This is a genomic window from Stenotrophomonas sp. STEN030 (assembly GCF_056759995.1).
Map to the genome: position 1 here is coordinate 57,672 of NZ_JBRREB010000001.1, position 56,357 is coordinate 114,028.

52 protein-coding genes (2 of these 52 cut by a window edge) are annotated in these 56,357 nt (G+C 63.7%); 19 read left to right on the plus strand and 33 right to left on the minus strand.

Going from position 1 to position 56,357, the window contains the following annotated elements; all coding sequences use genetic code 11:
- Positions 1-528 carry the 3' portion of an OmpO family porin gene (locus ACVOLR_RS00255; RefSeq protein WP_481534658.1) on the plus strand. Its footprint begins 45 nt before the window's first position, so only the last 528 of its 573 coding nucleotides appear in the window; the start codon falls outside the window, past its left edge; the stop codon is at positions 526-528.
- A gap of 204 nt (positions 529-732) precedes the next feature.
- On the opposite strand, the gene ACVOLR_RS00260 is transcribed toward ACVOLR_RS00255, so the two are convergent.
- From ACVOLR_RS00260 to ACVOLR_RS00280, 5 genes are all read right to left on the minus strand, one after another.
- Positions 733-1,761: an NAD(P)H-dependent glycerol-3-phosphate dehydrogenase gene (locus ACVOLR_RS00260; RefSeq protein WP_481534659.1), complete on the minus strand. Its 1,029-nt coding sequence runs from the start codon at positions 1,759-1,761 to the stop codon at positions 733-735.
- 19 nt (positions 1,762-1,780) lie between these two features.
- Complete coding sequence (secB, locus tag ACVOLR_RS00265) at positions 1,781-2,296, minus strand: protein-export chaperone SecB (RefSeq protein WP_481508655.1); 516 nt, start codon at positions 2,294-2,296, stop codon at positions 1,781-1,783.
- A gap of 104 nt (positions 2,297-2,400) precedes the next feature.
- The gene (locus tag ACVOLR_RS00270; protein ID WP_481534660.1) at positions 2,401-2,838 is read right to left on the minus strand and encodes a rhodanese-like domain-containing protein; all 438 of its coding nucleotides are present in this window, start codon (positions 2,836-2,838) and stop codon (positions 2,401-2,403) included.
- Positions 2,839-2,902: 64 nt separating this feature from the next.
- Positions 2,903-3,331, minus strand: coding sequence for a hypothetical protein (locus ACVOLR_RS00275; RefSeq protein ID WP_481534661.1), 429 nt, complete (start codon positions 3,329-3,331; stop codon positions 2,903-2,905).
- Between the two features lie 26 nt (positions 3,332-3,357).
- On the minus strand, positions 3,358-3,816 hold the full coding sequence (locus tag ACVOLR_RS00280; protein ID WP_481534662.1) for a YiiD C-terminal domain-containing protein: 459 nt from the start codon (positions 3,814-3,816) through the stop codon (positions 3,358-3,360).
- Positions 3,817-3,858: 42 nt separating this feature from the next.
- Here ACVOLR_RS00280 and ACVOLR_RS00285 point away from each other — a divergent pair, with 42 nt between their 5' ends.
- From ACVOLR_RS00285 to ACVOLR_RS00300, 4 genes are all read left to right on the plus strand, one after another.
- The gene (locus ACVOLR_RS00285) at positions 3,859-4,641 is read left to right on the plus strand and encodes a uroporphyrinogen-III synthase (protein WP_481534663.1); all 783 of its coding nucleotides are present in this window, start codon (positions 3,859-3,861) and stop codon (positions 4,639-4,641) included.
- Between the two features lie 114 nt (positions 4,642-4,755).
- Positions 4,756-5,736 (plus strand): uroporphyrinogen-III C-methyltransferase, encoded by a 981-nt coding sequence (locus tag ACVOLR_RS00290; RefSeq protein WP_481534664.1) that lies wholly within the window; start codon positions 4,756-4,758, stop codon positions 5,734-5,736.
- Positions 5,733-6,995, plus strand: a complete 1,263-nt coding sequence (locus ACVOLR_RS00295) for a heme biosynthesis HemY N-terminal domain-containing protein (protein ID WP_481534665.1) — start codon at positions 5,733-5,735, stop codon at positions 6,993-6,995. Before ACVOLR_RS00290 ends, ACVOLR_RS00295 begins: the two co-directional genes overlap by 4 nt.
- A gap of 43 nt (positions 6,996-7,038) precedes the next feature.
- Positions 7,039-7,476: a hypothetical protein gene (locus ACVOLR_RS00300; protein ID WP_481534666.1), complete on the plus strand. Its 438-nt coding sequence runs from the start codon at positions 7,039-7,041 to the stop codon at positions 7,474-7,476.
- A 63-nt stretch (positions 7,477-7,539) separates the two neighbouring features.
- On the opposite strand, the gene ACVOLR_RS00305 is transcribed toward ACVOLR_RS00300, so the two are convergent.
- From ACVOLR_RS00305 to ACVOLR_RS00315, 3 genes are all read right to left on the minus strand, one after another.
- Positions 7,540-8,088 carry a hypothetical protein gene (locus tag ACVOLR_RS00305; protein ID WP_481534667.1) on the minus strand — a complete coding sequence of 183 codons (549 nt, stop codon included), beginning with the start codon at positions 8,086-8,088 and terminating at the stop codon, positions 7,540-7,542.
- 137 nt (positions 8,089-8,225) lie between these two features.
- Complete coding sequence (locus tag ACVOLR_RS00310; protein WP_481534668.1) at positions 8,226-9,140, minus strand: hypothetical protein; 915 nt, start codon at positions 9,138-9,140, stop codon at positions 8,226-8,228.
- Between the two features lie 364 nt (positions 9,141-9,504).
- Positions 9,505-10,800, minus strand: coding sequence for an acetyl-CoA C-acetyltransferase (locus ACVOLR_RS00315; protein WP_481534669.1), 1,296 nt, complete (start codon positions 10,798-10,800; stop codon positions 9,505-9,507).
- A gap of 90 nt (positions 10,801-10,890) precedes the next feature.
- Here ACVOLR_RS00315 and ACVOLR_RS00320 point away from each other — a divergent pair, with 90 nt between their 5' ends.
- Positions 10,891-11,778, plus strand: coding sequence for a hypothetical protein (locus tag ACVOLR_RS00320; RefSeq protein WP_481534670.1), 888 nt, complete (start codon positions 10,891-10,893; stop codon positions 11,776-11,778).
- 250 nt (positions 11,779-12,028) lie between these two features.
- Here ACVOLR_RS00320 and ACVOLR_RS00325 read toward each other — a convergent pair whose 3' ends face one another.
- From ACVOLR_RS00325 to ACVOLR_RS00345, 5 genes are read right to left on the minus strand one after another with little or no spacing between them, the layout of a single operon-like run.
- Positions 12,029-12,640, minus strand: a complete 612-nt coding sequence (locus ACVOLR_RS00325; protein WP_481534671.1) for a superoxide dismutase family protein — start codon at positions 12,638-12,640, stop codon at positions 12,029-12,031.
- Positions 12,641-12,698: 58 nt separating this feature from the next.
- Positions 12,699-13,268, minus strand: coding sequence for a superoxide dismutase family protein (locus ACVOLR_RS00330; protein ID WP_481534672.1), 570 nt, complete (start codon positions 13,266-13,268; stop codon positions 12,699-12,701).
- 41 nt (positions 13,269-13,309) lie between these two features.
- Positions 13,310-14,755, minus strand: a complete 1,446-nt coding sequence (ntrC, locus tag ACVOLR_RS00335) for a nitrogen regulation protein NR(I) (protein WP_481534673.1) — start codon at positions 14,753-14,755, stop codon at positions 13,310-13,312.
- The gene (locus ACVOLR_RS00340; RefSeq protein ID WP_481534674.1) at positions 14,748-15,803 is read right to left on the minus strand and encodes a two-component system sensor histidine kinase NtrB; all 1,056 of its coding nucleotides are present in this window, start codon (positions 15,801-15,803) and stop codon (positions 14,748-14,750) included. Before ACVOLR_RS00340 ends, ntrC begins: the two co-directional genes overlap by 8 nt.
- 28 nt (positions 15,804-15,831) lie before the next feature.
- A complete protein-coding gene (locus tag ACVOLR_RS00345; protein ID WP_481534675.1) occupies positions 15,832-16,578 on the minus strand; it encodes an N-acetylmuramoyl-L-alanine amidase in 747 nt (248 codons plus the stop codon).
- A 235-nt stretch (positions 16,579-16,813) separates the two neighbouring features.
- Between ACVOLR_RS00345 and ACVOLR_RS00350 the strand changes: the two genes are divergently transcribed.
- Entirely contained in the window at positions 16,814-17,032 is a 219-nt protein-coding gene (locus tag ACVOLR_RS00350; RefSeq protein WP_481534676.1) for a DUF6500 family protein, read from the plus strand.
- Positions 17,033-17,194: 162 nt separating this feature from the next.
- On the opposite strand, the gene ACVOLR_RS00355 is transcribed toward ACVOLR_RS00350, so the two are convergent.
- The 3 genes from ACVOLR_RS00355 to glnA form a co-directional block, all read right to left on the minus strand.
- Positions 17,195-18,622 carry an ammonium transporter gene (locus ACVOLR_RS00355; protein WP_481534677.1) on the minus strand — a complete coding sequence of 476 codons (1,428 nt, stop codon included), beginning with the start codon at positions 18,620-18,622 and terminating at the stop codon, positions 17,195-17,197.
- Between the two features lie 90 nt (positions 18,623-18,712).
- A complete protein-coding gene (locus ACVOLR_RS00360) occupies positions 18,713-19,051 on the minus strand; it encodes a P-II family nitrogen regulator (RefSeq protein ID WP_481508674.1) in 339 nt (112 codons plus the stop codon).
- 378 nt (positions 19,052-19,429) lie between these two features.
- Entirely contained in the window at positions 19,430-20,839 is a 1,410-nt protein-coding gene (gene glnA, locus ACVOLR_RS00365; protein ID WP_481508675.1) for a type I glutamate--ammonia ligase, read from the minus strand.
- Between the two features lie 210 nt (positions 20,840-21,049).
- On the opposite strand from glnA, the gene ACVOLR_RS00370 reads away from it, so the two are divergent.
- Together ACVOLR_RS00370 and ACVOLR_RS00375 are read left to right on the plus strand one after the other, a co-directional pair.
- Positions 21,050-21,844 (plus strand): undecaprenyl-diphosphate phosphatase, encoded by a 795-nt coding sequence (locus ACVOLR_RS00370; protein ID WP_481534678.1) that lies wholly within the window; start codon positions 21,050-21,052, stop codon positions 21,842-21,844.
- Positions 21,845-21,928: 84 nt separating this feature from the next.
- Positions 21,929-22,738 (plus strand): DUF4377 domain-containing protein, encoded by an 810-nt coding sequence (locus tag ACVOLR_RS00375; RefSeq protein ID WP_481534679.1) that lies wholly within the window; start codon positions 21,929-21,931, stop codon positions 22,736-22,738.
- 148 nt (positions 22,739-22,886) lie between these two features.
- On the opposite strand, the gene ACVOLR_RS00380 is transcribed toward ACVOLR_RS00375, so the two are convergent.
- Genes ACVOLR_RS00380 through ACVOLR_RS00395 form a run of 4 tightly spaced genes read right to left on the minus strand, consistent with a single transcriptional unit; the run spans position 22,887 to position 27,475 of the window.
- Positions 22,887-23,498 (minus strand): YbhB/YbcL family Raf kinase inhibitor-like protein, encoded by a 612-nt coding sequence (locus ACVOLR_RS00380; RefSeq protein WP_481534680.1) that lies wholly within the window; start codon positions 23,496-23,498, stop codon positions 22,887-22,889.
- A gap of 13 nt (positions 23,499-23,511) precedes the next feature.
- Complete coding sequence (locus ACVOLR_RS00385; protein ID WP_481534681.1) at positions 23,512-25,581, minus strand: tetratricopeptide repeat protein; 2,070 nt, start codon at positions 25,579-25,581, stop codon at positions 23,512-23,514.
- A 58-nt stretch (positions 25,582-25,639) separates the two neighbouring features.
- Entirely contained in the window at positions 25,640-26,626 is a 987-nt protein-coding gene (locus ACVOLR_RS00390; RefSeq protein ID WP_481534736.1) for a YheT family hydrolase, read from the minus strand.
- A 57-nt stretch (positions 26,627-26,683) separates the two neighbouring features.
- A complete protein-coding gene (locus tag ACVOLR_RS00395; protein ID WP_481534682.1) occupies positions 26,684-27,475 on the minus strand; it encodes a lysophospholipid acyltransferase family protein in 792 nt (263 codons plus the stop codon).
- A 197-nt stretch (positions 27,476-27,672) separates the two neighbouring features.
- Here ACVOLR_RS00395 and ACVOLR_RS00400 point away from each other — a divergent pair, with 197 nt between their 5' ends.
- Entirely contained in the window at positions 27,673-30,246 is a 2,574-nt protein-coding gene (locus ACVOLR_RS00400) for an EAL domain-containing protein (protein WP_481534683.1), read from the plus strand.
- Between the two features lie 295 nt (positions 30,247-30,541).
- Here ACVOLR_RS00400 and ACVOLR_RS00405 read toward each other — a convergent pair whose 3' ends face one another.
- The 5 genes from ACVOLR_RS00405 to ACVOLR_RS00425 are packed head-to-tail and all read right to left on the minus strand — an operon-like array spanning position 30,542 to position 34,677.
- Positions 30,542-30,970, minus strand: coding sequence for a hotdog fold thioesterase (locus tag ACVOLR_RS00405; RefSeq protein WP_481534684.1), 429 nt, complete (start codon positions 30,968-30,970; stop codon positions 30,542-30,544).
- A 31-nt stretch (positions 30,971-31,001) separates the two neighbouring features.
- Positions 31,002-32,969: a phospholipase D family protein gene (locus tag ACVOLR_RS00410; RefSeq protein ID WP_481534685.1), complete on the minus strand. Its 1,968-nt coding sequence runs from the start codon at positions 32,967-32,969 to the stop codon at positions 31,002-31,004.
- A gap of 5 nt (positions 32,970-32,974) precedes the next feature.
- On the minus strand, positions 32,975-33,544 hold the full coding sequence (locus ACVOLR_RS00415) for a YceI family protein (RefSeq protein WP_481516976.1): 570 nt from the start codon (positions 33,542-33,544) through the stop codon (positions 32,975-32,977).
- A gap of 4 nt (positions 33,545-33,548) precedes the next feature.
- Positions 33,549-34,025 carry a SixA phosphatase family protein gene (locus ACVOLR_RS00420; RefSeq protein ID WP_481534686.1) on the minus strand — a complete coding sequence of 159 codons (477 nt, stop codon included), beginning with the start codon at positions 34,023-34,025 and terminating at the stop codon, positions 33,549-33,551.
- Between the two features lie 19 nt (positions 34,026-34,044).
- On the minus strand, positions 34,045-34,677 hold the full coding sequence (locus ACVOLR_RS00425) for a nucleotide-binding protein (RefSeq protein WP_481534687.1): 633 nt from the start codon (positions 34,675-34,677) through the stop codon (positions 34,045-34,047).
- Between the two features lie 134 nt (positions 34,678-34,811).
- Between ACVOLR_RS00425 and ACVOLR_RS00430 the strand changes: the two genes are divergently transcribed.
- Positions 34,812-36,293 carry an AAA family ATPase gene (locus tag ACVOLR_RS00430; RefSeq protein ID WP_481534688.1) on the plus strand — a complete coding sequence of 494 codons (1,482 nt, stop codon included), beginning with the start codon at positions 34,812-34,814 and terminating at the stop codon, positions 36,291-36,293.
- 352 nt (positions 36,294-36,645) lie between these two features.
- On the opposite strand, the gene ACVOLR_RS00435 is transcribed toward ACVOLR_RS00430, so the two are convergent.
- From ACVOLR_RS00435 to ACVOLR_RS00445, 3 genes are all read right to left on the minus strand, one after another.
- A complete protein-coding gene (locus ACVOLR_RS00435) occupies positions 36,646-37,707 on the minus strand; it encodes a hypothetical protein (protein WP_481534689.1) in 1,062 nt (353 codons plus the stop codon).
- A gap of 33 nt (positions 37,708-37,740) precedes the next feature.
- Positions 37,741-38,655 carry an AEC family transporter gene (locus tag ACVOLR_RS00440; RefSeq protein ID WP_481534690.1) on the minus strand — a complete coding sequence of 305 codons (915 nt, stop codon included), beginning with the start codon at positions 38,653-38,655 and terminating at the stop codon, positions 37,741-37,743.
- Positions 38,656-38,761: 106 nt separating this feature from the next.
- The gene (locus tag ACVOLR_RS00445; protein WP_481534691.1) at positions 38,762-39,400 is read right to left on the minus strand and encodes a tetratricopeptide repeat protein; all 639 of its coding nucleotides are present in this window, start codon (positions 39,398-39,400) and stop codon (positions 38,762-38,764) included.
- A gap of 169 nt (positions 39,401-39,569) precedes the next feature.
- Here ACVOLR_RS00445 and ACVOLR_RS00450 point away from each other — a divergent pair, with 169 nt between their 5' ends.
- The 3 genes from ACVOLR_RS00450 (at position 39,570) to ACVOLR_RS00460 (ending at position 44,987) form a co-directional block, all read left to right on the plus strand.
- Positions 39,570-43,280 (plus strand): indolepyruvate ferredoxin oxidoreductase family protein, encoded by a 3,711-nt coding sequence (locus ACVOLR_RS00450; RefSeq protein WP_481534692.1) that lies wholly within the window; start codon positions 39,570-39,572, stop codon positions 43,278-43,280.
- 126 nt (positions 43,281-43,406) lie between these two features.
- Positions 43,407-43,664, plus strand: coding sequence for a helix-turn-helix domain-containing protein (locus tag ACVOLR_RS00455; protein WP_481534693.1), 258 nt, complete (start codon positions 43,407-43,409; stop codon positions 43,662-43,664).
- A 3-nt stretch (positions 43,665-43,667) separates the two neighbouring features.
- Positions 43,668-44,987 carry a type II toxin-antitoxin system HipA family toxin gene (locus ACVOLR_RS00460; RefSeq protein WP_481534694.1) on the plus strand — a complete coding sequence of 440 codons (1,320 nt, stop codon included), beginning with the start codon at positions 43,668-43,670 and terminating at the stop codon, positions 44,985-44,987.
- A gap of 119 nt (positions 44,988-45,106) precedes the next feature.
- Here the strand turns inward: ACVOLR_RS00460 and ACVOLR_RS00465 are convergent, their stop codons facing one another.
- On the minus strand, positions 45,107-45,355 hold the full coding sequence (locus tag ACVOLR_RS00465; RefSeq protein ID WP_481534695.1) for a hypothetical protein: 249 nt from the start codon (positions 45,353-45,355) through the stop codon (positions 45,107-45,109).
- Between the two features lie 471 nt (positions 45,356-45,826).
- On the opposite strand from ACVOLR_RS00465, the gene ACVOLR_RS00470 reads away from it, so the two are divergent.
- A complete protein-coding gene (locus ACVOLR_RS00470; RefSeq protein WP_481534696.1) occupies positions 45,827-47,446 on the plus strand; it encodes an AAA family ATPase in 1,620 nt (539 codons plus the stop codon).
- Between the two features lie 194 nt (positions 47,447-47,640).
- Positions 47,641-48,534 (plus strand): NAD-dependent epimerase/dehydratase family protein, encoded by an 894-nt coding sequence (locus ACVOLR_RS00475; RefSeq protein ID WP_481534697.1) that lies wholly within the window; start codon positions 47,641-47,643, stop codon positions 48,532-48,534.
- Between the two features lie 111 nt (positions 48,535-48,645).
- Here the strand turns inward: ACVOLR_RS00475 and ACVOLR_RS00480 are convergent, their stop codons facing one another.
- From ACVOLR_RS00480 to ACVOLR_RS00490, 3 genes are all read right to left on the minus strand, one after another.
- Positions 48,646-49,335, minus strand: a complete 690-nt coding sequence (locus ACVOLR_RS00480) for a hypothetical protein (protein ID WP_481534737.1) — start codon at positions 49,333-49,335, stop codon at positions 48,646-48,648.
- 130 nt (positions 49,336-49,465) lie between these two features.
- Positions 49,466-49,732: a hypothetical protein gene (locus ACVOLR_RS00485; RefSeq protein WP_296249044.1), complete on the minus strand. Its 267-nt coding sequence runs from the start codon at positions 49,730-49,732 to the stop codon at positions 49,466-49,468.
- Positions 49,733-50,301: 569 nt separating this feature from the next.
- Positions 50,302-51,255: a helix-turn-helix domain-containing protein gene (locus tag ACVOLR_RS00490; RefSeq protein WP_481534698.1), complete on the minus strand. Its 954-nt coding sequence runs from the start codon at positions 51,253-51,255 to the stop codon at positions 50,302-50,304.
- Between the two features lie 136 nt (positions 51,256-51,391).
- On the opposite strand from ACVOLR_RS00490, the gene ACVOLR_RS00495 reads away from it, so the two are divergent.
- From ACVOLR_RS00495 to ACVOLR_RS00505, 3 genes are read left to right on the plus strand one after another with little or no spacing between them, the layout of a single operon-like run.
- The gene (locus ACVOLR_RS00495; RefSeq protein ID WP_481534699.1) at positions 51,392-51,778 is read left to right on the plus strand and encodes a hypothetical protein; all 387 of its coding nucleotides are present in this window, start codon (positions 51,392-51,394) and stop codon (positions 51,776-51,778) included.
- The gene (locus ACVOLR_RS00500) at positions 51,768-52,988 is read left to right on the plus strand and encodes an MFS transporter (RefSeq protein ID WP_481534700.1); all 1,221 of its coding nucleotides are present in this window, start codon (positions 51,768-51,770) and stop codon (positions 52,986-52,988) included. The genes ACVOLR_RS00495 and ACVOLR_RS00500 overlap by 11 nt, the downstream gene beginning before the upstream one ends.
- A gap of 17 nt (positions 52,989-53,005) precedes the next feature.
- A complete protein-coding gene (locus tag ACVOLR_RS00505; RefSeq protein WP_481534701.1) occupies positions 53,006-55,258 on the plus strand; it encodes a TonB-dependent receptor in 2,253 nt (750 codons plus the stop codon).
- 342 nt (positions 55,259-55,600) lie between these two features.
- Here ACVOLR_RS00505 and ACVOLR_RS00510 read toward each other — a convergent pair whose 3' ends face one another.
- Positions 55,601-56,357 carry the 3' portion of a M61 family metallopeptidase gene (locus ACVOLR_RS00510; RefSeq protein WP_481534702.1) on the minus strand. The gene runs 1,145 nt beyond the window's last position, so 757 of the gene's 1,902 nt are visible here — the last part of the coding sequence; its start codon lies off the right edge, out of view; the stop codon is at positions 55,601-55,603.

Genomic DNA, 56,357 nt, shown 5'->3' on the forward strand with positions numbered 1-56,357 from the left:
TTCGCCGCTTCGGCTGCCGATGGCCTGTCCTACAACTATGTGGAAGGCGGCTATGTGAACACCGATACCAAGGGCGGCGACGCCGACGGTTTTGCGGTGAAGGGCTCGGTCGCGGTACACCCGAACTTCCATGTGTTCGGTGAGTACAACGCGCAGGAAACCGACAAGAGCAAGGTTGATGTTGACCAGTGGCGCCTGGGTGTTGGCTACAACTACACCGTGGCCCCGAACACCGACCTGCTGGCACGTGCGGCCTACCAGAAGCTGGATCTCGAGTACGGCCCGAAGTTCAGCGGCTACAGCGCTGAAGTCGGCGTGCGCACTGCCTTCACCCAGAACATCGAGGGCTACGCCCTGGCCGGTTACGAGGACTTCAGCAAGAAGCGTGGTTACGATCCGGACGGCGAGTTCTATGGCCGCGTTGGCGCCACCGCCAAGTTCAACCCGAACTGGGGCCTGACCGGCGAAGTGAAGCTGGCCAAGGCTGGCGACAAGGAATGGTTCGTCGGCCCGCGCTTCACCTGGTAAGCGACAAAGCAACAAGTAACAGATAGCGGTGTTGTATGGCGCGTGACCTCTCTCCCACGCGCCGCTGGAAGCCCGGTCCTCCCCCGACCGGGCTTCTTTTTTTGGGGCGGCGCCCGCCGGTAGTGCCGAGCCATGCTCGGCACTACAGAGCGCGCAAAGAAAAGCCCGGCATTGCCGGGCTTCTTCGTTAAACTTCGCTCATCCTTACTTGAACAGCGTGTCCGGATATTCCGGCTTCTGCTCACGGGCCAGCAGCTGCTGCAAGCCTTCGGATGGGCTGAGTTCGCCGTGCAGCACTGACTGCACTGCCTTGGAGATCGGCAGATCGATGCCGTGACGGTCGGCCTGGCGCATGACTTCATCGGCGGTCTGCACCGATTCCACCACCTGGCCGATTTCCTTCACTGCATCGGGCAAGCTCTGGCCGCGGCCAAGCGCCAGACCCAGGCGACGGTTGCGCGACAGGTCGCCGGTGCTGGTCAGCACCAGATCGCCGAGGCCAGCCAGGCCCATCAGGGTCTCCGGCTTGCCGCCAATGGCAGCCGCCAGCCGCAGCATTTCGTTGAGGCCACGGGTGATCAGGCCTGCACGGGCGTTCAGGCCCAACTGCATGCCATCCGCCACGCCGGTAGCTACCGCCAGCACGTTCTTCATTGCCCCGCCCAACTCGGCGCCGACCATGTCGTCGCCGGTATAGGCGCGGAATGCCGGGCCATGCATGGCATCGGCCACCTGCTGGGAAAACGCTTCGTCATCGCCGTGGACGGTGATGGCGGTGGGCAGGCCCAGGGTGACTTCCTTGGCGAAAGACGGGCCGGTGACCACGGCCAACGGCACCTCCGGGCCCAGCACTTCACGCGCTACTTCATGCAGGAAACGGCCTGAGCCGGGCTCGAAGCCCTTGGTTGCCCAGGCTACGCCTGCACCGGCCGGCCGCAGCGGCGCCAGCGCGCGCACGGTTTCGGCAAAGGCATGCGAAGGCACCACCACCAGGATCCAGTCTGCCCCGGCAACGGTGGCAGCCAGGTCGGTGCTGGCGCGCAAAGATTCTGGCAAGGGAATCCCCGGCAGATACCGGGGATTCTCATGACGCTGATCAATCGCCTCGATTACCGCTGCATCACGTCCCCACAACACGGTCGTATGACCGTGCCGGGCCAACAGGGTGGCCAGCGCGGTGCCCCAGGAGCCCGCGCCAACAACGGCGATCTTTTCTGCGTCGTTCGTACTCATACAGAAGCGCAGACGCCGATCAGGCGTTGCCAGCCGGCTCGGAGTCGGCCAGCGACGGCTCACCCTGCTGCTGACGCTGACGCAGGGTTTCGGCGTACAGGCCTTCAAAGTTGATCGGCTGCAGGTAGAACGGCGGGAAGCCGCCAGCCTGGATCAGGTCCGACACCATCGAACGCACGTACGGGAACAGGATGTTCGGGCACTGGGTGCCGAGCAGCACGTCGATTGCCTGCGGCTCCAGACCGATCAGGCCGAACACGCCAGCCTGCTCAACTTCGGCCACATAGGCGGTCTTGTCGCCTGCCTTGCAGGTCAGGGTCACGCCCAGCACCACTTCAAAAGCGGTGTCGGACAGGCGCTGCACCTTCTGGTTCAGGTTCAGCTGCAGGTCCGGCTGCACGTTCTCGTTGAAGATGACCGGGGAGTTCGGCGACTCGAACGAAACGTCCTTGACGTAGATCTTCTCGATGGTGAAAGCCGGGCCGTTGGCGGATTCGTCGGCCGGGACTACGCCGTTGGTGTTCTCTTCGGACATTGCTCAAGACTCCAGAACAGATTGTTCATTGAATGGGATTAGTACAAGACCAGCGATGGGGGCGGTTGCCCACCTACACAAGCCCTAACTGAAAATTTGCTGACTCAGTTGCGGCCTTTGACCAACAGCAGATCTGCTGCCTGCCATGCCGGCAAACCACCGTCGAGAACATAAACCTGCTCGTAACCGGCTTTTTTCAGTGCTTTGGCTGCTGTTGCCGAGGCATTGCCGGTACGGCACAGCAGTACCACCGGGCTCTGCTTGGCGTTGGCCAGCAGCTTGTGCGCGGGGGTCAACTGGGCCGGCTGCACATTGCGGCTACCGGCAATATGGCCCTTCTCGAAGTCGGCGGCAGCCGACAGATCGATCACGGTCGCACCGCCGGCATTGATCATATGGGTCAATTCGGACGGCTTGAGCGACTTGTAGCCGCGGAACAGGCGTGCGACCTCGGTGGCAATGATGGCCACCGTCAGGCCAACCAAGGCCAGCGACAACATCGGATTTCGGCCGGCGAAGGCCAGCAACTCTTCGTAATTCACTCAGGTCACGGGTCGATAAGCGGGCAGGGATTGTCGCACAGCCGGTGAAAATGCAGCCAATGCCTCATTGGCCCTGCCAAAGATCAGGTAAACCAGCCGCCTGCCACCAGCGCTTGGCCTCCGGATCCCAGCGCCAGCGCTCATTGACCATCACCAGCCGTTCGGCCTGGGTATTGCGGTTGATCACGCCCATTTCCACCCGCCGCTCGATGCTGCCATCGGCGCCAGCACCTACCGAACGCTCGCGGTAACTGGACACCTGGATCTGCCGGTAGCGCTCACGCTGCAGGTCGGTGATCGGGCGCTGCAGCAGGTACTGCGGGTCGATGAAGCCTTCCGCCTTGTCGAAATCGCCCCAGCGCACGGCCGCGACATAGGCATCCTGAGTCGGTCCCAACTTGCTGCGTTGGGACCGGCTCGGCCCTTCGGCCTGGGCTGCACCGGCCACCAGCGACAGGGCGATGACAACGGACTGGAACAGGTTTCGATACATGCAGGCCCCCTCGGTAATGGCCGATCTTAGCCTTTGCCGAGGGCAACGAAGCGCCCTTCGAATTCGGCCGCGCCACCTTCGATCGCCGACCGTACCGTCACCCGCGCACGGCCGCGCTTGCTGAACGTGGTCAGGAATTCATCCCAATCCTGGTCCGGGGCCAGCCGCGCAGTCGCCAGCAGGTCACCATAGACCGGCGCGCGGTAGCGGATATTGCTGTCGGCCACGTAGACCTCGGCCTGCTTGCCAGCCAAGCCCAGGCGCATGCTGACCAGCGCCCAGCCCGACAGGGTCATTACCGAAGCCAGACTGCCGCCGAAGGCATTGCCCTTGTCGTTGATGTTGACGTCCAGTGGCGCCTGCATGCGCAGCACGCCATTGTCGTAGCCGGCAATGTGGATGCCCATCGCCGCAACCGGCGGCATTGCCGTGAGAGTGCGCTGAAGGTTTTCCAGCAACACGGGGTCATCAAAATGTTCGGACATGGACGCGCACGCAAAACGGAAAGCGCCCGCATAATGCATGGAATGAACCGCCCCGCCTATGTGCCAGCCGACACGGTCTGGCATCTCATCTCGATGCGTCCACAAGGGCAGCACGACACCTTGCGCAGCGCAGCTGCGCGTTTGGGTGCACGTACGCTGGCGTTGTCACCTTGGCGGCTGCAGATGCGTACCGATGAGGCCACCCGCGAGCAGCTGAACGCAGCCCGCGAATACGATCGACTGGTGTTCACCAGCCCTGCCGCCGCCGAAGCCGCTGCGCGGCTGTTGCCGTTGGCCGCGCTTCGTGCAGGCAGCCTGATAGCTGTTGGTGAAGGCACCGCACGCGCCTTGCGCCGCCGTGGCGCAACCAGCGTGCAGGCGCCGACCCGGATGGACAGCGAGGGCCTGCTGGCCTTGCCCGCCATGCAGCACCTGCACGGCCTGCGCGTGGCCTTGGTCACCGCGCCAGGTGGCCGCGGTGTGATTGCAGCGCAGGTGCGCGAGCGCGGTGCAAACCTGCACCGTATCGATGTCTACGAACGCGTGCCGCTACCGGTCAGCAAGGCCACCATTGCCCGTCTACTGGCGCTGCCCAGCCCCTATGCGGTGGCGATAAGCAGCGGCGAAGCACTGCAGACGGTACTGCCCTATCTGCCACCGGACTTGTTGCAGCAATGGCAGCGGGCCGCTGCGGTCGCTGCCAGCGCACGACTGGCGGAACTTGCCACCGAACTTGGCTTCCGCAACATCAGCGTCGCCGCCGGGCCCCTGCCTGCACAGCTGGCCAGCGCCGCCCACGCCGCGCTTTTCCCGGCCGCTGGCTGAGCGCAGTAACAAAGGCGACTTGCAGGCATGCAGCGCGCGGGCGATGCTTTGCCTGCACCAACAGCGTGGTCACCCTTGTGTCGTGGCCATGCCCGCCAAGGATGTTGCCCCCCGATGAATGAAGACGTCGCACCTGTTCAACCGCGCCGCCCGCTGCGCTGGCTCCTGCCGCTGATCGCCATCGCCGCGCTTGGCGCTGCCGGCTGGTTTGGCTGGCACAGCTGGCAGACCCGCCAACAGCAGGCCGATCTGGCCCGCGACAGCGCAACCCAGCAACTGACCGCCATGCAGCAAGGGCTGGAAGCCCTGCGCCGCGACCAGCGCGCCAATGCCCGCAGCATCCAGGACGCCGCCGCCACCAACCGCGTGCTGCGCGATGAAGTGCTGGGGCTGAGCCAGCGCAACGCACTGCTGGAAGAAAACCTCGCCCAATTGGCCGACAGCTCGCGCCAGGGCGCGCAGGCCGTGCGCCGCGAAGAGGCCGAGCTGCTGCTCAACCAGGCCCAGCAGCGACTCACCTTTGCCGGCGATCTGGACGGTGCGCGTCGCCTGTATGCATTGGCCGCCAGCGCACTGGAAGGCATCGACAGCCCCGACTACCTCAACCTGCGCCAGGCCTTGATCCAGGAGCGCAATGCGCTGGATACGCTTGGCCCCGGCGTGCGCGCCCGCACCGCTGCCCAGCTTGAGCAGTGGTCCGCTGAACTGGAACGCCTGCCCGAAAACCTGCAGCTGCCAGCGGACAGCCAGCAACCATGGTGGCAGCAGATGCTGTCGCCGCTGGTGCAGATCCGCCCGGCCGACGGCAAGGTATTGGTTGCCCGCTCCGAGCGCATCGCCGCCAATGACTCGTTGCAGATCGAGCTGAGCCTGGCCCGCGCCGCGCTCGAACGTGGCGATGACAAGGCCTGGCAGCAGGCATTGGACCGTGTAGATGGCTGGTTGCAGCGGCTGTGGCCGGATTCGCAGCAGCGTCAACAGCGCCGCCGTGAACTGCGCGAGATGCGCGCCGTGGAACTGCGCCCCAACCTGCCCGAGCTTGGCAGCACCCTGCAGCAACTGCGCAGCACGCGCGCCGCCAAGGACGCACCATGAAGGCTTTCCGCTCCCTGTTACTGGTGTTGCTGGTCGCCGCTGCCGGCATCTTTGGTGCGCAGTGGCTGGGCCAGGATTCAGTCCGCGCACTCGGCGAAGTGATCGTCCGTGCTGGCAACCACGACTACATCGCCACCTTGCCGCAGGCTGCGTTGGCGGTGCTGATCGCCGCCTTGCTGGTATGGCTGCTGTGGTCGCTGATCAGCACCCCGTTCCGCGCCTGGGCACGGCATCGCCGCAAGCAGGGCCGCGCACGTCTGATCGATGGCCTGCAGGCACTGGATAACGGCCAATGGCAGCGCGCTGAAAAACTGCTGCAGAGCGCCGCAACGGAGAAAGCCGTACGCCCGATCGCACTGGTTGCCGCCATGCGTGCGGCTGAGGCACGCGAGGACAACAGCAGCGCCGGCCAACACCTGCAGCAGTTGGCGGAAGCCGATCCGCACCTGCACGCCCTGCACAGCGCCGAGCGCTGGCTGCAGCTGGACAAGCCGTTGGAGGCGATCAACGCGCTGGACCTGCCGGCCCTGCAACCGCTGCCGCCACGCGGCCTGTGGTTGCGCACCGAGGCGTTGCAGCGCGCCGGTCGTGCTGAAGAGGCCTACGGCCAGCTCGGCGCGCTACGCCAGCAACAAGTGCTGCCGCCCAGCGCCGTTGCCGGACTGGAAACCACCCTCGCCCTGCAGATGCTCGACGAAGCCAGCGACGTCAATACGCTGGCTGCACGCTGGGAAGTGCTGCCCAAGTCGCTGCGGGTCAGCCCGCAGGCGGTGGCGCGCTACGCACAGCGCGCGGTTGCATTGAACTGGACCGATGTCGCCCTGCGCAGCATCGAGCAGACCCTGGACAGCCACTGGGACGAAACACTGGTCAGCCTGTACACGCAGCTGCCGGTGGAGAAGTTCGATTCGCGCCGCGCCAGCGCGCAACGCTGGCTGCAGTCGCATCCCAACAGCCCTGCCCTGCTGTTGGGCTTGGCGCGCCTGGCCGCTGGTCAAGGCCAATGGGCGCAGGCCGAGGAATTCCTGCACCGGGCCATTGCCCAGGATGCCGGTGCGGATGCCTGGGAAGCCCTGGGCGAGGTGTTTGCCGCACAGGATGAACAGGCTCTGGCAAACCAATGCCTGCTCAATGCCGTGCGCCAGCGTCGCGGCGAAACCCCATTGTCGATCCAACGCCGCAACCTGCATCAACAGATCCAGGACCAGGCCGTGGCCGAAGAGCGCGATGCGCATGGCTTCCCGCGTTTGCCGGGCTGAGCACCTGCAGGCGCACCCTCAACGCTTTCCGTAACGAGCCGTAATGAACATACCCCCGGATATCCATGCGCGCGTGGTCGAGCTGACCGACGCCATCCTCAATGCCAGCGAGGATGGCGAGGAAAACATCAGTGCATCGCTGTATGCGCAACTGCACGCCTACTGCGATTCAATCGCCGCTGCAGGCCGCGATCATCCGTTCCTGTGGGAAACGCTGGCCGACTTCACCGGCGATGACCATATCGCCATTGAGCACTACAACCACGCCTTGATGCTTGCCAACGCAGCGCAGGCGATCAGCTACGAAGCCTCGATCCATCTGGCACTGGCCGAACGTCATTCCAACCTGGACGATGTTGCCGCCGCCCAGGATCATGCGCTACGCGCAGATGCATTGGCGCAGCGTACCGATGACCTGCCGCTGCGCCAGGCCATCAGCCAGTTCCTGCTGGATCACGCTCAGGCGACCAACGAAGACTGAGCTGGCGCTACGTCGCCCGGGCGCATTGCGCTTGCCCGGGCTGCTGCGTGGCTCACTGCCGACCTAGTCGCGGCGATACGGATAGCGCGGTAGGCGCGCCAGAAACGCCGGCGATACCCCGCGATACACAGCCAACGACACATCGATCTTCTTGGGCTTGAGTATCTGCATGCCAATCAGGCCCCACAGCAGCATCACCAGAAACGCCAGTATCCCCAGGCCGATCACCGCGCCACTGTCGAACAGAAAACAGCCAAACAGTGGCACCAGCGACCCCCACGCCATCAGGATGAAATTCAGCCGCCGCTTGCGGTGCGCCGAACACAGACCAACCTGATGCACCGCCGTCTTGCGCACCGCCAGTGCGGCAATCAGATAGACCAGGATGTGCAGCAGGATCAGCAGATACATCCACGGCGAGTGCCAGTAGAACTTGCGCTGGCGGTATTCCAGCGCCGGTTTTCCACATTTGACGCAGTAGCGCGGCAGATCACTATGCGGCAAGGCCAGCAGCTGATCACCATCGCGCCAGCAGGTGCTGTTATCCGGGCTGGTGTTGGCGAGCGGCGGCGGCAAGGCCTCCGGCGCGGCATACGGGTTGAACTCATCCATTGGTTACATCCCCTGTGAAATTCGAGCGGCCGCCTCCTCGGCGACCCGCACTTACGTCCTTGGCATCGCATGCGGTCGCTGGCGCTTCCCACGCGACGGGGAATCCCGCCGCTGAGCAGCCTGCAAGACAATGTCACTCAGCGCTTGGCCGATGTCGGCTCGGCGGCATCTGCAGCAGCATCTGCCGCATATGCTGCAGCTTCGACTGACGCATCGGCCGCCGTCGCAGCGATATCTGCTGCCGCCTGCGCTGCCTCTGGCGTCATACCCGGGGTGCCGGCAATGCGCGCAGTTGCCCCCTCTGCTGCCTCCTTGGCCGGCGGTGCATCCGCATCCACTGCCATGGTGTTCATCGCGCTGTTGTCGGCGATCAGCTGCAGCTGCTGTGCAATTTCGGCGACGTACTGGCGGCGAGCGCGTTCACGATTCTGTCCAAGCACCAGACCTTCCGGCAGCGGCTGCAGGCGTTCAAAGCGCGCGCGCGCGGCATCGAAGCGCGATAACCTGCGCTCCCATTCGCCCAACAGCATCTGGCAGTACAGCCAGGACTCATCGCGTTCGGCAGCGGCGCGCGCATCCGGGCATTGCTGGGCAACTGCCGTTGATGCCGCCCGCACATAGCGCGGGTATTGCTCCGGTGATGCCTGCCAGGTCGCGCTTTGCAGCACCCCGGCACGGTCTTTCAGTGGCGCGTCGACTGCTTCGAACAAACGCGCCAGCAACCAGTAGCTGGTTTCAGTGCCGCGCATGCGCTGGTACTCGTCGCTTTCGACCACCGCCGTCAGGCGCTTGATTTCCTCGGCGCTGTAGTCATTTTTGTAGATGACGAAGCCGTTGCCCGGGCAGGACACCAGCGGCCAGGGCGATTGGATGGCGCCATGCAGGCGGCCGTCGAGGAAGTGGCCGAACGCGGTGCCCGAGCCCATTTCCTGCGCACTGAAGCGCTCGCCGCCGATCGGGCAGACATGCTCCACTTTCATGAAAGTCATCGCGGCGGCTGGCGCCGCCCATCCTGCCAACAGCACAGCCAAACCAATCGCAATGCGCTTCATGCCCTACCCCGTCCTTTGGTGAGCAGACAATAGAGGTGCCGGGCCGGGCCCGGCAAGGGCCCTGTAGTGCCGACCCATGGTCGGCAACGGGCATTGCCGGTAACGCCTCTGCCGAGCATGGCTCGGCACTACATCAACTGCAGCAACGCTCAACAATGGCGACCGCGCCGTAGTGCCGACCCATGGTCGGCAACGGGCTACAGCTGTATCAACGCCGACGATGGCGAACACGCCATGCCGCCAGCGGTGCAGATCGACACCAGCGCGCGGCCACCGCCGCGTGTTGTAGTGCCGACCCATGGTCGGCAAGGGGCATTACCGGCAACGCCTCTGCCGAGCATGGCTCGGCACTACAAACAGCGCATCAGCGCTCGACGATGGCGACCACGCCCATGCCGCCGGCGGTGCAGATCGATACCAGTGCGCGGCCGCCGCCGCGTGCGGCCAATTCCTTGGCCACGGTGCCGATGATGCGGGCGCCGGTGGCTGCGAACGGGTGGCCAGTGGCCAGCGAGGAACCCAGCGGGTTGATCTTGGCCGGGTCGATACGGCCCAGCGCACCATCCAGGCCCAGGCGGTTGCGGCAGTAGTCCTCGCTTTCCCAGGCGCTCAGCGTGCACAGCACCTGCGCAGCGAAGGCTTCATGGATTTCGTAGATATCGAAATCCTGCAGGGTCAGGCCATTGCGCTTGAGCATTTCCGGCACAGCGGTGGTCGGCGCCATCAGCAGGCCTTCGCCATGCACGAAGTCCACGGCCGAAACCTGCGAATCACGCAGATAGGCCAGCGGCTCGTGGCCGTGCGCACGTGCCCACTCCTCGCTGGCCAGCAACACCGCGGCGGCACCATCGGTCAGCGGAGTGGAGTTGGCAGCGGTCAGGGTGCCGCGACCAGAGGCCTTGTCGAAAGCCGGCTTCAAGGTGGCCAGCTTTTCCAGCGAGGTATCCGGGCGCAGCACGTTGTCGCGCTCGACGCCGCGGAACGGTGCGATCAGGTCGCTGAAGAAACCGCGCTCGTAAGCAGCAGCGAGCTTCTTGTGCGAGGACACCGCCCATTCGTCCTGCGCTTCACGCGAGATGTTCCATTCCTTGGCCATGTCCTCGCAGTGGTCGCCCATGCTCTTGCCGGTGCGCGGCTCGGCCACGCCCGGGAACTCGGGCTTGAGCTCGGAGAACTTGAAGCCCTTGAGCAGGGTGCGGATCTTGTCGCCAGTGCTCTTGGCGCGGTTGGCGGCCAGCAGACGCGCGCGCAATTTCTTGCCGTAGACGATCGGCACGTCGGAGGTGGTGTCCGAACCGCCGCCGATGCCGGACTCGATCTGCCCCAGGGCGATCTTGTTGGCGACGGTGATGATGCTGTCCAGCGAAGTACCACAGGCACGTTGCAGGGTGATGCCTGGGGTCAGCGGCGACAGGCCGGACGACAGTGCTGCCTCGCGGCCCAGGTTCCAGTCGCTGGGATGCTTGATCACCGCGCCCATCGCAACTTCGCCCAACTGCTGGCCGTGCAGGCCAAACCGTTCAACAAGTGCCCCAAGCGTACGGACCGACATGCCGAGATTGCCAACGTCCGAATAAGCGGTGTTCTGACGGCAGAACGGGATTCGGACACCACCGAGGATGGCGACGGGACGAGCGCTGGGCATGCGGGTACCTGACATGGGAAAGAGTGTTCAAAGTGGCCTGCACGCGATAGCAGGCATAATGGTGTTGAGTGTAGCTTCGAGGCCGTGATGGGCCAACCGCGAATCATGAGCAATTCAAACCCCGACGTGAACGCCCTTGGCGTAGTGGCATTGGAACTGGCTGGCGGCGAGCAGCCCGGCAAGGCGGCCCTGGGCTCCGAGCAGGCTGGCGAACTGGCAGCGCTGATCGGTCGTGACCTGACCAAACTGGTTACGCAGGTCAGCGAGCTGGACCTGGTTTTCGCTGCCGCGCATTTCGACCCGGCCGAAGTGCTGCGTCCCGGCCTGCCCATTCATCGGCGCCTGGAAGAACTGCAGATGCGCGCCCCTGGCCGCAATCAGGGCGCGCGCCTGCTGGCGTTTGGTGCCGATGCCAATGGCGAGATTCCGCTGCCGCTGCAGGCCGATCCTGCGCTGACCGGTGGCGCGCTGCGGCTGCTGCCGTTCGTGCTGGCTGGTGGTGAAGCGGCCGTGCGCCTCGAAGTGCGTGATGCGCTGGAAGACGTGCTGCTGGCCAATGGCATGGCACAACCGGATACCGCGTTGCTGGCGCAGAACAGCTTTGCCGCGCAGATCGAACACGCACGCTATTTCACCGTCAACGATCTGGCCGCGATGATGGCCATGCAGTACGACAACCAGGGCTTGGCGGATCTGTGGCCAATACTGGAAACGGCGATGTTCGCGCCCAACGAAGAACAATGGCTGGACGCCTCACCCGAACCGCTGCTGCGTTATGTCGGTGGCGAAGTGCGGATGGCCTTGTTTGATCCAGCTGGCTGGTGCGCGCACTACGCGCAGGACAAAAACGACTGTGATCGCCTGCAGCGCGTGTACGAGCAGTACATGATGCGTCAGCGGCAGATGGCGGCGGTATTGGAAGCGCATGGCATCGACGTGCTGTATGTGCACGTGAATGCCGGGCAGGATGCGAAGGCCTTGCTGGCGCATTGAAGCAAGAAACAGCGCCACCGGGCTACGGCACTGATTTTTTGTGGGAGCGGCGTTAGCCGCGAAGCAAGCGCATCATCAGATGGCATACCCACCAAGAGTTTCAGCGAAGTCAGCTTCGCGGCTAACGCCGCTCCCACAAGGGCGTAGCCCAGGCGAGTGCAGGACAACAACAAAGGGCCGCTTGCGCGGCCCTTTGTTGTTGCTGTGTTGCATCTACTAGTTCCTCGTTCCTGGCGACTAGTTCCTGGCTTCAAGGGACCTTGGTGATCACCGCACACGCAAGGCGTGCACCGGCATTACCGGTGGGCTGGGTCTTGTAGTCGTCCGGGTCGGCGTGGACGATCAGGCCGCGGCCAACGATGTCGAAACCATCGCCAACACCGACGTTGACGTTGCTCGCCACCGGGCCATCGATATGCGCGTTGCCCTGCGCGTCGGCCTTGATGTTGGGCATGTCGCCGCCGTGATGCATCGCGGCGCTGATGCTGCCGTGCTCGCTGCTGCCCGGGTTGAAATGGCCGCCAGCGCTGGTGCCGTCCGGCGCGCTGCAATCGCCCTTCTCATGGATATGGAAGCCGTGCTCGCTGTCCGGCTTCAAGCCGGTGATATCGCCGCTGGCGCGCAGCTGGCCATCAACCAGGCTGAAGTTGATGGTGCCGGCGACGGTGCTGTCCTTGGTCGGCTGCAACTGCGCAGTCGCAATCGGCTTGGCCATTTCCGGCGGTGCGGCCGGGTCGGCAACCGGCGTGGTTGCCATCGCCGCAACGACATCGGCCGGTGCGGCATCGGGCTCTGCGCCCTTGTTGCAGGCGGTCAGGGCCAAGGCGCTGGCGAGGAACAAGCTGGTGTGGATCAGTCGCATCTGGGTAACTCCCTTGCTGGTCTGGATCGAATCGGTATCTGCGTGCTCAGGGGCACATTCAGCGCACCACGCGGATCACCGCGCAGGCGACACGCGCACCGGCATTGCCGGCCGGTTGGCTGCGGTAATCGTCGGCCGACGCATGTACCACCAGTGCGCGCCCAGCGACGTCGTTTGCAGCACCACCGCCGAGGGTAACGCCGCGTAGATGAACGTCCACGTGTGCCACACCTTTGGCATCGGCCTGCAGGTTGTCCATGTCACCGGCATGGTGCGCGCCGGCAGCGGCGCGGCCGTGTTGCTGCATGGCGGGGTTGAAGTGGCCACCGGCACTGCTGGCATCCACCGCACTGCAGTCACCCTTCTCATGCACATGGAAGGCAGCCTGCTGACCACGCGGCAAGCCGCCGATCACGCCGGTGATATGCACGCCACCGGCTTCCGGCACCAGCGCGAGGCGACCGCTGACCAGGCTGGCCGAGGCCGGTGCCAGATTGGCCTCGGCCATCCTGGCGGTGCTGACCGTGGCCATCGGCGGCGGCGCCTCGGCCTTGGGTGCAGGCGTGGAGCCGCAGGCGCTGAGCAGCGCGGCAGCAATGGTGGCGGTAAGAGGAAGCAGGATGCGCATCGATATCTCCTTGCAACAGAACGAACAGGCCGGTGCCGCGCTCAACTACCGCGACGGCGACCAGGCCCAAGTTTGCGGGTAACGGTGTTACGGCCAAGTCCGAGCCGGGTGGCGGCATCGGCACGGTGGCCATCGGTGAAATCCAGTGCCACGTCCAGCAGCACGTTGTCCAAACGCTCGCGGGCCTCGGCATGCAGACCATTGGCGCCCTCGGCCAGGCGCTGCCGGGCCCATGCCGCCAATGCCCGATCCCAGTGCTCCGGCGTCACCGCGGTGGTGCCGGCTGCAGCGCGGCCGCCGCGGTTCAACGCAGCCTGCACGTCATCGGCCGATACGGTGTCGGCGACAGCCAGCGCAGCCAGACGCCAGCAGACGTTTTCCAGCTCGCGGACGTTGCCTGGCCAGTTGTGCTCGCGCAGTGCTTTTACCGCTGCGACGGACAGACGCTTGGGCGGCATGTCGAGCCGGCGCGCGGCGTTGAGCAGGAAGTTCTCGGCCAGTTGCGGCACATCGCCAAGACGCTCGCGTAGCGGCGGCAGCAACAAGCGCACCATATCCAGCCGGTGCAGCAGGTCGGCGCGGAAGCGTCCTTGTTCGACCAGGGTCTCCAGATCCTGATGGGTAGCTGCAACCACGCGTACATCGACGCGGATCAGCTCGCGGCCACCAACGCGGAAGAACTCGCCTTCGGCCAGCACGCGCAGCAGCCGGGTCTGCAAGCCCAGCGGCATGTCGCCGATTTCATCGAGAAACAGCGTACCGCCATCGGCCTGCTCGAAGCGGCCGATGTGGCGCTTGCTCGCGCCAGTGAAGGCGCCGGCTTCATGGCCGAACAACTCGCTTTCCAGCAGCTCGGCCGGGATCGCGGCAGTGTTGAGCGCGACGAACGGGCCTTTGGCGCGCGGTGACTCGCGATGCAATGCGGTCGCCACCAACTCCTTGCCGGTGCCGGTCTCGCCATTGATCAACACCGACAAGGGCGCCTGTGCGAGACGGCCGATGGCACGGAACAACGCGCGCATCGCCGGCGTATCGCCGATCAGCTGTGGCGGGCCTTCTTCTTTCTTGGCCGGTGCAGGCACGACAACCGGTGCAGGCAGTTCCTCGGTTTCTGGCAGCGCGCGCCGGGCCAGCTCCACTGCATCATCCAGATCGAATGGCTTGGACAGGAACTCGTGTGCACCGCCACGGAACGCACCAGCGGTACTCGCGACATCGGTATAGGCCGACATCACGATCACCGGCAGCTGCGGATGCGCTGTCTTGAGCTTGTCCAGCAACACCAGTCCGTCGTCACCAGGCATGCGTACATCGGTGAACAGCAGGTCGGGCACCGGCTGCTGTTCCATCGCCGTCAGTGCCGCGGCAGCGCTGTCGAAACCCTGCACCGTGTAGCCTGCGTCGCGCAGCGCAGTGGTCAATACGAAACGCACCGAGCGGTCATCATCGACGACCCAGATGGTCGCGGCCTGCGTGGACTCATGCATCGCTCACCTCCGGCGCTTCTTCAACGGCGGGCAATGGCAGCAGCACGGTGAATACGGTGTGGCCGGGGCGTGAGCGGTAGCTCAAGGTGCCGCGGTGTTCGCGGGCGACTTGTTGGGCCAAGGCAAGGCCCAGCCCGGTGCCTTCGGCGCGGCCACTGACCAACGGCAGGAACAGATGCTCGGCCAGTTCTTCCGGCACGCCACGGCCGTCGTCGGCCACTTCCAGACGCAAGGCCAGCGCATAGGGCTGCTCGGCAATGCGCAGGCCATGCTCGACACGGGTGCGTAGGGTGACGCTAGTGGCGCCGGCCTGGATGGCGTTGCGGACCAGATTCAACAGCGCCTGGGTCAGACGGTCGCCATCGCCGGGGAACTCGGGAATGCTGGGATCGTAATCACGCAGCAGCCGTACCGACCAACCGGCTTCGTTCTCTACCAGACGCAGCACCCGCTCCAGCGCGGCGTGGATGTTCAACGGCGCGTGCGGGCGTTGCGGGGCCGGCGACAGCAGCTGTTCCAGCAAGGTATTGAGCCGCTCGATCTCGGCGCCGATCAATTCGATCAACTCGCGTTCGTCGGCATCGCGGCCAGTCGCCCGCCGTGCCAGCAGTTGGGCAGCGCCTTTCAGGCCGGCCAGCGGATTGCGCAGTTCGTGGGCCAGGCCCTTCAAGGCGGCGCTGAACGCACCGGGCAGCACCTGCGCCGGGTCGGTGCCCTGGAACTCGTCCACCGGATGCGCTTCCAGCAGCCAGCCGCCCTGCTCCACCGCGCTCAGCCAGCCATCGGCGAAGCGCGGGGTCTCACCCGGCAGCGCCAAGGTCAGGCGCGGCAGGCGGGTCAGATCGGTGGCCGGATTGGCCAGGCGCTGCGCCAGAACCTCGCCCTGCGCTTCCAACGACACCAGCGGCTGGCCGAGCAGGCGCCGCACACTCACCCCCAGCCAGCGGCAGAAGGCAGGATTTGCCCCTTGGATACGGCCGTCCACGCCACTCCAGACCAGCGGCGTGGCCAGCAATTCCGGCGAAGGTGAGAAATCGGCGTCGGTCATTGCACCAATATAGTGCAAAGCGAGCGCATCACTGTTTCTGCTGCAGCAGGGAATGCAGGATGCGGGCGTCTTCGGCATCCAGCTCCGCCGGCAGGCTGTCGCTGCCGCGGAAGCGGCGGTGGAAGGCGCGCGCAGCGGCGGCGCGGTCGTCCAGCGCGTAACCGAAGGCCTGCATCGCCATCCAGCTGTCGAAGCCGGCCGGTGCCGGGCCGTGCTTGGGGTCCGGCCACAGGCCGAAGCCGGCTGCGGCCAATTGCTGCCACGGGAAGTAACGGCTGGGGTCGGCCTTGCGGGTCGGCGCCAGGTCGGCGTGACCGATGATCTGGCTGCGCGGGATGTTGTAGCGCGTGCAGAGGTCATCGAGCAGGCGCAGCAAGCTGGCGATCTGCGGCTGGGTGAAAGGGCTGTCGCCGTTGTTGTCGATCTCGATGCCGATCGAGGTCGAATTGAGGTCGGTGAAACCGCCCCAGCGGCCACCACCGGCATGCCAGGCGCGTTCGCCATCGGCCACAAGCTGATAGAGCTCACCATCGCTGCCAACCAGATAGTGCGAGCTGACCTTGCCGCCGCTGTTGGCGCTGCGCAGCGTGTCCAGACTCTCCTGCACCGAATCCTGCTCGGTGTGGTGCAGCACGATCAGCACCGGCTGGCGATCGTTGTAGTTCGGCGACGGCACCCAGTGTGCGAGCGGATTGCGCTCCAGCGTTGAGGTACAGGCAGTCAGCGTAGCCAACAGGGCGAGCGGCAGCAGCAGTTTGGTCTTCATGTAGGCCATTGCACGTTGCTGGGCGCGGCATTGCAAGTGCGGTCCGGCATGCGCTGGAGACGTTGCCGACAGATGTGACGGAATTGCTTGCTTGCATTGGAGGGCCTGCTCAGGGAGTTGGGGAGTCCGGTGTGATGCCGGTGCGGAACATGCACTGCATGTTCAAAACTCTTTCCGCTGGGGATGGCTGCCCGTTTTGTCTAGGCTATGCAGGCTCGTTTTTCGACGATCTGCTGGAGAGGCAATGCGTGATTCACTGAAACAGAAAATCGTTGCGGTCTGCGATGCCAAGATTGCGGCGAAGGGGCCGACGGTTGGCTTGTCGTTCTATGCGTTTTTTGCGAATCGGAATGATGATCCGGAGCTGCTGATGGAAGCGGCTACTTGGTGGATTCTGATCCATCGGCTGGATCATTTTGAGAAGGCTGGGAAGGTGAAGGCCTTGGTGTTGGCTGAGGGCTAACGATGTTGCAGGGATTTGGGTAGCGTCAATCGCTGCCTGTAGTGCCGAGCCATGCTCGGCAGAGGCCTTACCGGTAATGCCTCAACAGCTGCCCTCACCCAAACCCCTCTCCCGCAAGCGGGAGAGGGGCTTTGGTTCTTTGTGGGATCGAGGCTTAAGCCGTCAGGCCTCGTACGCCGATTCACCGTGGGTGGTGACGTCCAGACCAGTGCGCTCGGCTTCTTCGCTTACGCGCAGGCCGACCAAGGCACGGACCACCAGCAGGATGGCGGCGGTGACGACCGCAGACCACAACACGGTGAAGCCAACACTGACAACCTGCACCCACACCTGGTGCCCGATATTCAGATCGACCTTGGTACCGCCCAGCGACTGCGCACTGAACACGCCGGTGAGGATGGCGCCGACGATGCCGCCAACACCATGCACACCGAATACGTCAGCGGTGTCGTCCGCCTTCAACAGGCGCTTCAGACCAGTCACGCCCCAGACGCAGACGATGCCGGTGACGAAGCCTATGACGATGGCGCCCATCGGACCGACGGTGCCGCAGGCCGGCGTCACACCAACCAGACCCGCCACCGCACCCGAGGCCGCACCAAGCGCAGACGGATGGCCCTTGGTGATGGCTTCCACCAGCGTCCAACCCAGTACCGCAGCAGCAGTCGCCAATACGGTGTTGATGAAGGCCAGCGAGGCCACGGTGTCGGCGGCGGCAGCGGAGCCGGCGTTGAAGCCGAACCAGCCCACCCACAGCAGCATCGCGCCAATCCAGGTCAGCGGCAGGTTGTGCGGCTTCAATGCGGTCTGGCCGTAGCCCAGACGCTTGCCGACAAACCATGCCGCCACCAAACCGGCGACACCGGCGTTGATATGCACCACGGTGCCGCCAGCGAAATCGATCGCACCCAGCTTGCCGAGGAAGCCACCGCCCCAGACGATATGCGCCATCGGGATGTAGCTCAGGGTGAACCACAATGCCGAGAACAACAGCACCGCGCGGAACTTGATGCGCTCGGCGAACGCACCAACGATAAGCGCGGTGGTGATGCCGGCGAAGGTCGACTGGAAGGCGACGAACAGGAAGTCCGGCAGACCGGCGATCGGCGTATTGCCAACCGAGTCCGGAGTGAAGCCTTTCAGGAACGCAAACTGGGTGAACGAACCAAAGAACTCGTTGCCCGCACTGAACACCGCGCTGTAGCCATAGGCCACCCACAGGATCAGGATCAGCGAGAACACCACCAGTACCTGGCTGAGCACCGACAGCACGTTCTTTGCACGCACCAGGCCGCCATAGAACAGTGCAAGGCCGGGAACGACCATCATCAAGACCAGCAAGGTGGCGGTGAGCATCCACGCCACGTCGCCCTTGTCGAAGCTGGGTGCGGCAGCGGCTTCTGCAGCAGCGGGTTCCGCTGCGGCCTCCACCGGCTGTGCAGCCACTTCAGTCGCGGCAGTGGGCTGTGCAGGTGTTTCCTGTGCCCACGCACTGCTCGAAAACATGCCCAGCACGACGGCGGTGAGCATGAATGACAGGCACAGGCCTCCGAGCCGGGCTTTCAACCCGGTGAAAAATTCCGTTCGCATTGTCGACTCCGGTTGTGGGGGTGGAACCTGCCAGCGACCTGTTGTCACCTGGCGGTCGCTGCCGCCGGAGGACGGGTCGGTAGCGGGTTCTTAAAGCGCGTCGGCGCCTGTTTCGCCGGTGCGGATACGCACCACTTGTTCAAGCGCGGTAACGAAGATCTTGCCGTCACCAATCTTGCCGGTGCCAGCTGCGCCCTGCAGGGCTTCGATCACGGCATCGACGTTGTCGTCGGTGACGGCGGTTTCAATGCGGATCTTGGGGAGGAAATCGACGACGTATTCGGCGCCACGGTACAGCTCGGTGTGGCCTTTCTGCCGCCCAAAGCCCTTGACCTCGGTGACGGTGATGCCGGAAACGCCTGCGGCGCCCAAGGCTTCACGCACTTCGTCGAGCTTGAATGGACGGATGATCGCGGAGATTAATTTCATGCGCATGTCCCGATGTGGAGGAGACCGGCCTGCGGCTGCGGGCCGGCATCGTGTCTTCCACCGGCCATTGTCTGGCCGCTGGCTGTTGCGCCGAACGCATCATGGGCCTGGTTGTTGCCACCGGCATTGCTACCGGCCGCTACAACCACGCGGGAGGGAGGATTGGCCCATGCCGCGCGCTCGGATTCTCTTGCCCCTGCAGGTGCATTGCTGGCTGTTACAACACCTTTGTGCTCCCCAGCAACAAAGGCGGCGGCGATGACGCAGATGGGAGGGGGAGGGTCTACGCCACCGCCGCCAAATAACAGCTAGTAACTACACCTGGTGTTGCCGGCGGCCAGCGCTATGCAATGGCCGCCGTTACATCAGCTTGTTGACTCAGCTTGCGTAGTACAGCTGGTATTCGAGCGGATGGGTCGCTGCGCGGAACGCGGTGACTTCCTTCATCTTCAACGCGATGTAAGCGTCGATGAAGTCGTCGCTCATCACGCCGCCGGCCTTGAGGAACTCGCGATCCTTGTCCAGCGCTTCCAGTGCCTGGTCCAGCGAGGAACAGACCTGCGGGATCAGCTTCTCTTCTTCCGGCGGCAGGTCGTACAGATCCTTGTCGCTCGGTGCGCCCGGGTCGATCTGGTTCTTGATGCCGTCCAGGCCGGCCATCATCAGCGCGGTGAAGGTCAGGTAGCCGGACTGGATCGGATCCGGGAAACGCATTTCGATGCGGCGTGCCTTCGGGTTGGACACCCACGGAATGCGGCACGAAGCCGAACGGTTACGGGCCGAATAGGCCAGCATCACCGGTGCTTCGAAGCCCGGGACCAGGCGCTTGTAGCTGTTGGTGCCGGAGTTGGCGAAAGCATTGATCGCACGGGCGTGCTTGAAGATGCCGCCGATGTACCACAGCGCCATCTGGCTCAGGCCGCCGTAGCCGTCACCGGAGAACAGGTTGTTGCCACCCTTGGCCAGCGACTGGTGCACGTGCATGCCGCTGCCGTTGTCGCCGACCAGCGGCTTGGGCATGAAGGTGACGGTCTTGCCATTGCGGTGCGCGACGTTCTTGATGACGTGCTTCATGCGCTGCAGTTCGTCAGCCTTGGTCACCAGGGTATTGAACTTGGCGCCGATCTCGCACTGCCCGGCATTGGCCACTTCGTGGTGGTGCACCTCGACTTCGATGCCGACCTTTTCCAGCACCTTGCACATCTCGGCGCGGATATCGTGCAGCGAGTCGGTCGGCGGCACCGGGAAGTAACCACCCTTCACGGTCGGACGGTAGCCGGTGTTGGTGCCGTCGTAGCTCTTGCCGGTGTTCCAGGCGCCTTCTTCAGAATTGATCTTGTAGAAGGTGTTGCCCATGTCGTTGGCGAACTGCACCGAATCGAAGATGAAGAATTCCGGTTCCGGGCCGAAGAACGCCAGGTCGGCGATGCCGGAGGACTTCAGGTACGACTCGGCGCGCTTGGCGATGCCGCGCGGGCAGCGGCCGTAGCCCTGCATGGTGGCCGGGTCGAGCACGTCGCAGATCAGCACCAAGGTCGGGTCGGCGTAGAACGGGTCGACGTAGGCGCTGTCAGCGTCCGGCAGCAGCACCATGTCCGACTCGGCGATGCCCTTCCAACCGGCGATCGAGCTGCCATCGAACATCTTGCCTTCTTCAAACAGGGTCGGCTCGATGATCGAAACCGGGAAGGTCACGTGCTGCTCGATGCCACGCATGTCGACGAAACGCAGGTCGATGAACTCGATCTGGTTGTCCTTGATCAGCTTCTCAACGTTTTCCAGCGACATCGGGTGCAACCTCGGATGGATGATGTGCATGTATCAAAGCAAATGACGTGCCAACTTTCAAAGATCCGTAACGCTTTGTTTTTATTGAGTGTATGCAATTAGTGTCAGCGGTTATAAGCACCAATCTGGTGCTGTTTTCATGCAATGCACCATTCAGGTGCATAACACTTAATGCTCTATGCTGTGCCCGCCTTTCCCATACCAGCCCTCATGTCCGACCTGCTCTCCGCCCTGTTACTGGGCATTCTCGAAGGCCTCACCGAATTCCTCCCGATTTCCAGCACCGGCCATCTGCTGATCGCACAGCATTGGCTGGGCGCGCGCTCGGACTTCTTCAACATCGTCATCCAGGCCGGTGCCATCCTGGCCGTGGTATTGGCGTTCCGGCAGCGGCTGTGGTCGCTGGCCACCGGCTTGAACCAACGCGACAACCGCGACTACGTGATGAAGCTGGGCGTGGCCTTCCTGGTCACCGCCGTGGTCGGTCTACCGGTGCGCCTGGCCGGCTGGGAACTGCCTGAAACCGTCACCCCGGTAGCCTGGGCGCTGGTCATAGGCGGCGTCTGGATGCTGATTGCCGAACGCTTTGCCGGGCGCCTGCCCGACAGCGACACCGTGACCTGGAAGGTTGCCGTCGCGGTTGGCCTGGCGCAGGTGGTGGCCGGCGTGTTCCCCGGCACCTCGCGTTCGGCCGCGGCCATCTTCATGGCCCTGCTGCTGGGCCTGACCCGCCGCTCCGCGGCCGCCGAATTCGTTTTCCTGGTCGGCGTTCCCACCATGTTCGCGGCCAGCGGCTATGCCTTGCTTGAGATGTTCAAGAAAGGCCAGCTGGGCAACGAAAACTGGACCGACGTAGGCGTAGCCTTCGTGGCAGCGGCGATCACCGGCTTCATCGTGGTGAAGTGGCTGCTGAGCTACATCAAACGCCGTCCCTTCACCGGCTTCGCGCTATACCGCATTGCATTGGGCTTCGGCCTGCTGTTGTTTTTGCCTGCTGGTAACTGAACGTGCAGTAGCAAGTGCAACCCCGTCATCCGGCCTTGGCCGTTTGACGTCCTGACTTTTCCAAAGCACCACAAGGAGTTCACCATGAAGCGTCTTCTTCTGTTGGCACTGCCCATCGCCCTCATGACCGCCTGCAGCAACCCGCCGGCCACCACCAAGAGCGAAACCGCAGCCACCCCCGACACCAGCACCGCCGCTCCTGCCGCGAACCTCGACACCACCCAGCTGGCCGCAAACCACTGGCTGCTGGACAACGCCGTGGACGCCAGCGGCAAGCGCATCGACGGCCTGTTCGTGCAGGCCGACAAGCCGCTGACCCTGGACTTCAAGGACAACCGCCTGTCGGTCAGCAACGCCTGCAACAACATCGGCGGCGGTTACACGCTGGAAGCCGGTGCGCTTACCGTCGGTAACCTGATGTCTACCAACAAGGCCTGCCAGGGCCCGTTGATGGCGGTTGATGGCCTGATCAGCGAGCGCCTGCAGGGCAAGCTGACCGTGCGTGCACTGGACGCTTCGGCATTGACCCTGGTCACTGCTTCTGGCGACGTGCTCAGCTTCCGCGCCGAGCCGACCGCCGAAACCCGCTACGGCGGCCCGGGCGAGATCGTGTTCATGGAAGTGGAGCCGCAGACCAAGCCCTGCCCGCACCCGCTGATGAAGGACGCCACCTGCCTGCAGGTGCGTGAAGTGAAGTACAACGAGCAGGGCCTGGAACAGGGCAAGCGCGGTGAGTTCACCAACTTCTACGGCAACATCGAGGGGTACACCCACGAGCCGGGCGTGCGTAACGTGCTGCGTCTGAAGCGTTACCAGATCAAGAACCCGCCGGCCGATGCGCCGTCGCAGGCCTACGTGCTGGACATGGTGGTGATGTCGGAAATGGCCAAGTAAGCCATCAGCATTGAACAAACAGAAAGGGCGCCGCAAGGCGCCCTTTCTGTTTTGCAGGTTTGTAGGAGCGGCGTAAGCCGCGAAGCCGATAGCCTTTCAGATCACGTGCTTCGCGGCTTACACCGCTCCTACAAAACATGCGTCACGTTCAACCCAGCTTCGAGTTCAACGTATACGTGCCATGCACCGACGCCTCGGCCAGCACATGGCCCTGCATGGCGCGATGCACGTCGGCAGCGGTGAATGCACCTTCCACTGGCAGACGCTCCACATCCAGCGCGAACAGGCGGAAGAAATAGCGGTGCAGGCGTTCGTCATTGAACGGCGGATACGGGCCGTCGTAGCCGTAGTAGGTGCCGCTCATCTGTGCGTTGCCGGCAAACCAGCCGGTGTAATCGTTGATGCCCTGGCGTGCACCCAGCGGACCGACCGGCTGCGTCTTGCCATGTGCGGTGAAGCCATCGCTGCAGCTGCCGGCGGCGATCTCGCGCAGCTCAGCAGCAACATCCACCATCACCCAATGCACGAAGTCGGCACGCGGCTGATCCAGCGGAATGCTGACGTCATCACGACCAACCAGCTCAGCCACTGTCGGCACGTCCGGGTCCACGCAGATCAGCGCGAACGAGCGTGTGCCTGCCGGCACATCGCTCCACCCCAGCTGCGGGTTGCGGTTACCAGCAAAGCCATTGGCATCGCCTGCGGCAAACTCAGCCGCAATCGGCTGCCCGTTCTGAAAACTCTGACTGTCCAGTTTCATCATTGCTCCTTGATCAGGCTTCGGGGTAACCCAGACGCTCGGCGACCGGGGTCAGCACCGCAAACTCCGATGCAAGCACCTGTGCGTAATTACGCCAGTGGCCGGCCGGGATGGTGCCCTGGCCAAGACTGCGCACCGGCGGGAAACGCAGGCCAAAGGCCTGCTCCAACAATGCCCCCATCGCCGCCGGGTCATTCACCGCATCGTCGGTATGAATGATCATGTGGGTATACAGATTCTGCTCATGCAGCAGTGCTATCTGCGCCAGCGCGCGTGCCAGCCATTGCGCCGCCTCGCTGGACGAGGTCACCGCCAACGGCGCCGGCGCACCCAGTGCCAGCCATTCCACCAGCATGTCGCGCGGGTCACGCAGGGCAATGACCAAGCGGCCTTCCGGCAGCTGCGGGCGCAACGCCCACAGCAGGGCGTTGTCCCACCACAACAGCCAGTCGATCACGTTGCCGTCTTCGATACCGCGCGCCGGCAGCGCTGCGCGCCACTGCTGCACCAGCTGTTCCGGCGTCAGTGCGTCGGTGGCCAGGCGCTGCAAGGTCAAGAAATTCTGGAACGCGTCATCGGGCGGGGCCGGCCCGAAACGGTCGTCGCGCAACACGCGGCTGCCGGCGGCCATCACCATTGCTACACGTTCCACGCCCGAACCCGGCGCGCCCCACAGGAACATCGGCCGCACCGGATTGTCGCCAGCCACCTCGCCCATCACAGGCCACTCGGCCGGTGCACGTGCCTGCTGCGGCAGCGGTAGACGGTTAGGTGCCATTTCTTCGTGCACACGCAACCAGGTAGCCAGGGCAGCGGCGCGATCGCCTGCTCGGTCCTGGATTGCACCCAGCCAGCTGCGCACACCGATGCGCGCCTGCTCCGGCGCGTTGTCCATCAGCGCTTGCACATGCGCGATCGCCGCGCTCGGCTCGCGCTGCAACAGCGCTTCGACAATGCGCTGTTCGCCGCTGACCCGGCCCGGCTCCAGCGCGATGATGCGATGGGCCACGGCTTCGGCCTCTTCGGCCTGCTCGTTCATGTCATGCAGGCTCATCCGCGCTTCCAACGCCGGCAGGTGCTCAGGCATCGCGCTCAGCCAGCGCTCGACGACATCGACGGCTTCTTCGCTGCCCACCTGAGCCACGGCCAAGCGCGCCATCCACAGATCATGCAGCTGCGGGTTCGCCTGCACGGCAGCTTCCAGCTCGCTGCGCGCTTCTTCCTCGCGGCCCAGGCGCTGCCAGGCCATCAACAACATCTGCAGCGTCGGGCGGTCGCCCGGTACCTGCTGCAACAGCGGGCGCAGGTGTTCCAGCGCCTGCAGCGGCTGGCCCGAGGCCAGCTCCAGCTCACCAGCCAGACGGCGCATGCCCGGGTTGTCACCCTGCGGCGTGGCCAGTACTTCGCGCATCATTTCCGCTGCGTGGTCCAGGTGGCCCTGGCGCAAGGCCAGCTGCACCACCAAGCCGCGCAATGCGTGGTTGCTGGGGTTCAATTCGATGACGCGGCGGAACGCCTGCTCGGCGAAAGCGACCATGTCCTTGCCCAGGTAAGCAAAGCCCAGTGCATACAGCACGCGGACATCGCCCGGCAGCTTGGCGCTGGCGACCGACAGAATCGCTAGCGCGCGGTCGGCATCGCCACGGCGCAGCGCGACCATGCCTTCAATCGCAGCCAGCTCCGGGCTGTCCGGATCGACACGCGCAGCCATGCGACCCAAGCGGTCGGCTTCGTCGATATCGTCACGGCCCAGCGCCAGATGCGCCTGCATCAGGTAGGCGGAAAATTCGTTGGGGTTCAGCGTGGTGCTGCGGTCCAGCGCCTGCCCGGCGGCGTCGATCTGACGCTGCGCCAGCAGCAGGCCGGCGTGCTGCAGATGCAGAGCGGCGTCATCCGGGGCCAGCGCCAGGGCCTGGTCCAGGCTGGCCTGGGCCGGCTCCAGCTGGCCGTGCTGCTGCAGGGCCAATGCCAACCAGCGGTGGGCCTGGGCCTGCTGCGGTTCTGCGCCAACCCATGCCTGGGCCAGGGTCACGGCCTCGTCGGTGGCATTACGGCGCAGGGCTTCAATGATCTTGTCTTGCATGGCGGTCCAGCGTTAGCGCAAAACCGCATTGTAGCGGGCCCGGCCGCGCCCGCTGGGTTCAGCTGATGGCGGCGAGCAGGCGCTGCGCCACCCAGCGCTCGGAGAAACCATCGCCACGCAGGTTTTCAATGAAACCGCAGTGACCGCCCCAGCGCGCGATCTCCAGGTGGGCATCGGCCGGCAGCCGCCAATGATCGAACGTGGTGAAGGGAATCACCGGGTCATCGGCGGCCATCAGGATGTCGGCCGGCACCTGTAGCCCAGCCAGCTTGTCACCGGCAATGGAGTAACCGTCGAAGTACTCCTGCAACGAGCCGAAATCGGTATGCCGGTCCACCAGCCAGCCAGTCAGCGCGCGGATGTCCAGCTTCAGCACGCTGTCATCGCAGTCGGCCAGCTCCGGGAACAAGGCGCGCTTGCGGCGCAGCGAACCGGTCCATTTGCGGCGGAAATACCAGTCGTACATCGCCGGACCACGCTCGATGCTGTCCATGGTGACGCCTGGGTCCAGCACCGGACACACCGAGGCCACATGCCGCAGCGGCACACCGGCGGCAGGCGCGTGCAGGGCCAGTCGCAGCACGAAATTGCCGCCCAGCGAGTAACCGGCGGCCACCATCGGCAAGCCGGCAAAGCGCTGCGCCACATCGGCAGCGGCATGCACCACTTCGTCGATGCGGCAGGAATGGAAGATGCCTGGATTGAGATGATGGGTATTGCCGTGGTCACGGAAATTCAGCCGCACCACATCAAAGCCCTGCTCCAGCAGGCGCGCGGTGGTCATGCGCATATAGCTGGATTCGGCACTGCCTTCCCAGCCGTGCAACAGCAGCGCAAGCGCCTTTGGTGGCGCGCCTTGCGGGCGGCTGTGCCAAGCCTGCAGGCGCACGCCATCGCCACCGTCGAGCATCAATTCCTGGGTGATTGCGCCGCTGGCGACCAGCAACTGGCGGCCACGGCGCAGCCGTAGCCGGCTCGATGCCAGCATCGATTGCAGATGCGGATTACGCAGCCAGCGCGGCGGCTGGTAGTTGCAGGCGCTCAGCATGACCGACCCGGTGGGCGTTGACTGCCCAACTCAGCGTTGGCCGTGATCTGCACCTTACGGCCCTTCCATCACCGCCACGATGCGCGCGCGCGAGGTCTCGGCGATACGCCGGCGGCCTTCCAGATCCTGGATGGCGATGGGCTCGAGGAAATGCACCTCACCGCGCCGCGCCGGCTCACCCAGCAGGCGTAGGAAGTTGCCGGCGAAGCTCTCGCCCGGCCCGAATGCCACCGTGGTCTGCGCGTCGCCGCGCACGCCGTAACGCAGTGCGATCGGCTGCACCGGCACCCCCGCCTCGACGGCTGCCTGGAAGATACGTGCGTGGAACGGGCCGACTTCACGGCCGCCGCGGGTACGCCCTTCCGGGAACACCGCCACCGGTCGCTGTTCCTGCAGCCGCTTGACCATCTCCTCCATCACCCCGCCCAGCGACTCGGTGTTGCCGCGCTGGTGGAAGATGGTGTGGCCACGGCTGGCAACCCAGCCAACCACCGGCCAGCTGGCAATCTCGCGCTTGGCAACAAAGCCAACCATCTTCTGGCTGTGGATGACGCAGATATCGACCCAGCCCACATGGTTGGCGACGAACAGCACCGCACCGGGCAGGGGCTGGCCGACCCGCTGCAGGCGGAAGCCGAAGATCCACATCAAGCCGCCCGACCACCAGCGCACCACCCGCTCTTCCAGCGGGTTGCTGGCGGGGCCGATACGCCCCAACGGCTGCGTCATCAGCAGCAGGATCAGCGGCAGGAACAGGACAATGTGAACCAGTAGCAGCGGGGCGCGGTACAAGTAACGGAACACGCGGGCCACACCGCCCTGGCGGGCGGGACGGGGGGGAGTCATCCCCTCACGATACCGGATGCGGTCCGGCTTCCGCCAGCACGAGGACCATGCCGATTGGCATTCCCCAAGACGCTGCCAAAGGGTGCGCCGTGCCACACTATCGGCAGGAAGTACCGGTCGGCCCTGATTTTGAGGGTACGCCGGCAACATTCCCGGCATGAAGTGTGTACAACAACACTATCGTTCAGGGGGACGGCATGATGGACCGGCAGCTGCTGTCATCGACAGAAGACATGCTGCATTTGTTCTCGGCGGCACTGGAACAGATCGGCAATGGCGTGATCCTGTTCGACGACGCCAACACCATTCTGTACGTCAACCATGCCATGGAAGCCATTTCCGGCTGGTCCCGCGCTGAGCTGCAGGGCAAGAACCTGGGCACGCTGGCACCAGCCAGCATGCGCGAGCGCTACAACACCCGCCTGTACCCGGGCGACAGCAACCGCGTGCAGGAGCTGGTCGCCGATCCGCACGACATCCAGATGATCCGCAAGGACCAGAGCACCTGCTGGATCAGCGTCACCCTGTCACAGATTGCCGACGGCGAGCGCAACATCCGCATGGTGCTGGTCAGCGACGTCACCGCGCGTCGCCTGGCACAAGCGCGTGAGCGCTTGCTGTCATTGGGCTTCGATGAAACCCAGAGCGCGGTGCTGATCACCGATGCCGAAGGCCGTATCGTGCATCTGAACAAGGGCTTCCGGCGCCTGTTCGGCTTCCTCGACGCCGAGGCGATGGGCCAGTACGTGCCGACGCTGCTGGCACCGGACAGCTATTCGCCCGAACAGTTGAGCGCGTACACCGCGCGCCTGCTGGCCGGGCAGCCGATCCGCGCCGACGAGCGGCTCTACCGCAAGAACGGGCAGCCGCTGTGGTGCTCGGTCAGCACCAACCCCATCTTCGATGACTACGGCACGCTGGTGAACCTGGTCATCGTGCTGATGGATATCACCCGCACCAAGGTGCACGAAGTCCTGCAGCACAAGATGCTCGATGCGATGGTGCGCGAAGTGCCCACCGCCGAGGTGATGCAGATGATGTGCCTGGAGGTGGAGAAGATCGCCCCACAGGTGCTGTGCTCGGTATTGCGGGTTGAAGACGGGCGGCTGCGCCATCTGGCGGCGCCCAGCCTGCCCGAGGCCTACATCCGGCTGGTGGACGGCGTACCGGTGGGGCCCAAGACCGGCGCCTGCGGCACCGCCGCTCACTGCGGCCAGACCGTCGTCAGTCGCGACATCGCCACCGACCCCAACTGGGAAGGCATCAGCCATCTGGCCCTGCAACATGGCCTGGCCGCCTGCTGGTCCACCCCGATCAAGGCCAATGATGGCCGCGTGCTTGGCACCTTCGCCTTCTACTACCGGCAACCCTACGATCCGGACAGCTTCCACCATCGTCTGGTCGAGGTGATCGTGCACCTGTGCGCGCTGGCACTGGAGCGCGAGGAGGCGCGCAACCGGATCCGCCGGTTGGCGTTCTACGACGACCTCACCGGCCTGCCCAACCGCAGCCTGCTGCACGCACAGGCCGACCAGGCCATCACCGCCGCCAACCATCACGGGCAGACAATGGCGGTGATGTTCATCGATCTGGATCGCTTCAAGCAGATCAATGACTCCTTCGGCCATCCCGGCGGCGACGAGCTGCTGCGCACCGTAGCGCGACGCCTGCAGGAAGAAACCGGACCGATGGACATCGTCGGCCGGCTCTCCGGCGATGAATTCGTGGTGATCCTCAACCGCTGCGACATACCCACGGCCAGTGAGCGCAGCGAACGCATCCTGCGCACGCTGGGCCTGCCGTTGGCGCTGGGCGACCTGGAGATCCGGCCCTCGGCCAGCATCGGCATCAGCATCTTTCCCCATGACGGCAACAACATGGATTCGCTGCTGCACCATGCCGACGTCGCCATGTACCAGGCCAAGCACAACGGTCGCAACCGCGTACGCTTCTACAGCAGCGAGATGGACGAGTGCGCGCAGGAACGCATGGCGCTGGAAGCGGCCCTGCGTGAAGCGCTTGAACAAGGCCAACTGCAGCTGCACTACCAACCGCAGATCGAAATCAACAGCGGGTGCCTGCACAGCGTCGAAGCGCTGGCGCGCTGGCAGCATCCACGTCTGGGCAGCGTGCCGCCGATACGTTTCATCCCCTTGGCCGAAGAGGCCGGACTGATCGGCGACCTCGGCCAATGGGCCTTGCGTGAGGCCTGCCGGCAGCTGGGGCGCTGGCGTCAGGAAGGCCTGGAGGTGCCGTCGGTGTCGGTGAATCTGTCACCCACCAACTTCCACAGTGAGGCGCTGCCGGACTGCATCTGCCAGATCCTGCAGCAGGAGTCGTTGAACGCTGACGACCTGATCCTGGAGATCACCGAAGACGTCTTGCTTGATGGCGACCCGATCACCCTGCAGACGCTGCGGCAGGTGCATGCGCTTGGCGTACGGCTGTCGATGGATGATTTCGGCACCGGCTATTCCAGCCTCAGCTACCTGCGCCAGTTGCCGATCAGCGAACTCAAGCTGGACCGCAGCTTCGTGCGCGGCATTGAAGGCGACAAGGTTGCCAGCGCCTTGACCCAAGCCATCGCCCACATCGGCCAAAGCCTGCAATTGAAGGTCGTTGCCGAAGGTGTGGAGAGTCTGGAGCAACTACGCCTGCTCGGCGCGCAGGGCTACCAAATCGCGCAGGGGTTTCACTTCACCCCGGCATTGCCCGCACCAGCCTTGGCCGATTGGGTGCGCGAGCATCTGCCGGTGGCGGTGTTGGTTTAGGCAAGCACCGCAGTGCCGAACCATGCTCGGCAGAAGCCTTCCCAGCAGCGCATATGGCAGCGCTGCAAGCCGCGAAGCGGGCATGGCACTGTAGTGCCGAGCCATGCTCGGCAGAGGCCTTCCCAGCAGCGTATCCGGCGGCGCTGCGAGCCGCGAAGCAGGCATGGCACTGTAGTGCCGAGCCATGCTCGGCAGGAGCTTTCCCGGCAGCGCATCTGAGCACCACATCAAGCCGCGATACGAGCGTGACACGAAAGCAAGGAAACCTTTGCTTCCAGTTGCCGGTTGTCAGCTCCTAGCCCTTAGCCACAACCGCCAAGGTCAGCCGCGAAATACACACCGGCTTGCCGGCCTCGTCTTCGATGCGGATCTCCCACACCTGGGTAGTCCGACCCACATGCAGCGCGCGCGCGGTACCGGTAACCAACCCGCTGCGCGCCGCACGCAGATGGTTGGCATTGATCTCCAGACCGACACAAACCTGTTGGGTCGGGTCCACACACAGATTGCCGGCGCTGCTGCCCAAGGTCTCCGCCAGCACTACCGAGGCACCGCCATGCAGCAGACCGTAAGGCTGCTTGGTACGCGCATCCACAGGCATCGTTGCCTGCAGCCAATCATCGCCAGCGGCGGTGAAGACAATGCCCAGATGATCGATCAAGGTGTTGCGGCTCAACTCATTGACCAACTGCAGGTCAACCGGCGCACGGAATACTTGGCTCATTGCAGCTACCTGTCTGGAAAAACAAAAGCGATCAGAGGATGGGGACCAGCCCCGCGCCGAACGCGGTCAGCATGCGCACCAGCACCCACTTGGGGCCGACGTCGACTTCCGGGAAGTCACCAACCGCGGTGTAGCAGTTGTGGAAGTTCGGGTCCTGTCGCCGCAGCGGCTGCGGACAATCCGGGCCCGGCTTGAAGGCGTAGTCGGTGGCATAGCGCCAAGGCCAGAAATCCAGGATCGGCAGCGCCTCGGAGGCCTTGCCGATGCTGTAATTCAGGCCGGACAACACCGGCGGCTTTTCGCGTGGCGCCACCACCCAGGAGTTGTCGGGGTGCACGTCACGCAGGATGCTCTGCGCCAGCTGTTCGGCAAAGGCCGGGTCCTCGATGATCACCGCGCCTTCGGTGTTGTAGTTCTCGCTGCGCGGATCGAAGTTGTGGGTACCGATCACGCCAATGCGGCGGTCCACCACCAGCGACTTGGCATGCAAGCCCATGCGTGCACCACGACGGGTAACCGGCAAGGGCCGGTTGACCGCACGCGTACCCAGGAACGACGGCCGGGTTTCGGTACGCAGCACCTCACGCTCGACCTCGCTGCCATCGGCACTGAGCCGGCGCCCGGAACCGCTGCCGCGCACATTGCTGCCAGCCGCGCTGCCGCCAATCACCCGGTTGCGGGTGGGTGGGGCGGTTGGTTCACCGTCCAACGGCGCCGGCAACAGCTGCGTGTAGTCGATCGGCGCATCCAGCGGGAACGGCTTGTATTCGTAGATGTTGAAGCCCAGTTCGCGCAGATTGCGGCGTTTGTACTTGTACGACAGCGCATAGACGATGGGGTTGTCGGTGGCCGCCAGACTATTGGTCGATACGACTACCCGCGGCGGCGTTTCGCGCTTGCGCAGGTTCTTGAACAGCTCCTGCGCGGGCTTGGACAGCACCAGATAGGGCGTCTGCAGCAGCACCTCGGTCTGCGCCTGCGAGATCAGCGCATCCAACTTGGGCTCGGTCACATGCTGGCCGTTGAGCGGCTGTGCCTCGCGTTCACGGCGGTGCTTGCGTGGCAGGTCGGCGACGTAGCTGACCGCGCGCACCGGCAAAGCAGTGTCGACAAATGCCTGCTCGATGAAATCCGGGTCGGAGGCTTCCGCATCCACCCGCGCAATGCGGTCCGGGCGCCGGAAAGCCGCCTGCGGCAATACCGGCACACCTTCGTTCAACAAGGTTTTGCCGACATCGTTCAGGCGCTCGGCCGGCACGCTGCGGCGCGCTTCCCAGAAGGCCTGGAAGTTGGCCGCCATCTCGCGCGCCTCCGGCCCGGCCACCACCACGTCACGGTCTCGGAAGTTGTATTCGCTATCCCAGTCGTAATAGTCGTCCTGGTAGTTGCGGCCACCCACCATGCCGATCACATCGTCGATCACCAGCAGCTTGTTGTGCATGCGCTGGTTGAAGCGGCGGAAGCAGCACAGCACGCTGCCTGCATAGTCGAAGTAGTTGAGCTTGGCCTTGCCGAACGCCGGGTTGTAGACACGCAGCTCGAAGTTGGCATGCGCGCCGGACAAGGCACCCAGCATCTGCAGGTCGGAGATCGCCGAGAGCTGATCGATCAGCACCCGAACCTTGACCCCGCGCCGGGCCGCGGCCAGCAGCTCGTCGATCACCATCCGCGCACTGTCGTCGGTATCGAAAATATAGGTCTGCAGGTCTACGCTGCGGGTGGCGCTGCGGATAAGGTTAAGCCGCGCTATCAGCGACAGCTCACCCTCGTCGACGATGGTGGCGTAGTGCCGCGGTGCCTGCGCGGTGGATTCGGCGATGGCCTTGCCACCGAGCGCACGCAGGGGCGAATCCAGCGCGCAGCGATCAGGCTGGTCACAGTCCACCACGGTGGAACGCGCGGCCACGGCAATGCCTTCGGCACGCTCGCGCTGCTGATTGGACAGCGAGGCACAACCGCTGGCCAGCAGCAGCGCCAGCACCGGTAAAAGACGAATCACAGCTTTCACGTTTTGGGGGCGCCCACCAGGCGTGTACGCAGTACGAATATCACTCGATCACTCAAGGCCATCTGCCAGCTATCCATGCCATATCGGCCGCGCAGGATGGTACCGCGGCTGACGAGGTCGCAATCATAGCCGGGCCGCGCGCATTCAGGCTTTGCCAGGCGCATCACTTCGGGACGGCTGATGCCACGGATCGACAAGCGCCCCTGTACATCGCCGCCGGTTTCGGTCAAGCGCGGGTCGTAGGGGTCGGAGTCGAACTCCACCACCGGATAGCGCGCCGCATCAAAAAAGTCCTCGCCGCGGATCCAGCCGGTGTAGCGCGGCCGCTCCGGGATCTCCACATACTCGGTGAACATGCGCAGCCGCACCTGGTGGCGGCCATCGGGCAGCACCGTGATCCAGCCCTCGAAGCGCGGGAAAACCCCCTCCACCTTCTGCCCGAAGCGGGTACGTATTTCAAAACCAAAACGGGAGTGTGCCGTGTCGAAATGCAATGGCTCGGCCGCAAGGGCCGAGCCAGCGAGCATCAACAGAATCAGCAGCAGCCCATACCGCGCCACCGCCATGGAATCAGGGCCACCAGAATGCGGTCAACTTGGCGATGCCCGGTTCGATCGGTGAGTCCTTCGGCAAGGACAATACCGCGACCGATGCCGGCGGCATGCCGCGGTAATCACCGGTCTGGCCGCTGTTCAACAACGCCACCAGCTGCTCAAGCCCAGGGTTGTGGCCCACCACCAGCACGCGCTCCACCTCATTGTGCTCGTCCAGCAGTGCCGCCAGGGTACCCGGTGCGGCGTCATAGATGCGTTCTTCCAGGCGCTGCTCGACGTAACCGGTACGCTCCAGCACTGCCTCCAGGGTTTCGCGGGAGCGCCGCGCCGGCGAGCACAGCACCCGGTCCGGCACCAACTTGTTTTCCTGTAACCAACGGCCGGCAGCCTCAGCCTCAGCCAAGCCATGCGGTGAGAGGGGCCGGTCGAGATCGGCTTGGCCATTGGCCGCCGGTTCGGCATGGGCATGTCGCAGCAGGATCAATTCACGCATGGTCGGTTAGTACTCCTGATCAGACCTTGTTCAACCACTTGAGCAGCGGCTCCCAGTCTTGCTGGTGCTCGCGTACCTGTGCAGAGTGATAGTCGAACAGGCTGCGCCCAAGCCCGACCATCACCACATAACTCTGGCTGTCACGCAGCTGCGTGACAACCTCATACGGCCAATCGGCCAGCATCTGCCTGGCCTGTTGCGAGGTCTGCGTCCACGGCTTGGTGCGGTTGAGCACCAGCCCCACCGGCACCGCCCGTGAATGGATGCGCTTGATCTTGGACAGGCTGTTGAGGAAGCCGACGATGGCCTCGATATCCAGCGCCGAGGGCAACACCGGCACCACCACCGCATCGGCGATGTCGATGAAGCGCTCCAGGTCCTCGCCATAGGCACCGGCCGGGGCATCGATGATGACCTGCTCGGCGCCGTCGGGGATGAGCTTTTCCCAGTTCTTCTTGCGGTGCACATCCACCGGCAGCACGGCGCTGTCCAGAATTGACCGGCGTTGTGCCCAGCGGGTGCTGGAGCCCTGCGGGTCGGCATCGGCGATCACCGTTGCCTTGCCGGACAAGGCCGAGTGTGCGGCCAGATGGGTAGCGATGGTGGTCTTGCCGACACCGCCTTTGGAGCCGGCTACCAGAATCGTCTTCATGCACGCCTCGTTTCCGCGGGACTTGTCCGCAGCGTACACCGGCCCGCGTTACCAAAGGTAGTCATCCGGTGAGGACGCCGCCCCGGCAAGGCCTGCGGCTTTGCTATCGTGTCGCCCCCGGCATTGGAACCACCATGAGCGAGCTGCAGGACCTGACCGCACTGATCCGCGCCAACACGCCGCTGATCGTCATCGAAACGCAGGATGAGACCCGTATCGTGGGTCTGTTCCGCGAGGCCTTGATGCATGTGTGGCGGTCGCTGTACCGCTGGTCGATCACCGAGGGCCTGCGCCGCATCGACATGGACCGCGAGGACGAGGCAGTCGGCCCACCCGATGCCAGCGCCGCCCTGCGCATGATCCAGGAGGCCGACCAGCGCGGCATCTACCTGCTGCTCGATTTCCACCCCTACCTGGGCTACGCCAGCCACCAGCGCCTGCTGCGCGACATCATCCAGCGCCGCCACAGCCAGCCGCACGTGGTGGTACTGGTCGGCGCCAAGGTCGAGCTGCCGGCCGAGCTGGAAGCCTTGGCCACCCGCTTCAACCCACGCCTGCCCGACGCCAACGCGCTGCTGAAGATGCTGCGCGAGGAAGCGGCCAGCTATGCCCAGGAGAACGGCGGGCGTCGCGTCGAGGTGGACCAGGAGGCGGCGCAGCAGATCCTGCGCAATCTGCGCGGGCTGAGCATGACCGACGCCCGTCGCATCGCCCGTCAGCTGATTTTCGCCGATGGCGCCCTGCAGGCCGACGACCTGCCGCAGCTGGCCAAGCTCAAGTTCGAGCTGCTCAACCGCAGCGGCCACCTGCATTACGAATACGACTCGGCCCGCTTCAGCGACGTGGCCGGCGCGCGTCGGCTCAAACGCTGGATCGAGCAGCGCCGCGCGGTGTTTGTCTCCGGCAACGCCCCGCCCGGCTTGGACCCGCCCAAGGGCATGCTGCTGCTCGGCGTGCAGGGCTGCGGCAAATCCATGCTGGCCAAGGCCACCGCCGCCGGCTTCGGCGTACCGCTGCTGCGGCTGGATTTCGGCACCCTGTACAACAAGTACCACGGCGAGACCGAGAAGAACCTGCGCGACGCGTTGGCCTCGGCCGAGCAGCTGGCACCCTGCGTGCTGTGGATAGACGAGGTCGAGAAGGGGCTGGCCAGCGGCGGTGAGGACGGCGGCGTATCGCGCCGCGTACTCGGCTACCTGCTGACCTGGATGGCCGAGCGCAAAGCGCCGGTGTTCATCGTCGCCACCGCCAACCAGGTGCAGGAGCTGCCGGCCGAACTGCTGCGCAAGGGCCGCTTCGACGAGATCTTCTTCGTCGACCTGCCCTCGCCCGACACCCGCGTCGAACTGCTGCACCTGCACCTGCAGCGTCGCCAGCTACAGCCGGATCTGTTCGCCCTGCCCGCCCTTGCTGCTGCCAGCGATGGCTTCTCCGGTGCCGAGATCGAGCAGGCGGTGGTCGCCGGCCTGTACGCCGCCCATGCCGAACAGAAGCCGCTGGATACCGAACTGTTGATGGCCGAGATCCGCAATACCCGCCCGCTGTCGGTACTGATGGCCGAGCAGGTGCAATCACTGCGCGACTGGGCGCGCGAGCGCACCGTGCCAGCGGACTGAGGCCGCCCGAAGGTTCCGCAGCAACCCAAGGGTGAGCTACACAAACGGCGCAGTCACGCTGTTTGTAGGAGCGGCGTAAGCCGCGAAGCACGCACCGCATCAGATGCGATGCCACCACTGCGAAGGACTTCAGCATGGTCGGCTTCGCGGCTTACGCCGCTCCCACAAGCAGAACCGTGCCCAGCCAAGCGTAGCGCAAGCGCGAACAAGCGATCTCGCCCGCCAAAAACGTAGCAACAGCTCTCGCTGGCAGCGCGTGTTGTGCTCTCAAAGCCACGAAACATGCAGGACTGTGGGCAATCGGCCTCCCGGATGCGCTGCGCTTACCCGGGTTGCGGCACAACTGCCAGCCTCAGATCTCAGGCGGGGCCGGCTTCCAGTCTGCCGGTGGTTGCAGGGGAACTGCATGCGCCAACGCCACCCGCTCGAGCGCCGGCAGCTCTCCCTGCGTCTTCACCCAGCTCATGTAATCGGCCAAACGCACTTTGTGGTTCGCCTCGCTGCCGTCACCCAACAGCTTGCCCACTTCCAGGCTCAACCATGTCAGCTGGCGAGCGCGTGCCTGCCAATGCTTTTTTGCCGCATCCGCAGGCTCGATCTCGGCCATGCGACTGGCTCCAATCAATGCCAGCATCATGGAAGAACTATTGGCCATGACCCCGAATAGATGGCGGCACTGCGCCGCCCGCTCCTGACCGGCATCCTTGCAGGCCTGCAGCGCCGCACTCACCGCAAACGGCGCATGCACCGCTGCTGCTGCAGAAAGATGCAGCAGACGATCATCCCGCACACTCGATAGAGGCCGATCACTTGCAGCCAGCGCTGCATTGGTGGCTATCACCGCCGTCCATGACTGCTCACTGCTGGCTTCATCCAGCAATCCGATCAACCCCATCAACGGGTCCCGGTATTGCGTGGCCTTGCCTGCACGCTGCCAGGCACGCTCCGCGCCGATCCGATCCTTGCGGCGCTCAGCCAGCTGCATCAGCAGCAACTGGCTGCCCACATCGTCGACATCGGCAGTCTCCAATGTGGTGCGTGCCTCCTCCACATCCACATCGCACGGATTGGCATGAATGCAGTAGTTGATGGCAGCCTGGGCAATCAGCGGATCCGTCGCACCCGTTCGCACCGCACGCGCAAACCAGCCTTCAACCTCTGCCGAGTAGGCAAACTTGCCGCTGGCCAGCTCCAAGCGCAATGGCGCCAGCACCCAAGCCGCATACAAGCTGCGCGGCTGACCACTGGCGGCAAGTGAACGCCCTAACTGCAAGCGTGCTTGATCCCAGGCGTCGTAGCTACCCGGCGATGGCCTTGTCGCGACATCCGTACCTGTACCACCCGACTGCGCCGCCGTGGTCCCCGTCACTGCCAGCAAGACCAAACCTACGCCTAATAACCAAGTCCTGCGCATCCTGCTCTCCTGTTTTTCCGTTGCGGCTGCATCCTATCCCAGCCGATCAAGCACCCAGACCCAAGCCGGCAAGGTGACCAATGACAACACAATGCCATAACCCACCATTGCCGCTGCCAATCGCGGCGCCAGCCGATGCGAAATGGCCAGCGCGGCGGCAGTGATCATGGTCGGCATTGCCGTCTCCAAGACATTGACACGCAGCATTTCGCCTTGCAGGCCAAACGCCCACGACAGTGGCAGTGCTGCTGCCGGTAGCACCAGCAGCTTGAGCACCAAGCCAACACCCAAGGGTGCCAGTTCAGCGCGCGACAGCCGCAGCTGGATCGTAAGACCCACCGCCAGCATCACCAGTGGCAGCATCGCGTCGGAGACATTCTTCAGTGCCCCGGCAATCCACGCAGGCGGCGTTGCCGGCATCACCAACAGGGCGAAGATCAGTGCCCACAGCGGTGGGAATCTGGCGATGCGCAGCAGGATCTGGGCGGTGCTGGGCGGGCTGTCGCCGCTGTAGCGCGCCAGCACATACAGACCGAAGGTGGACAGCATCACGAAGGTGCCGAACTGGTCGTAGACCACCGCATACGGCAGAGCATGGTCACCCAACAGCGCGCGCACCATCGGGTAGCCGATGAAGCTGGAATTGCACAGCGCCACGCATAGCAGCAACACCGCATGCACCTGCCGCTGGAAACCGAACAGGCGCGTGGCCAGGCTTACCAAGGCCAGGGTCAGCAGCATCAACAGCCACGGCGTGAGCATGATGCCGATCAACGAGGCATCCAGCTGCAGGCGGGGCACGTAGGTAAGCACCGCCGCCGGCAGGCAGATGTACAACACCACCTTGTTGAGTACGTCGGCGGCGTTGTCCGGGAACACCCGCAAACGGGCGAACAGCATGCCCAGCGCGAGCATGGTCAGGATCAGTGCGAATGCGTCGAATGCCATGATGCAAGCATGTGCAGGACTGCCCCGCAGGGGGAATCAGCGCCGGCTCAAAACCTCCCGTCGCAGTAGCATCGCGCCAGCCGCATGCTGCATCGCAGCAATGACCTTACGGCCAAGCCGGCGGATTGGCTGCCCACGCCTGCTGTACCTGGGCCAGCTGCAAACGTTCGGCATCGCTCCATGACGGCAACAGCTGCGGATAGGCCGTGGTTTCCGTCCATTGCCCCGGCTCGGTGCGCACGGCTGCCGCATACCAGGCCACCGCTTCGTCCTTGCGATCCAACTTCCACAGCACCAGCGCCAGTGTTGGCGGCAGCCATGACGGATTGCCGCGGGTCGCTTCGGCCGCCTTGGTCCAGTGGTCGAGTGCGTCCTGTGCATCGCCCCGGCGATACAGATCCCAGCCATGATTCCAACGCAGACCACGGGCTTGCACGGAGCTGTCTGCGACCGAGGCCAAAGCCTCCTGGTACAGCTTGGACCCCAGCTCATCGCGGCCATCACGGTAGGCGATGCTGGCCAACTGGGCAGTGGCTTCCACACCCTTGCGGCCACGCTCGCGCAGCTTCATCAGCTGATCCACCACGTCTGCCTGTTCAGGCGGCACGGCGTGGATCGGCTTGGCCGCCACATCGTCATCGAAATAGAACTCGTTGATCTTCGGCAGGCTCTCCGCCTGCACGTTTGCAACAAACAGGCCCGCCAGCAGCAACGCGCCAGCGACCATGCGCTTTGTAACCCCCATGACTGCAATCCCCATCAAACAGTTATCCCCCACCCGGCCCCGATCCTAACCGCTCCGGGCGCTACGCGCGACGGGTTACAGGGTGATGAAAGCCCCCACTGCTACAATCCGCGGCTGCCACCGGCGCCGCCGGCTGGCATCCGCCAGCCGTTTCCGCAATGGGCCAGCCATGACCAGCACTGCCGAACTTACTTCGCCTGCCTCCGCCAACGACCCGCTGATCGGCGTGCGTGATTCCGATTACACGTTGGAGCACAAGTACACCCGCACCGATGGCCGCATCTACCTGAGCGGCGTGCAGGCCTTGGTACGCCTGCCCTTGATGCAGCAGCAGCGCGATATCGCGGCCGGGCTGAATACCGGTGGCTTCGTCAGCGGCTACCGCGGCTCGCCGCTGGGCGGCTTCGACCTGGAGCTGTGGCGCGCGCGCAAGCACCTGGAAGCGGCCAAGGTGAAGTTCGTGCCGGGCCTCAATGAAGACCTGGGCGCAACCATGGTCTGGGGCACCCAGCAGACCAACCTGTTCCCCGGTGCCAACGTCGATGGCGTGTATGGCATGTGGTACGGCAAGGGCCCGGGCGTGGACCGCTGCGGTGACGTGTTCAAGCACGCCAATGCTGCAGGTGCCTCGAAGCATGGTGGCGTACTGGCGCTGGCCGCCGACGACCATGCCTGCCGCAGCTCCACCCTGCCCCACGGCAGCGAAGAAGAATTCGTCAGCGCGATGATGCCGGTACTGAACCCGGCCGGCGTGCAGGACATCCTCGACATGGGCTTGGTCGGCTGGGCAATGAGCCGTTACACCGGGCGCTGGATCGGCTTCAAGACGATTGCCGAAACAGTGGAGTCCTCTGCCTCGGTGGACGTCAACCCGTTCGCCCGCCAGATCATCCTGCCGGAAGACTTCGAGATGCCGGCCGCCGGCCTCAACATCCGCTGGCCGGACCCGCCGATGGAGCAGGAAATGCGCCTGCACCGTTATGCGGTGAAGGCGGCACAGGCGTTTGCCCGCGCCAACGGCATCGACAAAGTGGTGATGGATTCGCCGCAGGCGCGGCTGGGCATCGTCACCACCGGCAAGAGCTACCTCGACGTGCTGCAGGCGCTGGAATACCTGGGCCTGGACGAGAAGGCCTGCGCCGACATCGGCATCCGCGTGTACAAGGTCGGCATGACATGGCCGCTGGAACCGCAGGGCATCGGTGAATTTTCCCGCGGCCTGCAAGACATCGTCGTGGTGGAGGAGAAGAAGGCCTTCATCGAGCGGCAGATGAAGGAATACTTCTACAACTGGCCGGCCAACTGGGGCGCGCGCCCGTCCATCGTCGGCAAGTACGACGAGCAGGGCGAGTGGATCCTGCCGTCCACTGGCGAGCTGACCCCGGCGACGATTGCCGGCGTGATCGGGCGCCGCATCCAACGTTTCTTCAATACCGAATCGATTGAAGAGCGTCTGCGCTGGATGGACGTCAAGGAAGCCGAGATGGCGCTGCCGCGCGCGCAGTTCCCGCGCGTGCCGCATTACTGCTCCGGCTGCCCGCACAACACTTCCACCAAGGTGCCGGAAGGCTCACGTGCGCTGGCCGGCATCGGCTGCCACTACATGGTGACGTGGATGGATCGCGACACCGACACCTTCACCCACATGGGCGGCGAAGGTGTCACCTGGGCCGGGCAAGCCGCGTTCACCGACACCGAGCACGTGTTCCAGAACCTCGGCGACGGCACCTATTTCCACAGCGGCTCGCTGGCGATCCGCCAGGCCATCGCCGCTGGCGTCAACATCACCTACAAGATCCTCTACAACGATGCGGTGGCGATGACCGGCGGCCAGCCGGTGGACGGCACCCTGACCGTGCCGCAGATCGCCCACCAGATGCGCTCGGAAGGCGTGCACACCATCGTGCTGCTGTCCGATGACATCGCCAAGTGGAAGGCGCGTCGCCACGAATTCCCTAGCGATGTGGAGTACCACGACCGTGCCGAGCTCGACGCCGTGCAGCAGCAGCTGCGCACGGTGAAGGGCACCAGCATCCTGATCTACGAACAGACCTGCGCCACCGAGAAGCGCCGTCGCCGCAAGCGCGGCAAGATCGTCGACCCGGCCAAGCGCACCATGATCAACTCGCTGGTCTGCGAAGGCTGCGGTGACTGCGGCGAGAAGAGCTTCTGCGTGTCGGTGCTGCCGAAGGAAACCGAATTCGGGCGCAAGCGCGACATCGACCAGTCCAACTGCAACAAGGATTTCACCTGCACCACGGGCTTCTGCCCGAGTTTCGTCACCGTGCACGGCGGCCAGCTGCGCAAGGGCAGCAAGAGTGGTTCGGCCAGCTTGCTCGACAATCTGCCGGCGCCGACCTTCCGCACCGATTTCTCGCAGCCCTGGAACATCCTGATCACCGGCGTCGGCGGCACCGGCGTGGTGACCATTGGCGCACTGCTCGGCATGGCCGGCCACCTCGAAGGCAAGGGTGCCAGCGTGCTCGACCAGACCGGTCTGGCGCAGAAGGGCGGTGCAGTCACCACCCACATCCGCATCGCCAACAGTCCGGCCGACATCCACGCGGTGCGCATCGCTGCCGGTGAAGCCGACCTGGTGCTGGGCTGCGACATGGTGGTGGTCAACGACTACTGGGCGCTGTCCAAGGTGCGCGGCGAGCGCTCGCAGGTGGTGCTGAACACCTACGAAGCCATGCCCGGCACCTTCACCACGCATCCGGACATGCAGTTCCCGGCCGCCGACATCATTGCCGGGGTGAAACTGGCACTGGGCGGTCGCGACCCGATCCTGCTCGATGCCACCCAGCTGGCCACCGCCCTGCTCGGCGACGCGATTGCCTCCAACCTGTTCATCCTCGGCTTCGCCTGGCAGCAGGGCTTGGTGCCGCTGTCGCTGGAATCGCTGATGCGCGCGGTGGAGCTCAATGGCGCCGCTGTCACCATGAACCAGACCGCGTTCGCCTGGGGCCGCCTGGCCGCGATCGATCCGCAGGCCGTGCAGCAGGCCGCCGGCCTGGTCCGCAACGCGCCCACCGATGCCGAGCGCAAGCCGGCCGCGCTGCGTGAACTGCCGCCGGGCGAATGGGAAGGCAACGAAGCAGGCGCACCGTCTGCACCGCGCAACCCCGGCAACGAGCCGGATGTCCGTGGCCTGCCCGCCGCCAGCCAGACCAGTGGCGAGACCGCGTTCGCATCGCTGGACGATGCGCACCTGTCGCGCTCGCTGGACGAGTTGATCGCCCGCCGCAGCAGCTTCCTCACCGATTACCAGGATGCCGCTTACGCCAATCGCTATCGCACGCTGATCGATGCCGTGCGCAAGGCCGAGCAACAAGCGATCCCGGGCAGCACCGCATTGAGCGAAGCCGCCGCGCGCTACTTCTTCAAGCTGATGGCCTACAAGGACGAATACGAAGTCGCCCGCCTGTACACCAGCGGCGACTTCGCCAAGCGTGTGGCAGAGAAGTTCGAAGGCGATTACCAGGTGCGTTTCCACCTTGCCCCGCCGCTGTTCGCCAAGCGCGACGAACAGGGCCAGCTGCAGAAGAAGGAATACGGCCCGTGGATGTTCAAGGCCTTCGGCCTGCTGGCCAAGTTCAAGGGCCTGCGCGGCGGCCGCTTCGACGTATTTGGTTACACCGAGGAACGTCGTGGCGAGCGTCAGCTGATCAGTGACTACGAGAAGACCCTGCAGGAACTGATCGGCTCACTCGACGCACGTCGCCTGACGTTGGCGGTGGACATCGCCAGCATCCCCGAACACATCCGCGGCTACGGCCACGTCAAGGAAGCGCACCTGCACGAAGCCAAGGCGCGCGAGGCCACGCTGCTGGCAACCTGGCGCAACCCGAAGGCGCTGCATATCGTGCAGGCGGTCTGAGAAGGCAACGGATAGGTTGCTTATGCGCAATGCAACCTATGGGTTGCATTGCGTAAATGAAAGCTATACGTTGCATTTGCGATAGGCAAGGTATAGCTTGCCTACATCGCCTTCCGGATGCCCCCTATGAGCGGCAACAGCCATCCCATCCGTGTCGCCCATCAGTTGGGCCCGTTGATGCGGGCATTCCGCAAACAGGCCGGGCTCAGCCAGGCCCAGCTCGCCGAACGCCTTGGCATCACCCGCCAGGCGATCACTGCGCTGGAACGGGAACCCGAAGCGGCCACCTTTGAACGCTTGATGCGGGTGTGGGCCGAACTCGGGCTGGAATTCTCCCTGCAACCGCGTCCACAGGACGCCTCATCCACCACCATGGAGTGGTGAGCCATGAGCGAACTGCGCGTATGGATGAACGGCGCAGAGGTGGCCTCCTGGCAGGAGCACACGCGCACGGGACCACGGCTGACCTATCTGCCCTCGTGGCTGGCATCCGAACAGCCTCGTCCACTGTCATTGTCATTGCCGCTGCTTCCCACTGGTGAAAGCCACCGTGGCCAGGTAGTCACGGATTACTTTGACAACCTGCTGCCTGACAACGAAAACATCCGCAAGCGCATCCGCGATCGCTTCGGGCTGCAATCGGCAGACACGTTCGATCTACTGCAGGAAATTGGTCGCGATTGCGTGGGCGCAGTGCAGTTGCTTGCTCCTGACAGAGCACCAGAGGATATCCACGGTGTTCGCGCCCTGCCGCTGAGCGATGCCCAGGTGGGCGAACGCCTGCAGATGGTCACCAGCACCGTGCTGCCGGGGCAACATGTAGATGACGAGTTCCGCATCTCCATTGCCGGTGCGCAGGAGAAGACCGCTTTCCTTTGGCACGACGGGCAATGGTGCGTGCCCACCGGCAGCACACCCAGCACGCATATCTTCAAGCTGCCGCTGGGTCTGGTCGGCAATATGCGCGCGGACATGCATGCATCGGTCGAGAACGAATGGCTGTGCATGCAACTGCTGGCTGCATTCGGCATTCCCGTCGCGAATACATCGATGGGGCAGTTTGGCGAGCAGCGTGCATTGATCGTTGAACGCTTCGACCGACGCCTGGCCCGCGATGGCCGATGGTGGCTGCGCCTGCCGCAGGAAGACATGTGCCAGGCATTTGGGCTGCCATCCACGCGCAAGTACGAGAGCGACGGCGGCCCCGGCATCGTGCAGATCATGGAACTGCTGCGCCAGTCCATGCAACCGCAGGACCGCGCCACCTTCTTCAAAACCCAGATCCTGTTCTGGTTGCTGGCCGCAACCGATGGCCACGCAAAGAATTTCAGCATCCATATTGAAGCTGCAGGCCGCTTCCGGCTGACGCCCGCCTATGACGTGCTTTCGGTGTATCCGATCCTGGGCGGCGGACCAAACCAGTTGGCTCCGCAGCGCGCAGCATTGGCGATGTCGGTAGCGGGCAAGAATCGGCACCGCCAACTGCTGCGCATACGCCGCCGCCATTGGAACCAGACCGCACGTGCATGTGGCGTCGCCGAAGGCGCAGAGCCATGGATCGCGGAACTGCTTGAACGTATCGAGCCCGCGATCAATGCCGTGCAGGCACTTTTGCCTGCTGGCTTTCCGGAGCATGTGGCGACGGCGATTTTTGACGGCCTGCGGCAGGCGGGGACGCGGCTCGCGGAGATGCCGGAGAACGATTGAAACGAGATTCGCGCATTCGTGTGTTCAATCAGTAGGCTACTGGAATCAAAGAAAATTGATCAACGTATTGGCAGCCTGACCAACACCGAGGCATTCAACCCTGCCACCCTGTATCCGAACTACGGCTTCTTCTGGATGACCAGAATGCTCAGGTCAATCGCACCGTCAGGAACCGTGGCTCTCCATGACTGCTTAGCGCCCTGAATCGGCTCAAGTCTTGTCCGCATGATCACCCCAGCAAGGCGTGATGCTACTTCAGGAAACGCTTCATCCACCGCCTGCAGCAGCCATCCTTGCGGATTGCTCTTCCGAAGCTCAACCAGCTTCTTTTTATCACCCCTGGTGATGGTGTACAGAAACAAAGGCAATGTGATCTCCTGCGGTGGTAGGGGAAGCAAGAGTCAACTGATAAACAACGCTGAAGGGTGACGATAGACGTGGATCGACACCCGTCAGCTGGAGTGAATATATCACTACGAAGCCCGCCCCTAAAACCCAACTCTGACCCATGTTTTCACCGCCTAATGAGCACTCACGGTTCGTGTTGGCCATCAAGTGATGATGGAAGAAGTGAACTTGGAACCGTTCGCCGTCCAAGACTAGGTCGAGCGCGGGACTCTCCGAGATTCTGTGTAAACGGACCCCAAGCAACTGAAGTACCGGTCCAACCAAAGAAAGTGAGCAGAACGATGATTTCCGTGAGGCGGACGCAACCGTTCTGAGGAACGCGGGCGGCATCTCGCGAGGGCAAGGTGATATTGCATCTTTTTGCCACACCGGCCGAGAATTGGTAATCGAGGGCGCGCCCCGCCTCCCAATTACCCATAAGGACTGGCCGTATGACCTTTCAGTTCAACGTCCCGACTCACAGCAACCCCGTAGCCATTTCCATTGAACCAGGGACGTCAGTGACGTTTGTTGGCGCCAATGGCAGCGGGAAAACACGCCTTGCGCTGCTTATGGAGCAGGTAGCGGGGGAAAGCGTCCACCGCATATCAGCGCATCGTGCCCTCGGGCTGGACCCAACCGTACCAAAAATAAACGAGAGCCTCGCAATCAAAGGGCTTCGGTTTGGCTATGCAGAAGAGGCGGGAAACATAGGTTATCGGAGCCACCAGCGCTGGGCAAACGGCAAAGCTGCAGTAGCCCTGCTCAATGACTTCAATTTCCTGGTACAGGCCCTTTTCGCCGAGCAATCCCGAACCGCGCTTAAAACGCACGAAAATGCACGCGCCGGAATCAATCAAAATGTTTGTGCAACGAAGTTCGAGAGCCTCAAGGCCATCTGGGAACGCCTCCTTCCCCATCGTGAACTCATCATCACCGGCGACAACATAGAGGTGAGAGTTCCAGGAACGGAGACGCTTTACAGCGCGTCCGAAATGAGTGATGGAGAGCGATCGGTCTTCTATCTTGCCGGTCAGATGCTGATGGCAGCAGAAAACTCGCTCCTTGTGATCGACGAACCCGAGTTGCATTTACATCGATCGATAATTAACAGGCTCTGGGACGAACTTGAGAATGCTCGCCCTGATTGTGCGTTGGTCTTCATCACCCATGATCTTGAATTTGCCGCCTCCCGGGTTGGGCAAAAGTACGTTATCCGCAACTACAACACACTCGGCCCCGAGTGGGCGCTCGAACCAATCCCCGAAGAAACAGGGTTCACCGAAGAACTCACCACACTGCTACTGGGGAGCCGCCGCCCGATCCTCTTCGTCGAAGGCGGGCTTTCAAGTCTCGACAAAGCGGTCTATCGGAGCGCATATACCCAATGGACGGTCATTCCCCGCGGATCATGCAGCGATGTCATCCATTCAGTGATATCGATGCGAGGGAACGCTTCATTAACCCGCGTTCATTGCGCTGGAATCGTCGATGCAGATGGCTATGACGCGGCCGAGATTGAATACTTTCGTGGCCACAACATATTCGTCTTACCCGTCTCAGAGGTCGAAAACCTCTTTCTTCTGCCTGAGATCACCCGCGAGATTGCTCTCGCAGAACACGTCCCAGATCGAGAATTACAAGCAAGCATAGCTGGCCTCAATGAGAAGGTGCTTCATTTTGCCAACCAGGCGGATCACATAAATTCCGTTGTCGTTAGGCACACGTTGCGACGAATTGATCGCGCTCTGAAGAAGATAGATTTTGGCAACACTCAGACCATTGAAGGCATCCAAGCCGCTTATGCAAAAGAGACCAATGGGTTTGACATCCCCGCCATTGCGACCCAACGCCGACATGCAATTGATAACGCCATCCAGAACAAGGATGTTCCTACGCTTCTCTCCGTGTTCGACAACAAAGGAATGTTGGCTGAGGCTGCACGACATCTAAGGCGGACACCGAAGGATGCATTCGAGGCTTGGATCACCCGCGCATTGCTCAACGATAACGAACCAGAGCTCGTCGCTGCCCTGCGCCGGGTGCTTCCCCAAATCCCAGAACCAAGTTAACCACATCGCCCCGCTAGCAACCGAACGCAAAACCGGTCGGAGAGGCTCGATCCTTGAACGACCGCTTTGGGTCGATCGCGGCCTACGGTCAGCAACTAACAGGCCTGCGTGCACCATTCATGTGGCCGTAGATACAGAAAGGGATCTGCCATGCCTCCATCCCGGCAGATCCCGGGCGCCAGAAGCACTTTTCCGTGAAAGCTCTTATCACCGGTAGTTCAGGCCGGATTGGCCGCGCGATCTACAACGCGGTTGCCGCCAACCATGAGGTCATTGGTCTCGACCGTTCCCCTTTCTCCTGCTCGTCGCTTATTGGTGACTTCACCGATAGCCGATTGCTGCACTCGGCATTGCAGGGTGTGGATGTGGTCTTCCACACCGCTTCGTACCATGCGCCGCATGTCGGCCTGGTATCTGATCGCGAGTTCGAGCGGGTCAATGTGGCCGGTGTGCAGCAGTTGCTGGAAGCTGCGCAGCAGGCAGGTGTGAAGCAGGTGGTCTACACCAGTACCACCGCACTGTATGGCGAAGCTGTCGCCGAACAGGGTTGCACATGGATCGACGAATCCGTGGTGCCGCAGCCCAAGACTGTGTATCACCGCACCAAGCTGGAAGCCGAGCAGGTCCTGGCCGATTGGTCCGGTGCGGGGCTGACACGTAGCATCATCCGCATTTCGCGCTGTTTCCCGCAGCCTGCGGATCAGATGTCAGTGCTGCGCCTGCACCGCGGTATTGATGTCCGCGATGTTGCTGATGCGCATGTAGCGGCGTTGGCGTTGCCAGCTGGTTCGTTCAGTAGATTTGTTGTCAGTGGTTCGACGCCATTTCAGCGCGAAGACCTTGAGCAGTTGGGGCGTGATGCAGTTGAAGTGCTGCGTCTGCGTTGCCCGGAGTTGGTTGCCGAGCATGGGCGGCGTGGTTGGCCGCTGCCTGCTGTCATTGATCGGGTTTACGACAATGCCGCTATGCGGCGGACCTTGGGTTGGGAGCCTGCGTTTGGTTTCGATGAAGTTTTGGCGCAGGCGGATCGGCGTAGTTTGGAGGTGTTGCCTTATACGCGCGGTTTTGTTGATAGGACTGTGGATTGATTCGGTTGCATTAGTAGGTCTGCAGGGGGTGCTTGCTTCGCGGCTTACGCCGCTCCTACAAAAGAAGGAGCCTCCCGCTGCTGATGCAGATGCGCAGGCAGGACACCGTCTTCAGCGCCCTGCGTGTTTGCCTTCGCTGTCTTTCCCGGCGGCGCGACTCTTTGCGAATTCCGGGAAGGTCGCTTCCAGGCTGTCCTTGTCCGGCAGGATGTAGAACAGGCCACCGCGCTCGAATGTCGGGCTGACGATCTGTTCGTAGAAGTCCGGCGCGATGTTGATGCAGCCGTGGGTGACACGGTTGTCGTCCGGTGTTGGTGATGCGAGGCGCTCTGCACGTCGCTCGGCTGGCACGCCGGTAGCGGTGGGATGGATGGAGACTGCAGAATCGTAGTCCACCCACAGCACGCGCCCAGCGTCGAGCGAGGGGCCGAAGCCGCCGATGTAACGACCTGCAGGTGTGGTGCGGTCGCGGCCCGGAATCTCGCGCAGCGCGAGACCGGCGACGCCGGGAGCTACGTGATCGCCGGTTGCCGATCCAAACAGTCCCGGTGTGGCGCCGCGCAGTCGGCCATCACCGCTGAACACGAGGATCTGTGCAGCGGCCTTGTCCATGATCGCGAATGGATAGCCCTGATTGTCCTTGCTTGCGACAACCCAGCCGGCGAGTTCAATCACCGTGTCCGACACCTTTTGGTCCGGCGGGAGCTGATCGACGGCACTTGCCGTTTGTTGCACGGTGGCGTCCTGGGCGCTGGCCACGTCGACGCTTGCGAACGCCAGTACGCCAAAGGCGGCGAGGATTACAGGGTATGTGTGCGTACGGATGGGACGGTTCCTTGCAATGAAGACTGACTGAGGGAGAGGAAACCAGTGGCCGGTAAAGGCCACCGGATCCTGAATTCAGATATTCATCATGAATCGAACGGAGCGATCAGCCGCGTGGTGTGCGACGTGGTGCCCTTTCGAGTTGCTGGACGCGACCTTCAATTTGATCCAGTCGCTGATTGGCCTGCTGTGCGGACTGATTGGCGGACTCGGCGCTCTGTGCTGCACCCTGCACCCTCGTGTCGAGTTGGTCGAGGCGTGAGTTGATCCCTGCGAACTCTTCTTTATAGGTTGCACAGGACGCCAGGCTCATGACGACGACTGCCACGCCGAGCGTACGCGCCATCACCATTTTCTGCTTGGTCATGAACATTCCACTTCCTCCTACGTTTGGGGGATCTCGAATATAGCTACGTTTTTGCAGAGCAGCGTCATGCGCTTTCAGCTGACGTTTGCACAGATAAATGAACTGTGAAGGTGTTTGAATGAGCAGCGTTGTGGCTTGAATTCAGCAAGCTCAAGGAATGCCGTTGAATTTGATGGACCAATGCATGATGTGCTCAGTCATCTATGCAAATACGAGGTGAAAATTTGCGGGTGAACAGGAGTTCGCTTCCGCTCTGATGGCCATGCAAAGAGGTCTTCGACTTGCCAATTCATCGGTATGAATTGGCATCGTGGTCGGCTGCTAGGCGTGCACGAAGTGGGTGTGATCTCTGCATGCAACATGCGACTGCTGCGTCGCGCGGTGTGGTGGCTTCATGCCACGAGCTGTCTATCGGAACGTTCGGCGCGATGATCAAGTTCTGCGCGTTTGTTGATCAGTTCGTTCGCTGCCAGCTGGCATCATTGAATGCGCGGACCGTGCAGGCGTTTTGGTTTGGTGGCTTCGCGGCTTACGCCGCTCCCACAACCGCCGCAGCGTCTACAACGCTGTGTTGGCTACTTCAGCTGCGACGGTGATGTGCCGTACTGGCGTTTGAACGCGGCGCTGAAGCTGCTGGTGTGCGCGTAGCCGGCGATGGTGGCGGCCACATCCACGGGAACGCGCTGGCGCAGCAGTGCCTGGCGGGCGCGTTCCAGCCGCAGCTCGCGCTGGTAGTTGGCGATACTTTGGCCGTGGCAATACTGGAAGCCACGCTGCAGGTCCACTGCATTGGTGCCGAGCTGGCGTGCCATTTGCGCGATGCTCAGTGTGTCGGCCTCTCCACTTTGCAACCACTGGTGCAGGCGTGTGACGCAGCGCTGCAGGTGCGAACCCAAAGGCCGTTCACCACCCTCGCTGGCCAGTGTCTGCAGCACGTCCGCAGCCAGTTCCAGGGCAAAGCTTTCCTTTTGCAGCCGGCGCAGCAATGGCAGCGAACCGGCCTTGTTCTCCAGCAGTTGCGCCGCCCGCTGCAACAACGGCGCCGGTGGCCGCCACGCATGGTTGTCGGCGTGGCCATGACAAACGCGCACCAATCGGGCGCTACCACTGGAATCGGCCTGCAGCTGCCGCTGCAACCAGTCATCGCTGAGGTGCAGGCTGACCTTGCCTTCCTGTCGTCCAGCCTGCCAATGACGCTGGAAGCTGTCTTCTTCGCGCAGGTGAACCAGCATGGTCGGCATGCGCCGATGGTTACCTTCCAGCCGCAAGCGATGCTTGCCGATGGCAACGTCGGCCTCGCCATCCACCAGGAAACCGGCGGTAATGCCCGGCGCCAGACGGTTGTGGCTGCAGCCGCCCACCATGTCGCGGCTGCGGCTCAAGTAGAGCGACACGCCATCGTCCAGCGCATGCACCTGCTGCCAGCCCGCCAGCACCGGCGTGGCGTCGGCCATGCCGGCGTTGAAATCAACCTGCCCGCCCAGCGCGTGCGCTGCGGTCATCAGTTCGGCGCAGGTGAAAACCTGCATGCAGGGCATCCCGGAATGTGGTCCTGCCTAAATTTTCCTTCGCTGCGCCTAAACTTTCAATGGTATTGATAACTATTCTTATTTGAGAGGCGGCGTATGGATGCCTCTGCCCCGTATTCAGTGAAGGTCAGTGGCAATGGGTTTGACGATCAAGCAGGCGGCTGTGGTCCGCGCCGTCTTCCACGATGAGGTCAGCGCGGACGAGATCCGTGATTGGCTGCAGCGCGTGGAAGCACTGATCGTGGCTGCCACGCCGTTCTACTTCATTGCCAGCACCGTGCCTGGCGCGAGCTTCAGTGACGATTACCGCGCCATCCAGGCGCTCTGGTACAAGCAGCACAAGCCCGCCTTCCGCGTTTACTGCAAGGGCCTGGTGCGCATCGCCAGCAGCGCCGTCGAGCAGCAGCGACTGGATACGCCGGCCCTGCATGCGGCCTGGGGCGTGCCCTATTACGTCACCAGCGACGACGCCGATGGCATGCGCTGGGTCGGCCAGCAACTGGAGCGAGCCGATGCGCACTGAGCGTGCTGCCGCCTCCCGCTTCGGCCTGGGCGTGATCGTGGCGCTGTACATGGCGCATGCGCTGCCACTGTATTTCTACAACGTGGCAGTGCCGGCCATCCTGCGCAGCCAGGGCGTGGACCTGCGCTGGATCGGCATGTTGTCGCTGCTGTACCTGCCTTGGGCGTTCAAGTTCCTGTGGGCGCCGCTGGTGGACCGCTGGCATCTGCCCGCCCTGGGCCGACGCCGCAGTTGGCTGTGGCTGACCCAGCTGCTGTTGCTGGTCGGCATCCTGGTATTGGCCTTCACCGGGTTGGACCATGGCCTGACCGTGTTCGTGCTGGTCGGCATGTGGATCTCCACCATCGCCGCCACCCAGGACATCGCCATCGATGGCTATACGGTGGAAGCATTGGCACCGGCCGGGCACCGTCTGGGCAGCATGGCGCAAAGCGTGGGCGTGGCGCTGGGCAGCATGGTCGGCGGCGCGGGCGTGCTGTGGCTGTACGAAACGCGGGGCTGGAACGTGGCCCTGCTCAGTCTGGCGGCGATGAGTGCGCTCACTCTGTTGGCCGTGCAGCAGATCAACGAAGGCGTGCGTCCGGCAACCGCGCAACGGCCGAGCGTGCTGCGGGCGCTGCGTCGGCCCGAGCTGCGCTGGGCACTGCTGCTGATCGTGTTGTACCGGCTGGTGGAAGCGCCGGCGATGGCGATGATCAATCCGCTGCTGGTCGACCAGAAGTGGAGTCTGACCGAGATCGGCCTGCTGATCTCGGTAGGCGGTGCCGGTGTTGGCATGCTGGCCGCCATCGGCGCGGCCTGGCTGCTCAAGCAGCGCAGTGCCGAACAGCTGTTGCTGCATTCCGGCTGGTGGCGCACGGCGCTGTACCTGTTGTTGGCGGCGCTGCTCTACAGCGGTGCGTTGGCCAGCTCGCAGCTTGGCTTGGGCGTGCTTGTCGTTGCGCTGCTGGCCCTGCGCTACGTGGCGATGACCAGCTTGTATGCCTTGTTCATGCGGCTCAGCTCGCGCGAGCAGGCCGGCACCGATTTCACCTTGCTGGTGTGCTTCGAGCTGCTGGTCTTTTTCATCGGTGGTGCCTTGTCCGGCTTCCTCGCCAAGGGCCTGGGTTACCCCGCTTATTACGTGGCGCTGGCGATTGTCTCCGCGCTTGGGCTGCTGTTGTGCCGGCCGCTGCTGCGCCGCTTCGCGCCCTCCCCTTCTTCTCCCTGATACGTTCCGAGGACACCATGCGGCATACCGCAGCAACGCTTCCGCTCGCCCTGCTGAGCCTGGCCATCAGTGGCCAGCTGGCAGCACAGGCCAACACCACCAGCGGTACCCGCCAGCTGGATGCCGTCAGCGTTACCGCTGTGCGCGGCGCACGCAGCGTGGCCGAGATCGCCGGCACCGTGTACGCCATCGAGCGCGAGCAGATCGCCCAGCAGACCGCTGCCGGTCGCAGCACCGCCGACATCCTCGGCCAGCTGGTGCCGTCGCTCGCACCGGCCAGTGGCACCACCAGCAACTACGGCATGACCATGCGTGGGCGCAGTGTGCAGGTGATGATCGATGGCGTGCCGCTGACCGGCGCACGCGATGGCTCACGCCAGCTCAACAGCATCTCGCCGACGATGATCGAGCGCATCGAAGTGATCTCCGGTGCCACCGCACTGTACGGCGCCGGTGCCAGCGGCGGCATCATCAACATCATCACCCTGCAGCCGGGCGATGCGCCGGTGCAGCTGGCCAGCCAGCTCGGCCTGCGCACGCCCTCGGATGTTTCCAGCGACAACCTGGCCTGGAACGCCGCGCAGACCATGACCGTGCGCGGTGACAGCTTCAGCGGTGCCTTTGGTATCGCCTATGGCCGCCAGGGCGCATCGCTGGATGCGCATGGACGCCGTATCGGCCCGGAGATCGCGCAGACCGACCGCCAGGACACCGAGACCAAGGAACTCAACGCGCGCCTTGAATGGGCGCTTAGCCCGGCCCAGCAGCTCAGCGTGGGCGTGCGTTGGTATGACGACCAGCAGGACAGCGATTACGGCCCGGACTACGGCCCGCGCCTGGCGATGCTGTTCAACCCCGCCTATCAGCCCAGCCACAATGCGGTAGACGGCCTGCAGTTGAACGCTCAGCCGCGCACCCGCCACCAAGGCGTCAATGCGCAGTACCGCAACCGCGACCTGCTCGGTGGCCAGGAGCTGAGCGCGGAAGCCTATTACCGCAGCGAACAGGGCCGCTGGTTCCCGTCGGTATCGACGCTGGTGCATCCGGCGCTGCCCGGTGGCTATGCCTATGTGGCCATGCAGTCCAACACCGACATCGACGTCTGGGGCCTGCGCAGCGCCTTGCACAAGGGTTTCGATATCGGCGGGCGCAGCCTGCAGCTGTCCTACGGCGTGGACCATGAGCGCGAGGAGGACAGCCAGCGCGGGCAGATGTACGACATCAACCGTTTCATCGCCAGCAATGGCTTGAACTATGTGCCGACCACGCAATACGCGATGGGCCCGGATGTGCGCGTGGACACCACCGGTCTGTTCCTGCAGGCCGACCACGCGCTGAGCGAGCGCTTCAGCGTGCAGGCCGGCGTGCGCCACCAGATCCTGCGCAACAACGTGGACGATTCACTGCCCTACACCGAGGCGATCACTGCCGACGCAGTGGCTGGCTATCAGCCGCAGCTGCTGGCCGGTGGCCGCGTGCGCCATTCGCAGACGCTGTTCAATGCCGGCGTGGTCTACAAGTTCCGCGAAGCGCAGCAGTTGTTCGCCAACTTCTCGCAGGGTTTCAGCCTGCCCGATACGCAGCGCATGCTGCGTGATGTGCCGGCCAACTTCGTCATCGACAGCCGCAACATCGGCCCGATCAAGGTCGACAACTACGAACTGGGCTGGCGCTTGAACAACACGCAGCTACAGAGCGCAGTGACCGCGTTCTACAACCGCTCGGACAAGACCGTGCAGTTCAACCGCAACTACAGCGTGTCGGTAGCCGATACCGATGAGCGCGTGTACGGCGTGGAAGCCAACCTGCGCTATACGCCTACTGCGCAACTGGAGCTGGGTGCGAGCGTGGCCAGCACCCGCGGCCAGTACCGTGATGCCGCAGGCCAGTGGCGTGAGCTCAATGCGTTCCGCGTGTCGCCGTTGAAGGCTGGCGTGCATGGTCAGTGGCGCTTTGCCAACGATAGTTTGCTGCGCTTGCAGGGCCAGGCGGTGGGTGGCACTGATGATGCGTGGCGTGATGCGCAGGTGGCTACGGTGAGCCCGACCATCCGCGCGACGCCGGCGGCGAAGATCCGTGGCTATGCGGTGTTCGATCTGATCGGCGAGTTGCCGCTGGCGGGTGGGCGGTTCAGTGTTGGGGTCTACAACCTTGCGGACCGTGATTACAAAACGGTGTATGGACAGCAGGCGGAAGCGACCTACGGCAAGATTTCCAGCGTGCCGGCGCAGGGAAGGACGTTTGGGGTTGGGTATCGGGTGGAGTACTGAGGCCTCAACGTATTCGGAATGCTAGAGGCGCAAGAAGCCCCTCTCCCGCCTGCGGGGTGAGGGGGGCAGCTCGCGAACCATCGGTTCGCTGCCCATCGAACGCCCTTGCGCCAGCGCAAGGGCCGGGGCGCGGAGCGGGGGTTGGGGTGAGGGGAAGCTTCTAGCAAGCAGACCCAACGCTTTTAAAGCTCCCCTCATCCGCCCCTTCGGGGCACCTCGCACCGCGCCCCGGCCCCGCCTAGCACCCGGGGCGTACGAACAGTCACGAGCCTTTGGCTCGTGAGCGCCTGTTCTTAACCCCGCTCGCGGGAGAAGGGATAGCTAGCAGCGCGGGGGGCTGCCTTACCTCCGCGCCGCCAGAATCCGCGTCAACAGATCCGCCCTCCCCTCAATCCTCCGCAGATGCGGATACCGCAGCCCTTCGCGGTAATCGATACGCACGGTACGGAAGCTGTCCGCCTGGCGCACGATCAACTCGATCAGCGCCCCACTCTGCTTTCCATCAATCAGCGCCTGCTTGATCCGGCCACCGCTGTAGGCCAAACCGTTCACCGCAATAATCGTCACATCCTTGGCCAAGCCCGCCTTGAACGCTGGGCTGTCCCAACCAACCGCCTGCAGCGCACCATCACTGCCGATCTTCAAGCCCAAGGAGTACTGCAGATCGGTAGCGCCATCGGCCTCACCATCGGCAACCACAAGATTCGGCTGGTCATCGAAGTACAGCTCCCAGCCCGCAGCGCTCAAACCATCTGGCGCCTCGCCATCACGCGCATCCAATCGGCTGCCGATGAAGGCATCCCAGTTGCCAGGCTGCACCGCTTCCAGACCCTTCATCACATCGGCGCGGTCATACAGGCGAATCTCGCCTTGCTTGCCACCTTGATGGAAGCGCTTGGCGAAATCGTCCAGCGTGACCTTGCCCTTGGACAGGCTGCGCAGGCGTGCATCCACGCCCAGCCATAGCAGCGTGCTCTCGTTATAGAACTCGAACGCTCGCTGCCAGTCGGCCCACGCCTGCGGCTTGGAATTGAAGTCGAGGATGCCCTGATGCACGGTGTCGTGCAGGTCGCGCCATTGCCGGCCCGGCTGTGTTGCG

Excerpts from the sequence above, each read along its gene's own strand:
- ACVOLR_RS00260 (WP_481534659.1), bottom strand. The coding sequence starts at position 1,761 with ATGAGTACGAACGACGCAGAAAAGATCGCCGTTGTTGGCGCGGGCTCC.
- secB (WP_481508655.1), bottom strand. The coding sequence starts at position 2,296 with ATGTCCGAAGAGAACACCAACGGCGTAGTCCCGGCCGACGAATCCGCC.
- ACVOLR_RS00275 (WP_481534661.1), bottom strand. The coding sequence starts at position 3,331 with ATGTATCGAAACCTGTTCCAGTCCGTTGTCATCGCCCTGTCGCTGGTG.
- ACVOLR_RS00280 (WP_481534662.1), bottom strand. The coding sequence starts at position 3,816 with ATGTCCGAACATTTTGATGACCCCGTGTTGCTGGAAAACCTTCAGCGC.
- ACVOLR_RS00285 (WP_481534663.1), top strand. The coding sequence starts at position 3,859 with ATGAACCGCCCCGCCTATGTGCCAGCCGACACGGTCTGGCATCTCATC.
- ACVOLR_RS00290 (WP_481534664.1), top strand. The coding sequence starts at position 4,756 with ATGAATGAAGACGTCGCACCTGTTCAACCGCGCCGCCCGCTGCGCTGG.
- ACVOLR_RS00295 (WP_481534665.1), top strand. The coding sequence starts at position 5,733 with ATGAAGGCTTTCCGCTCCCTGTTACTGGTGTTGCTGGTCGCCGCTGCC.
- ACVOLR_RS00300 (WP_481534666.1), top strand. The coding sequence starts at position 7,039 with ATGAACATACCCCCGGATATCCATGCGCGCGTGGTCGAGCTGACCGAC.
- ACVOLR_RS00305 (WP_481534667.1), bottom strand. The coding sequence starts at position 8,088 with ATGGATGAGTTCAACCCGTATGCCGCGCCGGAGGCCTTGCCGCCGCCG.
- ACVOLR_RS00310 (WP_481534668.1), bottom strand. The coding sequence starts at position 9,140 with ATGAAGCGCATTGCGATTGGTTTGGCTGTGCTGTTGGCAGGATGGGCG.
- ACVOLR_RS00315 (WP_481534669.1), bottom strand. The coding sequence starts at position 10,800 with ATGTCAGGTACCCGCATGCCCAGCGCTCGTCCCGTCGCCATCCTCGGT.
- ACVOLR_RS00320 (WP_481534670.1), top strand. The coding sequence starts at position 10,891 with ATGAGCAATTCAAACCCCGACGTGAACGCCCTTGGCGTAGTGGCATTG.
- ACVOLR_RS00325 (WP_481534671.1), bottom strand. The coding sequence starts at position 12,640 with ATGCGACTGATCCACACCAGCTTGTTCCTCGCCAGCGCCTTGGCCCTG.
- ACVOLR_RS00330 (WP_481534672.1), bottom strand. The coding sequence starts at position 13,268 with ATGCGCATCCTGCTTCCTCTTACCGCCACCATTGCTGCCGCGCTGCTC.
- ntrC (WP_481534673.1), bottom strand. The coding sequence starts at position 14,755 with ATGCATGAGTCCACGCAGGCCGCGACCATCTGGGTCGTCGATGATGAC.
- ACVOLR_RS00340 (WP_481534674.1), bottom strand. The coding sequence starts at position 15,803 with ATGACCGACGCCGATTTCTCACCTTCGCCGGAATTGCTGGCCACGCCG.
- ACVOLR_RS00345 (WP_481534675.1), bottom strand. The coding sequence starts at position 16,578 with ATGGCCTACATGAAGACCAAACTGCTGCTGCCGCTCGCCCTGTTGGCT.
- ACVOLR_RS00350 (WP_481534676.1), top strand. The coding sequence starts at position 16,814 with ATGCGTGATTCACTGAAACAGAAAATCGTTGCGGTCTGCGATGCCAAG.
- ACVOLR_RS00355 (WP_481534677.1), bottom strand. The coding sequence starts at position 18,622 with ATGCGAACGGAATTTTTCACCGGGTTGAAAGCCCGGCTCGGAGGCCTG.
- ACVOLR_RS00360 (WP_481508674.1), bottom strand. The coding sequence starts at position 19,051 with ATGAAATTAATCTCCGCGATCATCCGTCCATTCAAGCTCGACGAAGTG.
- glnA (WP_481508675.1), bottom strand. The coding sequence starts at position 20,839 with ATGTCGCTGGAAAACGTTGAGAAGCTGATCAAGGACAACCAGATCGAG.
- ACVOLR_RS00370 (WP_481534678.1), top strand. The coding sequence starts at position 21,050 with ATGTCCGACCTGCTCTCCGCCCTGTTACTGGGCATTCTCGAAGGCCTC.
- ACVOLR_RS00375 (WP_481534679.1), top strand. The coding sequence starts at position 21,929 with ATGAAGCGTCTTCTTCTGTTGGCACTGCCCATCGCCCTCATGACCGCC.
- ACVOLR_RS00380 (WP_481534680.1), bottom strand. The coding sequence starts at position 23,498 with ATGAAACTGGACAGTCAGAGTTTTCAGAACGGGCAGCCGATTGCGGCT.
- ACVOLR_RS00385 (WP_481534681.1), bottom strand. The coding sequence starts at position 25,581 with ATGCAAGACAAGATCATTGAAGCCCTGCGCCGTAATGCCACCGACGAG.
- ACVOLR_RS00395 (WP_481534682.1), bottom strand. The coding sequence starts at position 27,475 with ATGACTCCCCCCCGTCCCGCCCGCCAGGGCGGTGTGGCCCGCGTGTTC.
- ACVOLR_RS00400 (WP_481534683.1), top strand. The coding sequence starts at position 27,673 with ATGATGGACCGGCAGCTGCTGTCATCGACAGAAGACATGCTGCATTTG.
- ACVOLR_RS00405 (WP_481534684.1), bottom strand. The coding sequence starts at position 30,970 with ATGAGCCAAGTATTCCGTGCGCCGGTTGACCTGCAGTTGGTCAATGAG.
- ACVOLR_RS00415 (WP_481516976.1), bottom strand. The coding sequence starts at position 33,544 with ATGGCGGTGGCGCGGTATGGGCTGCTGCTGATTCTGTTGATGCTCGCT.
- ACVOLR_RS00420 (WP_481534686.1), bottom strand. The coding sequence starts at position 34,025 with ATGCGTGAATTGATCCTGCTGCGACATGCCCATGCCGAACCGGCGGCC.
- ACVOLR_RS00425 (WP_481534687.1), bottom strand. The coding sequence starts at position 34,677 with ATGAAGACGATTCTGGTAGCCGGCTCCAAAGGCGGTGTCGGCAAGACC.
- ACVOLR_RS00430 (WP_481534688.1), top strand. The coding sequence starts at position 34,812 with ATGAGCGAGCTGCAGGACCTGACCGCACTGATCCGCGCCAACACGCCG.
- ACVOLR_RS00435 (WP_481534689.1), bottom strand. The coding sequence starts at position 37,707 with ATGCGCAGGACTTGGTTATTAGGCGTAGGTTTGGTCTTGCTGGCAGTG.
- ACVOLR_RS00440 (WP_481534690.1), bottom strand. The coding sequence starts at position 38,655 with ATGGCATTCGACGCATTCGCACTGATCCTGACCATGCTCGCGCTGGGC.
- ACVOLR_RS00445 (WP_481534691.1), bottom strand. The coding sequence starts at position 39,400 with ATGGGGGTTACAAAGCGCATGGTCGCTGGCGCGTTGCTGCTGGCGGGC.
- ACVOLR_RS00450 (WP_481534692.1), top strand. The coding sequence starts at position 39,570 with ATGACCAGCACTGCCGAACTTACTTCGCCTGCCTCCGCCAACGACCCG.
- ACVOLR_RS00455 (WP_481534693.1), top strand. The coding sequence starts at position 43,407 with ATGAGCGGCAACAGCCATCCCATCCGTGTCGCCCATCAGTTGGGCCCG.
- ACVOLR_RS00460 (WP_481534694.1), top strand. The coding sequence starts at position 43,668 with ATGAGCGAACTGCGCGTATGGATGAACGGCGCAGAGGTGGCCTCCTGG.
- ACVOLR_RS00470 (WP_481534696.1), top strand. The coding sequence starts at position 45,827 with ATGACCTTTCAGTTCAACGTCCCGACTCACAGCAACCCCGTAGCCATT.
- ACVOLR_RS00485 (WP_296249044.1), bottom strand. The coding sequence starts at position 49,732 with ATGTTCATGACCAAGCAGAAAATGGTGATGGCGCGTACGCTCGGCGTG.
- ACVOLR_RS00490 (WP_481534698.1), bottom strand. The coding sequence starts at position 51,255 with ATGCAGGTTTTCACCTGCGCCGAACTGATGACCGCAGCGCACGCGCTG.
- ACVOLR_RS00495 (WP_481534699.1), top strand. The coding sequence starts at position 51,392 with ATGGGTTTGACGATCAAGCAGGCGGCTGTGGTCCGCGCCGTCTTCCAC.
- ACVOLR_RS00500 (WP_481534700.1), top strand. The coding sequence starts at position 51,768 with ATGCGCACTGAGCGTGCTGCCGCCTCCCGCTTCGGCCTGGGCGTGATC.
- ACVOLR_RS00505 (WP_481534701.1), top strand. The coding sequence starts at position 53,006 with ATGCGGCATACCGCAGCAACGCTTCCGCTCGCCCTGCTGAGCCTGGCC.